Below are 57,671 nucleotides of genomic sequence, written 5' to 3'. Positions count from 1 at the left end.
TAGCAAAAATAACTGCAAGAACAACGACACCTAAACCAATATAAGTAAAGACTTTTTTCTTTTCAGATGGTGACAATGGATTTGAAACCATTGTTCCAGCAAGGCCGAGATTTTTTTTCTTAGTAACAGTAAACATGATAAGTCCAAAGAACATACCAACTGCAGCAATACTAAAACCTAAGTGGAAGTTGCCAACAGAACCAACGATTAATGGGGATAAGAAAGCACCCGCGTTGATACCCATGTAGAAAATGGTGAATCCTGCGTCACGACGTTGGTCTTTCTCACTGTACAATTCACCAACAACAGTTGAAACGTTTGGTTTTAATAATCCGGTACCAAGTACGATTAATACCATGGATACAAAGAACATGGAGACACTGCCAGGAATAGCAAGTGCAATATGACCAAACATGATTAATATTCCACCGTAGAATACTGCTTTTGAAGTACCAAATATACGGTCAGCTAGCCATCCGCCAATAACACCAGACATGTAAACTAGTGATCCATAAATGGACATGATGGAAAGTGCGAGTGTTTTATCAATGCCCAATCCACCTTTGGAAACTGAATAATACATATAGAAAACAAGGATGGCCCTCATTCCATAGTAAGAGAAACGCTCCCAAAACTCCGTGAAGAAAAGGGTGAATAGACCTTTAGGATGTCCAACGAATCCAGTCTGAGGTACACTATCCACAATTTTCTGCCTATTTAAGTTTGACATGTTTTTACCTCCTTTATTATTATTTTATAATACTTTTTAGGGTTTTGAATTGTCAAAAACTTTTTTTGGAAATTAGATTATATACGTTTTAAAAAGCTTGATAATACTGAATTACTGCAATTTTTAAGAATAAAAGAAAGTTTTTTTGAAATAGTATATAAATTTTGATTAGATATACTTTTCTAACTAATAGTTTCGTAGTAGCGTTCGATTTAGGAGGAAATTGGTAATTCGTAAGGCTGGATAACAAAAAAAAAGCCCCGGTTTAAAAACCGAGGATAATAGATGAAATCAATTTAATTTAGCAGTGTATTTCTTATAGAAGAATCTATACTTTTTTGGTTTTCAAATTCTAACCATTTTTCGTCAATAACCACATATTTGCACGAACTGCTGTTTAAATAACTATAAATAATTTGCGCTTCATCGATTTCGTCTTTAGTAATTTCAATGGATGAATGATTTGAAAGACTCTTAAAATACGTAAAAATATTCGCTTTAATCTTCTCAACCAACTGCTCTGAATTCTCTTCCTCTATTTGATATTTTTCTCTAAAAATAACATTATTTCCTTTGATCAGAAAGAGTTTCAAGGCGGCATCTTCTATATATTCGATGAGAGCGATATTTTTATTCGCTTCAGTAAATTCAATCACCTTTTCTTTATAGATGAGCGATTGAATCGCATCTAATGTATCTCGGTATTTTGCTGCTATTTCAAAATCAAAGTTGTTTGAGGCATCTATCATTTTTTGCGTCAATTTTTGAAGGACTTCGGTATTCGTCCCTTGAAGAAAATCCACCATTTTTTTCAACCGTTCATTATATTGTTTACGTGAATCTTCATTAAAACATATACCGATACAAAGACCTAAGGAGTAGTTCAAGCAGGGCGTGCCCTTGTTTGGATTGCAACAGTCTATTTTTAGAAATTCTTTCATTCCTTGGAGTGCTTTTTCAACTATATGTTTACTTGGATAGGGACCGAAATAAAGACTGCCATCCTTCTCAATCGTGTTTGATAAATCAATAGCCCAATGGGTGTTTCTTTTGTGAAACCGGATATAAGTGTAGGAAGTGGGATTTTTCATTTTTTTATTAAATATCGGCTTGATTTCTTTAATCAGTTTACATTCCAACATAAATGCTTCGAATTCTGTATCGGTCAGGATCAATTGAAAATCATTGATGTTAGCCTTCAACTTCTTTATTTTCTGAGAGTGTGCCTTAGTGTTTTGAAAGTATGATCGTACTCGATTCTTAAGGTTTTTGGCTTTCCCCACATAAATGACCCTATCAGAGGAATCCTTCATTAGATAAACCCCAGGGGAGGAGGGGAGATCCTTTACCTTTTTTTTAAGCACCACAGGAATCGCCTCTTTGAAAGACTTTTCTCTCATTCTACCATACAAATAAGTGGGGATCAGTAACCAGTCGGGCGACTAGTATCCGTAAAAGAACAAAAAAAGATGGAACGGGAACTAGTCCGGGCGACTAGTGCCCGTGAAGGAACGAAAAAGGGTGGAACGGGAACTAGTCCAGGCGACTAGTGCCCGTGAAGGAATAAAAAAGGCTTGAATGGTAACTATTCCCCGTGAAAGAACAAAAAAGGATGTCATAGTTACTGCGGATATCGTTTATAGAGAATGATCAGCAGGGCAAGCATCACAATATCTAACCGTGCATGAAATGCAAATGTTAAAAAGCCAGTGTGCAAGAGTGGAAATTTAGTTAATAGTAGTGCAGCAATCATGATTGCTATTAAGGGGATTACGGCATGGTTAACTGCCTTATTTACCAATAGTAATACTCCGCACCCAATCTCAAGTAGGATAACGACTTTTAACAGGATGTGTGAATAAGGTAAACCTAAGTTAAGAAACCCATTGGCTAGTTCAGTGTTAACTAATTTCATAACTCCTGAGATTATAAATACATATGCAACAGAATAGCGGATTAGCTTCGTGGTCGATAAAGAAGTGTACATGTCCATCCTCCTTTACTAAAACTGTATGATTAAAGGAGGACAAACATCACAAAAAGAAACAGATAGGACGCAAAAAAAAGTCCCTTTAAGGGACCTTATTGTGGGGAATTAATCTACTATTGAAATTACCGGTGGTTTATCCAAGAATCTCATCAGGTTTAAAACGTCACCTTGAACTTCCTGTCCTTCAGGGGATAATAAGGCTTGACTTAATTCAGTGGGATTATCAAAATGAAGCTCTGCAAAGAGGTATAAAGGTTCAGTCGTGTTTTGAGCTTGTAAAACACGATGAACTTCAGCACCTTTAAGATGGGGAAGTTTTTGTACTAGTGGAATATGTACATTGTAATAATATTGTTCAAATCCTTCCTGATCCTTAGGTTGATTATAAATAACGTAAAGTTTAGCCATCAAATCGCTCCTTTTATTATGGGGATTTTTACCTAACACTATTATAAAAGGAGAAAAGGACTATTATTATCAAAACTAGTCGACAATTTTTTTGGTGAAACATTCCCTTGTCAGTGTGTGCCCGAAGTGGTAGATGAAAAGGGAAGAGGGTAACGTAGAAGAGGTCTACGTTACCGAAGTGGTAGGTGAAAAGGGAAACGGGTAACATAGAAGCAGTCTACGTGCCCGAGATGTTACAGGAAAAGAGGAACGGGTAGCATAGTGGAGCTTGATTAGTGTAGAACCCATACAAAAAAATAGGCAAACTAGTGATTGACATTAACGCTGCGTAAAGGTGTATCGTTTAGTTATAGGAGGTGAACGAATGGAGTATACAGTGCAAAAGCTGGCACAATTGGCGGGTGTCAGCACCAGAGCCCTTCGGTACTATGATGAAATTGGAATTCTTAAGCCGGCAAGAATAAATTCATCAGGCTATCGAATTTACGGCCAAGCAGAAGTGGACCGCCTGCAGCAAATCATGTTTTATCGAGAACTAGATATCAGCCTAGAAAGCATAAAGGAAATTATAACTGCCCCTGATTTTGATGGTGCCGCTGCACTTAGAGAACATCGTAAAAAACTCCTTGAGAGAAAAGAACAATTAGATCACTTAATTGCCAATGTAGATAAAACAATTGCATTAACAGAAGGGAGAAGAATAGAGATGTCTAATAAAGAAAAATTTGAAGGCTTTAAGAAAAAAATGATCGAAGACAACGAGAAAAAGTACGGAAAGGAAATCCGTACAAAGTACGGAAATGACACGGTAGACCAATCCAATGCGAAACTTCAGAACATGACGGAAGAACAATATGACCATGCTACAAAGTTAGCAGAAGAAGTTACAATAACCTTAGCAGAGGCGTTCAAAACGGGTGATCCCGCAGGTGAACTTGCTCAAAAAGCGGCCGACCTTCACAAGCAGTGGTTAGGTTATTATTGGAATGAATATAGCAAGGAGGCACATGCCGGCCTCGCCCAAATGTACGTAGATGATGAGCGATTTACCGCTTATTATGATAAAGAACAGCCTGGTACGGCAGAATTTTTAAGAGATGCCATTCACATCTACACAGGTTTGAAAAAATAAGATAACTAAGACCCTGTTACTAGACTTGCCGCCAGTACAGGGTTTTTTTATGGGAATGTTGAGAATGTTATTTCGTAAAAATGTCATTGTCCTTAGCGAGTGGGAACGTTTATAATTAAGTTGAATTTTTAGAATAATTTAACAAAAAAGGAGTGAATTAACTATGAACATCGCTTCCCAAGGCACAGAGAAAAGAGGAGAAAATACCTATACATTTGATGCATTTGTTGAAAAGCGCAACAACCTAGATTGGTATCGGGATGAGCCATTTTTACAAAAGGCAGTGAAACATTTTACTGCGAGTCGGTATGAACAAGTCCATAAAAAGATTATGGGTTTTTCACCTACAGTCTCAAATGAATGGAATCGTCTAGCTGAGCGAACTGCGAGACCTGAGGTACGTCCATTTATGCTCCACTTTGATGCATTTAACCATCGAATTGACCGGGTTGTCCGTCCGATGGAAGTTCACAAACTTGAACAAGGTGTTTTCGGTGAAGGGTTATTTTCTAGTCAAATGGAGCCATGGGAGAGCTTTGTGAAGCGAATGTTAATTCACCAATTAGGAGAAGCTGGAGTAACCTGTCCAATGACATGTACACATGGACTCATTGCGCTTCTCGATCAATTTCCAAATGAAGAATATCCCGAACTTCAAGATATATTACAGCATTCAAAAGAAGGAATAAGCGGAGAGTTTGCTATTGGGGCACAATTTATGTCAGAAATTCAAGGTGGTTCTGACTTACCAGCTAATCTTCTTGAGGCCGTTCCGGAGGGAAAGAATTTCCGCTTATATGGAAATAAATTCTTCTGTTCGGTAGCCCATGCTGATTATTCTGTTGTAACAGCAAAAGTAACGGGTACTAATAAAGTTTCGACCTTTATTGTCCCGTCCTGGCTACCGGGGGACAAAGAAAAGGAAAAGAGAAATGGCTATCAAATTAATCGAATAAAATGGAAAATGGGCACGTCTGAAGTACCAACAGGTGAAATTCAATACAATGGTGCACTTGCCTATCCAATTGGTCCTTTAGATAAAGGCGTGGCAGTGGCAGTAGGAATTGTGCTTACCTTGTCCCGTTTGGAAATTGGGATTGCTTGTGCTGGGTTTATGCTTCGTGCATCTAGAGAAGCAAAGCTATACAGTGATTTTAGGACGGTTTTTGGAAAAAAAGTGAAAGATTATCCGCTGGCTGCGAGCAAATTAAAACGGATCGAAAATGCAGCCGAGCGTACCACAGCGGGGGCATTTAAAGTATATGATTTGTTCTTGAAACTAGAGCAGCCACTAAACCCAGGAATAAAATCGAATCATCCGTTGGCAGTCCAAAAACAGCTATTCAATCTACGGGAACTGATTTTATTGCAAAAAATGTGTGTGACTAATGAAGGAGCCGAAGTATTAAGAGAGGCCATTTCCGTTTTCGCTGGGCATGGAGTAATGGAAGAGTTCTCCTCGCTACCACGCATTTTCCGAGATGTAGTTGTTAATGAGCAATGGGAAGGTCCGCGTAATTTATTGTTAACACAAGTATACCGTGATGTTCAGAGAGTATCAGAGTGGTATGCTCCCGCTGATTTTGTGGAAAGTGTATTGGAAGGGGCATCTAGAGAAACGATTAAACAGTTCACCGAACAATTAGAAGATTTACTGCAAAGGCCTGTGTTAGGAGAGGTAAGCGAAGCGGCAATCGAAGCAGCTGAAGAATGGGATTCATATTGTGATTCCTTCTTCAAAACCTATCAAAGAATAGCATTAACAGAAATGAAATAATAGTTTACCTTCTTATGGGTGCCTGACCCCCGGTGCGTTAATACGTTAGCGTGCCGCGGTGTTAGGCACTTTTTTAAATTTTTTTTACTTTATTGACAAATTTCGATGGTAACTCTAAAGTAATATATGTCATAATAGTTTTAAAATTTTATAAATTTTAATATTTCAGAAGAATGTTTAGGATTACGAAATAAATAGTCAAAGTAGGTGTATATGTGGACAAAGATCCTATTCTTCGCATAAAGGATTTAAAGGTGTCTTTTCAATCAGGGAAGAAGTTTGTCCCAGCTGTGGATGGTATTAGTTTTGATTTAAGGGATGGAGAAATCCTAGGGATCGTAGGGGAATCAGGAAGTGGGAAAAGTGTAACGTCCTTAGCTACGATGGGCCTAATTCCTTCTCCTCCAGGAAAAATCGAGAATGGAGAAATTATTTTTGAAGGAAGAGACCTGAAAAACATTTCGGAAAAAGAGTGGCGGAAGATCCGCGGAAATCAAATATCAATGATTTTCCAAGAACCCATGACGTCATTAAATCCCTTATTTACAATAGGGAATCAACTAATGGAAGCCATCAAATTACATACTGACCTAACAAAGATCCAAATTAAGCAGCGCTGTATCGAACTACTTAAATTAGTCGGAATCCCACGGGCAGAAGGGATTCTTAAAGAATATCCACACCAGTTATCAGGAGGAATGAGACAAAGGGTTATGATTGCCATGGCTATGGCCTGTAATCCAAAGGTGCTCATTGCGGACGAGCCCACAACGGCTCTTGATGTAACTATTCAAGCCCAGATTCTCGCATTAATGAAGGATTTAAACCAAAAGACGAATACCTCTATCATATTAATTACTCATGATTTAGGTGTGGTAGCGGAAATCTGTGAACGAGTCATTGTTATGTATTCCGGTCAAATCGTCGAACAAGGTGATGTACGAACGATACTCAAAAATCCACAGCATCCTTACACTATTGGATTGCTAAAATCAGTTCCCGACTTAAGAGGGAAAAAGGAGCGGCTTTACAGTATTCCCGGAACAGTTCCTACACCAGGGTCTATTCACAAGGGATGCCGATTTGCCGCAAGATGTTCTGAGGTATTATCACAATGCTATGAAGAAACGCCACAATTATATAAAACGGAAAAAGACGGACATGAAGTACGCTGTTTCCTACATACATTGAAGGGGAGTGACAAACATGTCGGAGTTACTTCTTGAGGTAAACGGACTGAAAAAATACTTTCCAATTACAGGCGGCATTTTGGGAAGGAAGCAAGGAGAAGTCAAAGCGGTTGATGATGTTTCTTTTTATGTAAAAAAAGGAGAGACCTTAGGAATCGTAGGGGAAAGTGGTTGCGGAAAATCAACGACTGGCCGACTACTCATGCGCTTAATCGAAGCAAGTGATGGGAAGATCGTTTTTGAAGATAAAGAGATTACCAGCTTGTCAAAGTCTGAGTTAAGAAAAACACGAAGAGATATCCAAATGGTGTTCCAGGATCCCTATGCATCATTAAACCCAAGACATTCAATCGAGAAAATTCTTGAGGAGCCTTTGATTGTTCATGGAATAGGGACAAAAGAGGAACGCAAGAAGCAGGTTAGAGATATGCTCGAGGTGGTAGGTTTAAGCAGCTACCATGCGAAAAGATACCCGCATCAATTTAGCGGCGGACAGCGTCAGCGTATTGGGATTGCCAAGGCGTTAATGACAAAACCCAAGTTAATTATTGCAGATGAACCTGTATCTGCACTTGATGTATCGATTCAGGCTCAAGTTCTCAACCTGATGAAGGAGATTCAAAAGGAATTCCAACTTACCTACATATTTATCGCACATGATCTTGGGGTAGTTCGTCATATTAGTGATCGTGTGGGTGTCATGTATTTAGGAAGATTAATAGAGTTAGCAGAGAGTGAGGAGCTTTACGAGAATCCAAAGCATCCGTACACAAAAGCACTTCTTTCTGCAGTACCAATACCAGATCCTGATGTTAAGAAGAAAACGATATTAATAGAAGGGGAGCTGCCTAGTCCAGCTAATCCTCCTTCAGGCTGTGCCTTCCATACAAGATGCAAGGAATGTATGGACATTTGCAAAACTACTAGACCGCAGGAAACCATTCTCAATGGTCATTTTGTAGCCTGTCACTTATATAACCAGTGAATGGCTGCATTGATGATATAAAAACAAAGCATATAGGGGGTAAAAACACGTATGAAGAAAAAAACGTTTAAGCTGCTGTTAGTTTCTTTATTAGCCATCAGCATGTTCCTGGTTGGCTGTAACAGCAAAAGCAATAGTAATGAAAAAGATGGCAAAGAAACGAGTAAAGGAAAAGATACGTTAATCTATGCCCGTGGTGTAGATTCTACGTCACTTGATCCAATCACAACAACTGAAGGGGATACCTTCAAAGTAACAGAAAATATTTTTGATACGTTGTTAGATTACGGCGAACAAGATACAACAGTACACCCGAAGCTTGCAAAAAGCTGGGAGGTAAGTGCTGACGCATTAACATATACTTTCAAGCTACAAGAAGGAGTAAAGTTCCATGACGGCACTGATTTTAATGCTGATGCAGTTGTGTATAACTTTGATCGCTGGATGAATGGCGACGCTGATAAATTCCCTTACTATACCATGTTTGGCGGATACAAAGCGGACGAAGGTCACGTTATCAAAGAGGTTAAAGCGGTTGATGCCAATACGGTTCAATTTGTGCTGAAAAGACCTCAAGCCCCATTCTTAAAGAACTTGGCAATGTCACCATTCGGAATTGCCAGCCCAGCAGCTCTTAAGAAATACGGCGACGATTTCAGAAGCCATCCAGTTGGAACAGGTCCATTCAAATTTGTCGAGTGGAAACAAAATGACCGAATTACCCTTGAAAAGAATGCAGATTACTGGCAAAAGGGATTACCTAAGCTAAACAAAGTTATTTTCCGTGTCATTCCAGAAAACACAGCACGACTTAATGCCTTAGTAAATGGCGAAGTGGATATGATGGACGGCTTAAACAATTCTGATTCAAAAACGGTAACTGATAATCCTAATCTTCAATTAATCGAGCGTCCATCTATGAACGTAGGCTACTTAGGTTTTACATTAACTCGTAAACCATTTGACAACAAGCTTGTTCGTCAAGCTTTAAACCATGCAATTGATAAGAAATCAATCATTAAAGCATTCTACGACGGCCAAGCGATTCCGGCAAAGAACCCAATGCCACCTTCAGTTGAAGGCTATAATGATGCTGTAGAAGAATATCCATATGACTTAGAAAAGGCAAAAGCATTATTAAAAGAAGCTGGATACCCAGATGGATTTGAAATGGATCTATGGGCAATGCCGGTTGCACGTCTCTACATGCCTGAAGCACAAAAGGTTGCTGAGGTTATTCAAGAAAGCTTTAGCAAAATTGGCGTAAAAGCCAAGATCCAATCTGTTGACTGGGCTACTTATTTAGACAAAGCAGCAAAAGGTGAATTTGACTCTTATATGCTTGGTTGGACAGGTGACAATGGTGACCCTGATAACTTCTTATACACATTGTTAGATAAGGACAGCATTGGAGCAAATAACTATTCATTCTATAAGAATGACCAATTACATGACATTTTAATAAAAGCACAGCAAGAAACTGATCAGGCAAAGCGTAACGATCTTTACAAGCAAGCTCAAGAAATTATCCATGAAGATGCTCCGTGGATACCGCTTGTTCACTCTAGACCACTGTCTGCAGCAAGTAAAGATGTTATCAATTATTTACCGCACCCAACAGGTTCTGAAGCTCTCGACAAAGTCGAATTTAAAAAATAAGCGGTAAAAAGGGGAGGGGATTTACCTCCCCTTTTATTACTCAAAAGTAAGATCCAGTATCTTTTTAAAAGGGGTGAGAAGGTTGTTTACTTATACGGTTCGTCGTGTTTTTTCATTAATTCCCGTATTATTTGGAATGACTCTCATTGTTTTTGCGATTATCCATGCGATTCCTGGTAATCCTGCACAGGTAATTCTTGGACAAAGGGCAACGAAAGAAGCGATTGCCACGCTAACAGAACAATTAGGATTAAACAGGCCTTGGTACATACAGTATGGAGATTATATTAATGCCCTCCTTCATGGGGATTTAGGAATTTCCCTTCGGACAAGGGGGCCTATTAATGCAGAGGTTTGGCCATATTTAGCAGCAACACTTGAATTAACAATAGTCGCTATGCTTATTGCCATTATCATTGGTGTAAATGCCGGAATTATCAGTGCGTGGTTTTCAAGATCATGGTTCGATTATGGTGCGATGGTATTTGCTCTGGTCGGCGTTTCGATGCCAATATTTTGGCTAGGTTTAATGCTTCAATGGGCATTTGCTATTGATTTAGGATGGCTTCCAACTACAGGTAGGGAGGATGCCAGGGACCCTGTTTCAGCGATAACGAATATTTATTTGCTTGATACAATCATGCAAGGAAGATTTGATCAATTCGTTGTTGTTCTCAAGCACATTATTTTGCCAGCTTCGGCCCTTGCAACAATCCCTATGGCAATTATTGCAAGGATGACCCGTGCAACGATGCTTGAGGTGATGAAATCAGATTATATCCGGACAGCAAGAGCAAAGGGAGTAAGCATGTTTTGGGTGGTTTATAAGCACTCGTTAAAGAATGCGGTTATTCCTGTGCTTACCATTATCGGCTTGCAAACAGGGCTGCTTTTAGGAGGAGCAATTCTGACGGAGACCATCTTCGGATGGCCGGGAATAGGCAGATATTTATATGATGCGATCGCCTATCGTGACTATCCTGTTATCCAGTCAGGGATTTTAATTATCGCGGCAATCTTTGTACTCATTAATTTAATCGTGGATCTATTGTATGTATTTGTGGATCCAAGAATTAAATATACGAAATAGAGGAGGGATGAGTAGTGGCAGAACTTGCAAAAAGCGCATCAGATTTATCTGTGAAAGCTGTTGAAGAAAAGCTGACACCTCCCTGGAAGGAAGCCTTACAGTCTTTTGGAAAAAATAAATTAGCGGTTGCTGGTTTAGGAATAGTTGTCTTCTTTATAATTATAGCTATTTTGGCTCCTGTCATTTCACCATATAGTTATAAGGAGCAGGTGTTGTCAGACCGAATGCTGGCACCTTCCAGTGAACATTGGTTTGGAACAGATGATTTTGGACGAGATATCTTTTCACGAATACTGTATGGTTCAAGAATATCCTTATGGGTAGGTTTTTTCTCTGTATTAGGATCTGTTGTATTTGGAACAATGCTAGGAATTGTAGCAGGCTATTATGGTCGCTGGGTTGATGCAATTATCTCTAGAATTTTTGATATCATGCTGGCGTTTCCTAGTATTCTATTAGCTATCGCGGTTGTTGCTATACTTGGGCCATCGTTGAAAAATGCCTTGATTGCGATTGCTGTTATTAATATTCCAAACTTTGGACGACTTGTTCGCTCAAAAGTACTAAGTGTGAAGCAAGAAGAGTATATTATGGCCGCAAGAGCAGTTGGAATGAGAGATACACGGATTCTCTTAAGTCATATTTTGCCAAATAGTATTTCTCCTGTAATCGTACAAGCCACACTTGCGATTGCTACCGCTATTATTGAGGCCGCTGCTCTTGGCTTCCTTGGAATGGGGGCACAGGCTCCAACACCTGAATGGGGGAAGATGCTGGCGGATTCGAAAAATTACATTACCCAGGCCCCATGGACCTTATTTTTTCCGGGTATCGCCATTATGCTAACGGTTCTTGGCTTTAACCTTATGGGCGATGGGTTAAGGGATATCCTAGATCCGAAAATGAAGAATTGATACAGGTTTATTTACAAGACTCCACATCGGGGTCTTTTTCTTTTGGTTTTACGCACCACTGTTAGTTTCTAAATTTTCAATTAAGCATTATAATGATGGAAAACATGCGGGGATGTCCAAAGGGGGAATCAAGGGTGAATAACACAGAGAGAAGTATTGTATTTATTGGGTTTATGGGTGTTGGAAAGACGACAATTGGAAAACTTGTGGCCAAAAAACTTAATCGTCCATTTATAGATATAGATGAAGAAATTGAAAAGGAATTTCAAATGCCAGTCTCACAATTTTTTAATCAAATTGGTGAAAAGGCTTTTAGACAAAGAGAGAAAAGTTTGATCTCGAATCTAGCTGAACAAGAGCAGAAAATCATTTCTGTTGGCGGGGGTGCTTTTTTACAGGAAGAAATCAGACAGGTATGTTTAACCTCATGTATTGTCATTTACCTTAATTTATCATTGGAAAACTGGAAAAATAGATTGGATTTTATTATTGAGAGCCGGCCTGTGTTACAAGGTAAATCAAAAGAGGAAATGGAAGATTTATTTTATACAAGACAAGCAATCTATTCACAGCATCATTTGAAAATAGAAACAGATAACAAAGCTCCAAATGAAATTGCTGACCAAATAATTGAAACACTAGTAACGAATTTCGGTGTAAAGAAAAGGTGAAGAAGATGACACGAAAAACAATTACTGTTAAAGGGATTACGATTGGAGAAGGGCAGCCCAAAATATGCGTTTCAATGATGGGAAGTTCATTGTCACAGTTATTGGAGGAAGCCGAGCATGTCAAAACTCTCGGAGCGGACGTGGTGGAATGGCGTGTTGATTTTTTTGAACAGGTCGAACAAATTAATGCTGTGAAAGAGGCATTAAGGGAAATTCGTACGGTTTTATCTGAGATCCCCCTGATTTTCACGTTTAGAAGTGCAAAAGAGGGTGGCGAAAAGGAAATCAGTACAGCCTATTACTTTGAGCTAAACCAATACATAGTAGAAACAGGATTAGTAGACCTGATTGATATGGAATTGTTCAATGATGAGGAAGCTGTCAAAACTTTCATTGAAGTAGCACATAGGCGAGGAGTCTATGTAATCATCTCTAACCATGACTTTCATCAAACCCCTCCAAAGGAAGAAATTATTTCTCGTTTGTGTAAAGCACAGGAATTAGGGGGGGATATCCCAAAAATTGCAGTGATGCCGACCAGTTCAACCGATGTGCTGACACTCCTAGATGCCACTAGTACAATGAATGAACAATTTGCTGATCGGCCATTTATTACGATGTCGATGGCAGGCAAGGGGGTTATCAGTCGATTGGCAGGAGAGGTATTTGGCTCAGCCCTAACGTTTGGTGCGGCTAAGACAGCCTCTGCACCAGGACAGGTACCCGTCAAGGAATTACGCGACGTTTTAAACTTGTTACATACTAACTTATAAAAATCAAAATTTGCGATGAAGAATGTTGTCCTTTCTTTATTCTAGAAAAAGCCAGTATAATCAAGAATAGGAGTTGAGACAAAATGAATAAAAAAGATATCGCTAATATCCGAAAGCAATTTAAATTAGACAATTACAACCTTCAAATTCGAGAAATATTTAATGTGTATGTCCAAAAGGAATCAGGCGAGATTTATCACCAAGTCAGTCAGCCGTTTCCAATGTTAGAACAGGAAACACAGGAATTGTTTTTAGCCAACTTTAAAAAAGTATTAACAGGTCAACTTGATGCTAAACTGTTTGAACTGAAATTTATGCGGGATGTAGAAGACAGCACCCAAATGTTCCTTTACGAAGGTTTACAACAAGAAACAACGGAAGACTGGAAAGAATACATGTTAGAAATCGTTGTGAAAATGTTTGCTAACACGGTTTATGAATTTGATACCGTTGTGACGTTTATCCGGGGAGAATATCGAAAACCGACCCGAAAACGGAACGCGGAATCTGAAGAAGGCGGGGATGACCAGGTCTATTCCAACGGGTTTATTCTATGCAGTCTCAATAAAACGGATGTGCCGAAAAAAGCCCTGATGTTTGATTATATTGAGAAGGAATACAAATCCTACAACGTCTTTGATCCCATTATTAATTTAGATTCTCCCTTATCAGGCTTCCTTTTCCCGGCTTTAAATGATAATGCAGCGGATGTAAACCGTATTCTCTACTGTGCAGGGAAAGCAAATCAACCAGATTTCGAATTTATGGAAGAAGTGCTTAATTGTGAAGAGATTATAACTGCACAGGAGGACAAGGACTGCTTCGATTTCATCTTAAAAGAAGTGATAGGGGACGAAGTAGATTCCCGCGTGATTTCCAATGTGTATGAGGAAATCGATAAGCTGGTTCAGGAGAATCAAGAAAATGAAGAAAGTGAAATTCCTACGTTGGATTCTCGGGATATTGAACGCATTTTAACGGTAAGCGGCGTTGAAAATGTTGAGACGGCCAAAGTGGAACATGCCCTTAAGGCAATCGTAGATGATGAAAAACATGAATTTAAAGCCAGCAGCTTAGTACCGAAAACCGTCAAAATCGAGACCAAGGTTGCCAATCTAACAATCAACCCAAAAGATCTGAAGTATGTAAAATACATTACGTTCCAAGGTAAACGATGTTTATTGTTGGAAATAGATGAAGACGTGGTCGTGGAGGGATTCCGACTTGAAGAGTCAGAGACATACTAGTGGGTTCTAGGCTTTGAAGGAAAGCAGGATGATTCCTGCTTTTTTTTGTGAGCTTATCGGGTTGGAAGTTGGTTTCCAGTTTTTGTAGAATTCCTCCTTTAATTTGTAGAATAAATTGAAATTTTGTAGAATTCCCTCTCGATTTTGTAGAATAAGTCTGGGAATCAGTCCTTTTGAGATGGAATTGGGAATTAGTTTCCAATTTTTGTGGAATTCGATCTCGATTTTGTAGAATTAATTAAAATGTTGTAGAATTCCTCCCCAATTTTGTAGAATTCCTTCCTCAATCTATAGAACTTTCTTCTAAATCTTGTTATAAAACAAAAAATGCATGAAACCTACCATATATTCTCTCTATTTTTTCCGGACTACGCTTTCCCAAACGAAAGGATGGAGTGAACATGGCGCTTTTTTTATTTGGACGGTAATTTATAAATTATTTACTATACAAAGAGGACTAATCGAGTTAAAATAACAATAAACATATAATTCCAATAAGAAAGGTTGGTATTAAAATGTCAGAAGCTATTCGTTCAATTCCTCGTCCTCTTGTAAAGACAAATCAAGGGGTGATTGTTATAAGTGTTCTGTTAGCATGGTTCTCTGGTTTGGAGTGGTTTTTATTGATCCCTTTACTTTCAGGGTTAAGTGGACTTTTTTTAGGATTTAATCCGATTATGCAGCTAGGAAAACTATTTTTAAAGAAGGAGCCAAAGGCGTATATTCCTGAAGATTGGGAGCAGCAGCAATTTAATCAAACGATTGCCGTGATTTGCCTGGGTATTGGGTTTATCAGCTTTTTATTAGGGTGGAATGTCATCGGATATATTTTCACCATCATGGTTGCAATAGCAGCATTTGTGGCCATTCTCGGTTTTTGTGTTGGCTGTTTTATCCACTTCCAATGGAATCAATATAAATATAGACGAACTCTTCAACAATAAAAAGTCATATTTTTACTACTCGAAGCTCTTGCTACTAGGCAAGGGTTTTTTTAATTAATCAGAATGTATAAAATTCGACTTCGAGAATTGTCCAGCTCCAGCGCCGAGCCCCTCGGGTCAAATAACCTTCGGCAATACAGTCAAAAGGCGAACTTTTCTTGCCGAAGAACATTTGCCTGTCGGGGCTGATCAAGGCGCTTGCGCTTTTTATTATGAATATGCATGGATTCTGTATAATCTTACAAATAATTATGTAAGCGTTTTCAAAATAATGTATAATAATTTTCAGTTAAAAGCGAAAATTAGGTAATTTTTATATTGAATAATTATATATGTGTATGTATAATAATTCATTATGTAAGCAACATGGGAGTTGAAGAAATGAAAGCAGCAATCATTGGTGGAACAGGGTATGGGTCTGTAGAACTTATCCGCTTGATTCAGAAGCACCCATATTTGGAGGTGGGTTCAGTAGTATCCAACTCTAAAGCGGGCTATAGCTTTAGTGAAACATATCCACATCTTTCTGAAATAATGGATCAACCATTAGAGACATTTGATGCAAAAAGATTATCTGAAACGAACGATATTACTTTCCTTGCTACTCCATCTGGTGTCAGCAGTAAGCTTGTTCCGCAGCTGCTAGAGCACGGTATGAAATGTATTGACCTGTCAGGCGATTTTCGATTACGGTCAGGCGCAGAATACGAAACCTGGTACTATCACACACCTGCAGATGAGCAGTATTTAGAGAAAGCAATTTATGGTTTAAGTGAGATTTATAGCGAAAAAATTAAGACTGCTAATTTAATAGCCAATCCAGGCTGTTATCCTACCGCATCCAGTTTGGGCCTACTCCCAATCTTAAAATCGCAGCTAGCTGATAAAAATTCAATCATCATTGACGCGAAATCAGGCGTGTCAGGTGCAGGAAGGGGACTTTCATTAACCGCACACTACGCCGAAATCAATGAAAATTTTAAAGCTTATAAACTTGGAAAACATCAACACATTCCAGAAATTGAGCAAGTCCTTTCAGACGAGAGTGGAGATCCCATCACAGTTTCTTTTACTACCCACCTTGTTCCAATGACACGAGGAATCATGTGTACGATGTATGTGAATCTAAAAGAAAAAATTTCAACAAAAAAAGTTATCGATTTATATAAACAATTTTATCAAGACGCTCATTTTATAAGGGTACGGCCTGAGGGAACGATCCCTTCTACAAAAGAAGTATCCGGGTCAAATTATTGTGATATTGGGCTGCATGTCGATGAACGAACCAACCGCTTAACGATTATCTCTGTTATCGATAATTTAGTTAAAGGAGCGGCCGGGCAGGCAATCCAAAATGTAAATTTGATGAATGGCTGGGATGAACAAACGGGGCTTACCGATATTCCAATGTATCCATAGTAAAGATCGAACAATGGGGATTTGAAGGGGGAAATTAAATTGACACAAGCAACATCAACAAATGAAATCGTGGTACTAGAAGAAGGAAGTGTCACTTTACCAAAGGGGTATAAAGCAGGTGGCATGCACTGTGGAATTAAAAGAAAAAGACTCGATCTTGGCTACATCGTATCGGAAGTTCCAGCAACCGCTGCAGGCGTGTATACCACAAATATTTTTCAAGCGGCTCCTTTATTAGTTACTCAAGAAAGCGTAGCAAAAGAAAATAAACTCCAAGCTATTATCGTTAATTCTGGTAACGCCAATGCTTGTACAGGGGAACAAGGATTACTTGATGCCTACACCATGCAAAAGGATTTTGCAAATGAACTTGGAATTGAAGAGCATCTTGTTGCAGTGACTTCCACAGGGGTCATCGGAGAATTGATGCCGATGGATAAAGTGAAAGCAGGAGTTACACAAATCCTTAATAAAGAATACGAAAATGAGAGCTTATTTAAAGAAGCGATCCTAACAACTGATACATGTGTTAAACATACAGCGGTGCAAATGAACATCGATGGAAAAACGGTTAGCATCGGGGGCGCATCAAAGGGTTCTGGAATGATTCATCCAAACATGGCTACTATGCTTGGGTTCGTAACTACAGATGCAAACATAGCACAGGATGACCTGTTGGCAGCCCTTCGAGACATCACCAATCAAACCTTCAATATGATCACGGTTGATGGCGATACAAGTACGAATGACATGGTTCTCGTCTTGGCCAATGGGTTAGCAGAAAACAGTCAACTAACCAAGGACCATCCGGAGTGGGAGATATTTAAAAAAGGCTTGAAATTAGTTTGCGAATCACTAGCTAAAAAAATCGCTAGAGATGGTGAAGGGGCTACCAAGCTAGTAGAAGTTCAAGTGACTGGCTCTTATAGCCGAAATGCAGCAAGTGCTGTCGGTAAAGCCATTATTTCTTCTAACCTAGTAAAAACAGCTATTTATGGAACAGATCCAAACTGGGGAAGAATTGTGACGGCAATTGGCTACAGTGGTGTTCCTGTAGAACCGAATGCCATTAAGGTAGCAATCGGACCCTATACGGTATTCGAAAACGGGCTGCCAAGCATGTTTGTAGAAGAAGAGGTTAAAGAATACTTACAACTTGATGTTATTAAAATACATGTTGAATTAAACCAAGGTGAATTTAGTGCAATTGCTTGGGGATGCGACCTTACTTACGATTACGTAAAAATAAATGCATCCTACCGCACGTAAGGGAGGACGAAAATGAAATACCTAGTCATTAAGTGTGGCGGAAGTGTGTTAGAAAATCTGCCAAGATCTTTTTATGAAGATGTCGTTCAGATGCATCAATCAGGTGAATGGACACCTATCATAGTTCATGGCGGAGGTCCTCTCATTACGTCCTTATTAAAAAATTTAAATGTGGAAACTACTTTTATAAATGGTTTACGGGTAACCAACCATGATGTGCTGGATATCGTGGAAATGGTACTGAGTGGCTCGGTTAATAAACTAGTTGTCAGAAACCTAGTCGAGGTAGGCGGAAATGCTTTTGGCATAAGTGGAGTAGACGGTGGATTATTGAAAGCAGTGCCGACAGCTGATGCAAAAACGTTAGGGTTTGTGGGTGAAGTAGTTGGTGTAAATCAAAGTGTCATTGAAGGAATCGTCAATCAAGGGTATATACCGGTTATTTCTCCCATCGGCATTGATGCGAGTGGTCAACGCTACAATATCAATGGAGACATAGCAGCTAGCGCGATTGCAAAAGCACTGGGAGCCAATCTTTGTTTTATTAGTGATATTCCAGGGATTTTAATTGAAAAAAATGGTGTGAAAACAAAGCTTGATAAAGCAACCAAATCAACCATTGAAGAACTAATCGACAATCAAACCATTTACGGTGGCATGATTCCAAAGGTAAAGGCTGCCATAGACGGCCTTGTTCACAACATACCAGAAGTGGGGATCATCAATGGTTTTGATAAAAATAGTCTGATAGATTACACAGCAGGTAAAGATATCGGTACAAAAATTGTCTTAGAAGAGGAGATTGCGTAAATGGTAAACGATACTTCCGTTTCTCTATCCTCCCCAATAATGGCCACGTACAGCCGTTTCCCGGTCACTTTAGTAAAGGGAAAAGGAAGTTATGTGTGGGACGATCAAGGGAAGCAATATTTAGATTTCACGTCTGGGATTGCAACTTGTAATTTAGGTCATGTTCCTGACGCTGTAAAAGAAAAACTAGAGGAACAGTTGCAAGACCTATGGCACTGTACAAACCTCTATCATATTCCCAATCAGGAAAAACTCGCTGCACTGCTTGCTGCCAATAGCTGTGGCGATCAGGTTTTCTTCTGCAACAGCGGGGCGGAAGCAAATGAAGCAGCGATTAAGCTGGCAAGAAGATATGCAAACAAGGTAAAGGGAAGCGGTTCTTCTGAAGTGGTAACCTTTCAGCAATCCTTCCACGGCAGAACACTAGCAACCTTAACAGCAACAGGTCAAGAAAAAATTCAACAAGGTTTTTCACCACTTATGCCAGGTTTTAGTTATCTTCCATTTAATGATGAAGAAGCGCTTGAAGAGCTAACCACACGAAAGCCTGCAGCTGTCCTACTAGAGCTTGTCCAAGGTGAGGGCGGAGTCATACCAGCAAACCCTGAATGGATAAAAAAACTAGCCGAAATTTGTAAGAATAACGGTATCCTGCTGATGGTTGATGAAATCCAAACGGGAATCGGGAGAACGGGTACACTTTTTGCTTATGAACAGTACGGGATTGAACCAGATGTCATTAGTCTTGCAAAGGGGCTAGGATCAGGTTTCCCAATTGGAGCCATCATCGCAAAAGAAGAAGCGGCCAAGGGATTTGAACCGGGCAGCCATGGCAGTACTTTTGGCGGAAATCCATTAGCGACGGCTGCAGGACTGGCAACTGTTACTCATATACTTGAAACCAACTTACTAAAACAAGTGAAAGAAGTCGTAACATACCTTGATAGTCAGCTGGAAATGTTGAAGGAAAAATACGAGTTTATTAAAAATATACGTGGTAAAGGACTGCTAAAGGGACTGCTTGTTGAAACGAACGCACTTGATATCGTACAAAAAGCAATTGCAAACAACCTTCTTATTTTAACAGCTGGACCAAATGTCGTTCGGATATTACCACCGTTAACGGTAACAAAAGAAGAGATAAATGAATTTATTGAGGCATTGGAAAAAACTTTCCAAGGTATAGAGAAAGGCGAGTGAGTGTTTTTGGAACAGGGATACCTTACTTTGGAAACGGGAGAAGTGTTTGAAGGTGTACTAATTGGTGCAGAAAAGGATTCTCTCGGGGAAGTAGTTTTTAATACAAGTATGACTGGCTATCAGGAAATCATCACGGATCCATCCTACGCTGGGCAAATGATTACATTCTGCTATCCGATTATTGGAAGCTATGGAATCAATGCAATGGACGATGAAAGCATTACACCCGCTTTATCAGCGGTAATCATTAGTGATTTATGTGAAACACCAAGTCATTATCAATCCATTCACAAATTTTCAGAAAAATTGAAGCAGGCTGACGTTCCGGGAATCGCCGGTGTTGATACAAGGCTCCTTGTGAAAACCATTCGCAGCCGCGGGACAGTCAAAGGCTATTTAAGCAAAACAAAACAAGGAGATTTTTCTGCAAACGAAAAACCAACGTTATGGGTGGAGAAAGTATCCACTAAGAAGATGCAATATTTTAATAATAGAGGACCACATGTGGTATTAATGGACTACGGCTTTAAAAAGTCGATCCTTACTGCTCTATTAGAAGAAAATTGTGCAGTTACAGTGGTTCCTTACCATACCCCTTTTGAAAAAGTAAAATCCTTGAATCCTGATGGTGTTCTATTTAGCAACGGACCTGGAGATCCAATGGATTTAAAGAAATGGTTCCCGGAAATTAAAAAAATTAGCCAGCATTATCCTACACTTGGAATTTGTTTAGGCCACCAGCTAATCGCTTTAGCATATGGGGCAAAAACAGCAAAGCTTGCCTATGGTCATAGGGGCGGTAATCACCCGGTGAAAGAGATTATGACTGGAAAAGTGAAAATAACGGCACAAAATCATGGGTATGTCGTTGTTGACGATAGCATCGACCAAACGGTCTTTGATGTTACCTACAGAAATGTCAATGATCAATCAATTGAAGGACTAAAACATCATAGCTATCCAATCCAAACGGTGCAATTTCATCCGGAAGCACATCCCGGACCAAGCGATACCGCACACATTATTACAGAATTCGTAAGCCAGATAGCTTCATTGGGAGAGACCGTATATGCCATTAAATAAAAACTTAAAAAAAGTACTTGTCATTGGGTCTGGTCCGATTGTCATTGGTCAGGCAGCAGAATTTGATTATGCCGGAACACAAGCTTGTATCGCCTTGAAAGAGGAAGGAATTGAAGTTGTTTTAATTAATAATAATCCGGCAACCATTATGACTGATGAGGCCATTGCTGATAAGGTATATATTGAACCTTTAAACGTGGCTACCATCGAAAAAATCATTCAAAAAGAAAAACCCGATGGGGTCATTGGCACCCTAGGGGGGCAAACGGGCTTAAATTTAACCGTTCAACTATATGAACAAAAGATTTTAGAAAAATACGATGTAGAGCTATTAGGAACTTCGGTTGAATCGATCAAAAACGGTGAAGACAGAGAAAGATTCCGTAATCTCATGCTTACAATCGGTGAACCCATCCCTGAATCTGCGATTATTCACAGCTTCGAAGAAGGAGTACAGTTCGTTCAAGAAATCGGATTTCCAGTAATCATTCGCCCAGCCTATACATTAGGGGGAGAGGGCGGTGGCTTCGCTTACACCTTCGATGAACTTGAAATTGTTTTGAAAAAAGGGCTAGCTGCCAGTCCAATTGGTCAGGTACTGGTTGAAAAAAGTATTAAAGGCTGGAAGGAAATCGAGTACGAAGTCATGCGTGATGCAAATGACACGTGCATCATTGTGTGTAATATGGAAAACATGGATCCTGTAGGTGTTCATACAGGGGATTCCATTGTAGTTGCTCCGTCGCAGACACTGAATGACGTTCAATATCAAATGCTTCGTGATGTGTCCATTAAAGTCATTAGAGAATTAGCAATCATCGGAGGCTGTAATATTCAGTTTGCCCTCCACCCAGAATCCAATCAGTATTATATTATTGAAGTAAATCCAAGGGTGAGCCGTTCATCCGCACTTGCCTCAAAAGCAACGGGTTATCCGATTGCGCGGATGGCAGCAAAGTGTGCGATTGGGTATCATTTGGATGAAATTGTGAATCCAATAACAGGTAACACGTTTGCTTCATTTGAGCCAGCGATTGATTATATTGTGGTGAAACTACCTCGCTTCCCATTTGATAAGTTTCCAGAGGCAGACCGTACACTTGGAACGCAAATGAAAGCAACAGGTGAAGTAATGGCAATTGACCGCACATTTGAGGGAGCTCTAAACAAAGCGATTCGGTCGATGGAGATGAATGTGTATGGTCTTTGTCTTGAAGGGAATAAAACAGCAGAAGATGCCACCCTTTATGATCTTCTTACAAACGCAAATGACAGACGATTATTCATCATTGCCGAATGCTTTAGAAGAGGGATTACTCTTGAAAAAATACAGCAGTTAACCGAGATTGATCCATGGTTTTTGCACAAAATTAGTTCAATCGTTGCGATCGAAAAGGAATTGGCATCCTATAAATGGGAGCAAGTTCCCGTCCTCCTGCTTAAACAAGCAAAACGAAATAATGTGTCCGATAAACTTTTATCGGAAATATACGATATTCCTGAAAAACAAATTCGTAAAAAGTGGAAAGAATTAAACTTGAAACCTGGCTATAAAATGGTTGATACCTGTTCAGCAGAATTTGATGCTGTCACACCTTACTACTATTCTACGTGGCACGGTTTTGACGAAGTAGAAGTAACTGATAAGAAGAAAATTCTTGTTATTGGATCTGGTCCGATTCGAATTGGTCAAGGAATCGAATTTGATTATTGTTCTGTCCATGCGGCAAAAGCGATTAAGAAGAACGGCTATGAAGCAGTTGTCATAAATAACAATCCAGAGACAGTGAGCACAGACTATTCTGTTGCGGATCGTTTATATTTTGAACCTCTTGCAGCGGAAGATGTTCTGCATGTGATCGAGAAGGAAAAGGTTGACGGGGTCTTGATTCAGTTTGGCGGACAAACGGCAATTAATTTGGCCCATTCTTTAGAAGAAGAAGGAGTGACCATTTTAGGTACATCTGTTAAAAATGTCGATCGTTTAGAAGATCGAAAGGAATTTTATCAGCTGCTTGAAGACTTAAATATTCCCCATATTGAGGGTCAAACAGTCTCACATCCAGATGAATTGAAGGAAGCAGCAGAAAAATTAGGCTACCCAGTTCTTGTTCGTCCATCGTATGTAATTGGCGGTCAATCGATGTTTACTATTTTTTCAGAAGAAGAGCTTAGCCAATATATTGTACAGCTTGAGCAGAATTCACAGGCGTCCATGTGGCCTTTATTAGTAGATAAATTTTTACCTGGAGTAGAATGCGAGATTGATGTCATTTGCGACGGTGGAACGATTGTGGTTCCTGGTATATTTGAGCATATTGAAAAAGCTGGAGTCCACTCTGGTGATAGTATCACGGTTTTTCCGCCGATTTCTCTAACAGCAAAAGTCAAAGAAACATTAATTGATTATGCAGGGAAGATTGCCAAGTCAGCTTCTGTCATTGGTATGATGAACATTCAATTTGTTATCTATGAAGATGAAGTCTATGTACTAGAAGTGAACCCGCGCTCATCGAGAACCGTGCCGATTATCAGCAAGGTAACAGGCATACCAATGATTGAGTGGGCAACAAGTGTTCAATTAGGTCAATCGTTAACTAAATTATCACCAACCGAAGGGTTACTCGCTGAACCAAACTACTATTCTGTAAAAACACCAGTGTTTTCATCGAGTAAGTTAAAGGGTGTTGACCATGTGCTTGGACCAGAGATGAAATCAACCGGTGAAGCCTTGGGAATGGGAGTAACGTTTCAAGCTGCATTAGAAAAATCGATTCTCTCACTTGGTGAAGAGACAGAGAAGAATTATCTGTTTTGCTCCATCTCGGACCGTGAAAAGCCTGCTAGTCTTGCAATTATTGAACAATTTATCGATAAAAATTACAAAATTGCTGCTACAGAAGGAACTGCACTTTTCCTCCAGGATAACGGAATCCCTGTTGAGGTAGTGGTCAAGAATGATGCGGAAGTAAGTGAATTTTTCCGAAAGCAGTTAATTCAAGCAGTCATTAACATTCCAAATCAAGGTCGAAATAAAATGAAATTTGGTTTTCAAATTCGTGAGCATGCTGTTCGTTACAAAATCCCTGTATTTACCCATTTAGATACGATTGAGGCGACATTTGGTTTACAAAAAGGATCTCCATCGGATTATCAGGTACGAACGGTTAGTGAGTATTATACTATTGAAAAAGAAGGTGCCGTTCATGGTTGAAGCCATTAAATTGAACGAAAAAAGTAACCCGCAACTGAAGGGGAAAGATTTTTTACAGCTATCGGATTTCACTACTGATGAAATCCTTTACCTGTTAAATGATGCACTTGAACTAAAGCAAATGCAAAAGCAAGGGAAACCACAGCCTTTCTTAAATGGCAAAGTGTTAGGCATGATTTTTGAAAAATCATCTACCCGTACAAGGGTTTCATTTGAAGTAGGAATGCTGCAGCTTGGGGGGCATGCTATTTTCCTAAGTTCAAAGGACATTCAGCTCGGACGCGGGGAAAGTATTTCCGATACAGCTAAAGTGTTATCACGCTATGTAGATGGAATTATGATCCGAACGTTTTCACATGATTCTGTAAAAGAATTAGCAGAACATGCGACTGTTCCAGTGATTAATGGATTAACCGATTTACAGCACCCAACCCAGGTATTAGCTGACCTTTTAACCATTCTTGAGCACAAGGGGAAATTAGAAGGGTTAAAGCTTTGCTATATTGGAGACGGAAATAATAATATGGCTCATTCGTTAATGGAAGGGGCAGTCAAGGTAGGAATGGATGTTAGTATCGCCAGCCCGCCAGGTTATTTACCTGATGGGAAAATTACGGAGGCGGCAATTAAAGAGGGCTTACAAACGGGAAGTTCAGTTGTCATTACAAATAATCCACTTGAAGCGATTAAAGACGCGGATGTCGTGGTAACAGACGTCTGGACCAGCATGGGGCAGGAAGAAGAAACGGAAAAAAGATTAAAGGCGTTTGAAGGCTTTCAAGTCAATGAAGAACTATGCAAACAGGCTAAAGCTGATTATATCTTTTTACACTGTCTACCTGCTCATCGTGATGAAGAAGTAACGGGAGCTATTATTGACGGTACTCATTCAGTCGTGTTTGATGAAGCCGAGAATCGCCTGCATGCGCAAAAAGCAATTTTAAAACATTTATTAGCATAATAGTTTCACTTTTTGTGAGAGTTGTTGTATAATAATTCTATTGATTGAATAAAAATTCACAAAAGCACGAGGAGAATACAGATGGCAAAAGAAAAAATTGTTCTAGCATACTCAGGTGGTTTAGATACATCCGTTTCGGTTAAATGGATCCAGGAAAAATACGGTTATGATGTTATTGCTCTAGGTCTAGATGTAGGTGAAGGAAAAGACTTAGAAGCTATTAAAAATAAGGCGTTAAATGTTGGAGCCGTTAAAGCATATATGATCGATGCAAAAGAATTATTGGCAAAGGAATATATTTTACCAGCTTTAAAGGCTAATTGTTTATATGAAGGAAAGTATCCATTATCTTCAGCACTTTCCCGTCCACTTATTTCAAAACTATTAGTAGAGGTGGCGGAAAAAGAAGGGGCTAAAGCTGTTGCTCATGGCTGTACTGGAAAAGGCAATGACCAAGTCCGTTTCGAAGTGTCCATTCAAGCGTTAAACCCAAGTCTAAAGGTGGTTGCTCCGGTACGTGAATGGGGAATGACACGTGATGAAGAAATTAAGTATGCTGAGGAAAACGGTATTCCGATTCCAGTAGATTTAGATAATCCTTTTTCAATTGATGCAAACATTTGGGGACGTGCTTGTGAGGCTGGAGTGCTTGAAGATCCATGGGCAGAAGCGCCTGAAGCAGCATTCGATTGGACGAATCCGATTGAACTAACTCCAGATGCCGCTGAATATGTAGAAATTGAATTCGAACAAGGGGTTCCTGTTGCCCTCAATGGTGAGAAACTTCCACTAGTTCAGTTAATTGAGACGTTAAACGCACTGGGTGGTAAGCACGGTGTTGGCCGTATCGACCACATTGAAAATAGATTAGTAGGAATTAAATCAAGAGAAGTGTATGAAAATCCGGCTGCACTCATTTTAATCAATGCACATAAAGAGTTAGAGTTTTTAACATTAACTCGTGAGGTTACACAATTTAAGACTCAAGTGGAACAGCAGATGGCAAAGATTATTTATGAAGGTCTTTGGTATTCTCCTATCAAACCAGCGCTTGATGCGTTTATTGAAGAAACACAAAAGACTGTTACAGGAACGATTCGTGTAAAGCTTCATAAAGGAAATCACACAGTTGTAGGCCGTAAGTCGCCATTTAGCTTATACAACGAGGAGCTAGCGACCTATTCAAAAGGTGATGCATTCGATCACAATGCCGCTGTTGGCTTTATTAAGATTTGGGGCTTACCAACAAAGGTATATTCAGAGGTTACTAAAAAAGAAACGATTGTAAAATAATTCGGATTGCCCTCGAATCCTATTTCGGGGGCTATCTTCTTTCATTTTGGCTGTGTTAAAGAACATTGTTGATTATTATACTCTTTTGATTGGAGTGGAAGACGCGAAGACTCCTGTGGGAGTACGGGTCAGGGGAGACCCCGCAGGCGCAAGCGCCGAGGAGGCTCGCCGAAACGCCCACGGAAAGCGAAGCGTCTGGAGCGGAAATCAAAAGGCAATTTTAACAGAGCCTTTCATTTTAAGGAGGAGCAGGACATGTCTAAGTTATGGGGCGGACGATTTACAAAGGAAACCAACAAACTCGTAGAAGAATTTACAGCATCCATATCTTTTGATCAAAAGTTAGCAAAAGAGGATATTGCCGGAAGCCTGGCACATGTGCAAATGCTAGGTGAATGTGGCATTATCCCAGTTGAGGATGCTGAAAAAATTAAGGACGGACTTCTTGCCATTCAAAAAATGGTTCATGCAAACGAAGTGGAGTTTTTGGTAGAAGATGAAGATATTCACATGAATATCGAAAAGCTGTTGATAGAAAAAATCGGACCGGTTGGCGGTAAGCTACATACGGGTCGTAGCCGGAATGACCAAGTAGCTACAGATATGCACCTTTATTTAAGAACAAAAACGACGGAGCTTATTAAATTAATTGAAGATGTTCAGGAAGCTTTAGTCGAGCAGGCAAAAGAACATGTCCAAACCTTAATTCCAGGCTATACTCACCTCCAGCGTGCACAGCCTGTATCGTTTGCACACCATTTAATGGCATATTTTTGGATGTTCGAACGTGATAAAGAGAGATTGATGGATAGTCTGAAACGGGTGAACTGGCTTCCGCTTGGTTCGGGTGCACTGGCAGGGACTACTTTTCCTATCAATCGTGAACGTGTGGCAGAACTGTTAGGGTTCGAAACCGTGTATCCAAACAGTATGGATGCTGTCAGCGACCGCGATTTTATTCTTGAATTCTTATCAATTGGTTCTATCATCATGACGCATATTTCTCGTTTCTCCGAAGAATTAGTGATCTGGTCCAGCCAAGAATTCCAATTTGTTGAACTGGATGATTCCTTCTGTACAGGCTCGAGTATTATGCCGCAAAAGAAGAATCCAGACGTACCAGAGCTGCTTCGTGGAAAAACAGGCCGTACGTATGGCAATTTGATTGGGCTGCTGACTGTTTTGAAAGGTTTGCCGCTTGCCTACAATAAGGACTTACAAGAAGATAAAGAAGGTATGTTTGATACGGTAGAAACATTGGAAGGTTCTTTAAAACTATTGGCTCCAATGATTGAAACGATGACGGTTAAAAAAGATGTGATGCGTAAAGCAATTAACAACGACTTCTCGAATGCTACGGATATTGCCGATTATCTGGTAACTAAGGGGTTACCGTTCCGTGAGGCCCATGAGGTTATTGGAAAAATTGTTTTATACTCGATCCAGTCTAATAAGTTTTTGCTTGATTTAAGCTTTGAAGAATATCAAGATTTCAGTCCTTTATTTGAAGAGGATATTTACGAGGTTTTAGCCCCAGAACACGTAGTTGCGGTTCGAAATAGCTTTGGTGGTACGGCTCCAGAGCAGGTTGGGAAGCAAATCGAGCTTGCTGAGGGAAAACTGAAACGATAAAATGTGAGAAACCTGCCATTGGCAGGTTTCTTTTTGCTCATGAAAAGGGGCTGTATCGCGATATCTACACACTTTTGCGTTTTATCTACACATTTTTATAATATATCTACACAAATTCATGATATATCTACAAATTACCGATCCCCTTTTATTTATTTCAATGGAAAGATACAATAGTTTTATGAATATTGTGCTTGAGGAGTGATTTTCCATTAGCAGTTTTCTTTTTGATTTACTAATTGATCTAGCAGGGGGAGTCATTGAATTTTTCATTCCTGATTGGTCACCTAAATCGAAATTTGACAAGAATATAATCAGATTAAGGGAAGAAGACTGGTTTGCTACACTGGAAAAGGATGTTAGATACTCATATATCATTCACCAAAATAGAAAGGTGAAGCGGTTTTTAAGCATGGAGAAAAATATTAAAATGATTATCAGTATGGATTTTGAGAGGGGAAATTTTATCAATTTAGTAAAAGAAGAGCATGCCAAATTTACAGGTGTACGATCGTAATGAATTGAAAGAATATATTGACATTTAACATTACATCAACTAAAATTTTCTTTATAACTTGGAAATTTAATGAAAAATCAAATAAAAACTCTTATCCAGAGTGGTGGAGGGACTAGGCCCGATGAAACCCGGCAACCTTCAAGGTATTCCTTGAAAAGGTGCTAATTCCTGCAGGTTATTTTTAACCTGATAGATAAGAGGAGGAATCCAACCCTCTTCTTATTGAAGAGGGTTTTTCTTTTTGAAAAATAAACAGCTTCGTGTCAAAAATCGTGTAGTGAAGGGATGGATGTATGTGTCTGCAATCAAAGTAGCAATCCTTGGATTTGGAACAGTTGGTGAAGGAGTTTATCGAACAATACAATCACACAGTGAGGAGCTTACAGCTACATTGGGCAAAAAGGTTGAAGTTGCCGCTGTTCTCATCAGAAACACGCAAAAGAAAAGAAATATTAGTGAAAATGTATTAGTAACAACAGAATTTGCGGATATCTTAAATCTCGAACAGCTTGATGTTGTTGTGGAGGCTATTGTCGATAAAGAGCCGACATTTACATTTTTAAAATCAGCCATACAGCGGGGCTGCCACATCATTACAGCAAATAAGGAAATGTTTGCCCATCACGGGAAAGAACTTCTTGATCTTGCAGCAGAGAAAAAGGTTTCTGTTGGATTTGAAGCAACCGTAGCAGGTGGAATTCCCGTTATTCAAACACTTAGACAGCTTTTAAATATTAATCGTGTCAAGCAGGTCAGAGGAATTCTAAATGGAACCTCCAATTTTATTCTTACCGAAATGAGGGAGAAAAAGCAGTCATTTGCACAGGCGTTAATATTAGCCCAAGAGAATGGCTATGCTGAAGCTGACCCAACAAATGATGTGGAGGGCTTTGATGCCTTTTATAAAACCATGATTTTAAGCAGACTTGCATTTGGAGAAGAACCTAATTGGCAGGAGGTTGAACGTGAGGGGATCACGTCAATCACAAGTGAATTGATTGATGCTGTCGATAGGGCAGAACTACGGTTCAAACATATTGCGAGTATCACAAGGCTGGACGGTCAAATAAAAGCAACGGTCAAACCAGCTCTTGTGGGAAAAGAGCATCCATTTTATCATGTAGAAGGCGTTCAGAACGCAGTAAATGTCCAATCGGATATTGTAGGTGAAATTACGCTTCAGGGGCCGGGAGCTGGAATGTTTCCTACGGCGAGTGCTGTCATTGAGGATTTAGTCTATGTGTGTCAAAATTCCCCAGTTAAACAGAATAATACGTGTTCTCAAGTAGCGGTAACGGGGTTTAGTAAGAGTGACAAGAAGGAAACGTGGCTGGTGCATGGAGTGATGCATAAACAGGTGACTCCTTCCATTACTTGGATTGAAGAAGTGGCGGAGGAAACGTTTGTAATCAAAGCGACAGATAGAGAAATTGGCCTTTTGGCCAAACAAAATAATCTTATCTATTATCCGATTATAGGAGAATATGAGAGAGTGAAACAAATAAAAACGCTTAAGGCTTTATAAGAGTCTACAAATAATGAAAGAGCTATATGGCTCTTTTTTTTATTTTAAGAAAGCCAGGCTCTAGATCTACTTTTTTCAGAGAGAAGAAGGAAAAAGTAGAAGTAGCAAGGCTCTAGATCTACTTTTTTCAGAGAAAAGAAGAAAAAAGTAAAAGTAGCGAGGTTCTAGATCTACTTTTTTCAGAGAGAAGAAGGAAAAAGTAGAAGTAGCAAGGCTCTAGATCTACTTTTTATAGAGAGAAGAAGGGAAAAGTAGAAGTAGCAAGGCTCTAGATCTACTTTTTATAGAGAAAAGAAGGAAAAAGTAGAAGTAACAAGGGGCTCTAGATCTACTTTTTATAGAGAAAAGAAGGAAACAGTAGAAGTAGCAAGGCTCTAGATCTACTTTTTTCAGAGAAAAGAAGAAAAAAGTAAAAGTAGCGAGGTTCTAGATCTACTTTTATCAGGGAGAAGAAGGAAAAAGTAGAAGTAGCAAACTTCTAAATCTACTTTTTTTATTTGAACAAGATGTAGAAATTTAATTCAATAGTCACGGATATTCCGTGTTTATCCACCGCATTATCCACATCAAAAGTCCTGTTTTAAAGGTATTCCACAGACTTATTCACAATATCCACAAAAATCAGAATAATTATCCACAAGTATCTAATATTAACAACTTATTAAGTTCACATATTATTCAACTTTCTAACATTAATATGTTAAGAAACTGTGAAAGCCGTTGTCATTTAAAGTACAGGAGAGTATATTATAAGTGTAGAGAAGATAGTGAAACAATTCACAAACAAAGAAACACAAACTAACTTCCCTATACGACACAGCTAGCTGAACACCCCTCATCGAAAGGGGAAAGAACTTATCATTACACTTTATTGTGAAAGTGTTCACAAATAAAATAATTGGAGATGATTGTGATGAGATGGTATAAAACCCCTCAAGCAGCCGTTGTTTGGACAGTTCTAAGAGTTTGGCTTGGATTACAATGGATTGAAGCAGGATATCATAAATTAACCGGTGAATTTGATGCTGGCGGATTTTTAAAAGGTGCACTCGCAAATGCAACGGGTGATCATCCAGCAGTGCAAGCATGGTACGCAGATTTCTTACAACAATTTGCTATTCCAAATGTTCAAATCTTTAACGTATTAATTCCTTGGGGAGAATTACTTGTTGGTTTAGGATTAGTTGTTGGATTAGCCACTCTTCCAGCATTAATCGCCGGTGCATTTATGAACTTAAACTTCATGCTGGCAGGCACAACAAGCACGAACCCAATTCTTTATACAGCAGCAATGATCCTTCTATTCGTAGGAACTGGAGCTTACCTCTTCGGTCTTGACCGATACACAGTTCCGTTTATCAAAGGCTATTTCCAAAAGACACCTGTAAAAAATGTGAACACTAATTAACAGTATAACGAGTTCTAACAGCTCAGCACGCTGAAGCCTCTCATTAGAGCTCGCTGATATACCATTTATTTCCCCCCTTTTATATACTTTAAGAAGCAGGGCAAAGCCTGCTTCTCTTTTTTTATTCTTATCTTTTCTTATTCTTCACACGCTGGTTAGCGGCATTAGCACGGGCTTGTGCTTCAAGATCTGCATGATCAGCAAATTCTTGTGAGTATTCTACATCATTTCCATCTGTTTTCATATTTTTCGGTGTTTGTGGAAGTGATGCTTTATTATTTTTGTGAGAACCTCCATTATGCATTCGACCCATTACTAAAACCCCTTTCAATTTCAGCTAGAGGGAGAAAGATATCTCTCACTCCCTAATAGCTTTTACAATTTGAAAGGGGCTCATTAATGGAAAAACTTTAAATTAATTTTTTGTATACGTATGGAATTCCGTCACTTACAGCTTAGTTTTGCTGTCATGATAGCCGGCAGCACGGTCAGCCATCTTAAAATCACGCTGGTATAAAACCTCTTGTGTACTTGTTAAGGTATATTTACCTCTACCCAAATCTTTTTTCTTTTTTCCCGCCATTTTGCTCATTCCTTTCAACATTTTTTGTTTGTTAATTGTCATCAAGCTAAGTGGTAAAAATGAAGCACTAAATATGTACTTATTTCCATTTTTACCTTTTAAGAAAGGAATGATACTTTTTTTAGGAAAATATATTTTTTAATGCTTTTTCTAAAGTAGGGTACTGGAATTGGAATCCATGATCTAAAAGTTTATTCGGTAAAACCTTTTGCCCATCTACCACTAAGGTGCTCATTTCACCAAGGAGCAAACGAAGGGCGAAACTAGGAACAGGAAGCCAGTGCGGTCGATGCAATACTTGAGCAAGTGTCTTGCCCAAATCGCTCATCATCACAGGATTTGGAGCAGTGAAATTTACAGGGCCTTGAATTTGTTTATTTTCCATTGCAAAAATAATACCTTTTACTACATCCTCAAGGTGAATCCATGACATCCACTGTTTGCCACTTCCAATATTGCCTCCTATAAACCACTTATAAGGCATCAGCATCTTAGGAAGAGCTCCAGCATCCTTTTCAAGAATGATACCAAATCTGCATAAGACCGTTCTAATTCCTAATGAAACCGCCTTGCTCGCTTCTTGTTCCCAGTTTACGACTGTTTCTGCTAAAAAATCCGTGCCTAGTTTTTCGTTATTTTCAGTAAAAACTTTTGTTTCTGATGTTCCGTATATACCAATCGCACTGGCGTTAATAAGCACCTGCGGTTTCCGGTCTAATTGGTTTACTATGTCCAGGACTGCATCAACTGCTTCCATTCGACTAGATAAAATTTTACTTTTTCTCTCTTCGGTCCAGCGCCCACTGTTAATCGATTCACCTGCGAGGTTTATAAAGATATCCGTATCTTGGAGGTCTATAACAGGGTTCGCATTATCAGTTAACCACTGCGTATATCGAATGTTGGCCTTCTCGTTAGATTTTCTTGCTCGGCGAGTTAAAATAACTATTTCATGTTCATACTTACTTAGTTCATTGACAAGTGCCCTCCCAACAAAGCCTGTTCCACCTGCAATTGCAATTTTCATGTAGAAGACCTCCTTTTGCTTTATTTTACCTTATTTTAATAAAAAAGTATGGTAAAGTGGAAGTGAGGTGAAGGAAATGGCCATTATTACGAAAATCACCACACAGCAAAAAAATGTAGACCGTTTTAACGTTTTTATGGATTATGGTAAGGGCAAGGGTGAAGAATTTGCCTTTAGTGTCGACAGCGATGTGTTAATTAAATTCAATTTAAAAAAAGGGATGGAGCTTGATGATTTTTCTTTCTTGGAAATTCAGTATCAAGACGATATCCGTAAGGCCTACAACTTAGCGGTCAATTATCTGGTAAGAAGGATGAGGTCGGAAAAAGAAATCAAGGATTACCTTTTAAAAAAGGAACTTGATGAACCCGTCATTAACGAGGTTCTCCATCGGTTAATCTCGCAAAAATATATTAATGATCAGGAATATGCCTTGGCTTATGTAAGGACGCAGGCGAATACGACAGATAAAGGTCCTGATTTAATTAAGTTAGAGTTAAAAGAAAAAGGGATTGGAGAGGCGACTCTTATGCAAGCATTAGAGGAGTATCCTCGAGAGCAGCAAATTGAAAAAGCAACAAAAATGAGTGAGAAATTTTTTCAAAGAAATTCAAAGGAATCTTTAAAAATTCAGAAGCAGAAGCTAGAAAATTTACTCTTACGAAAAGGGTATCCTTTTGAGGTCATAGGAATTGCCGTGAATGAAACAAAAGTTGAAAAAGAAGATGATGAGGAAATGGGAGCTGTTCGCTTCCAAGGTGAAAAAGCTCATAGAAAATATGCTCACTTAAGTGGATTTGAATATCAACAAAAGATGAAGCAGGCCTTATATCGTAAAGGATTTTCAATGGATAATATCGAGAGATTTCTTTCTGATTTAGAAAGTGAAGAAAATTAAAGAGTAGGGGACAGACTGAGTGGAGCCTGTCCCCTTATTTATTAGCTTTATTTACTCTCAATAATAATAGAATCCTGATCGATTTGATCCATAATAATTTCTGCTACTTCTTTAGGCGATCTAAAACGTGATTTGTCTGAAACATGAGAGCTTTCGTCCCAAAAGGGGGTGTCCATCCCGCCCATGTACACTGCATTAAATTTGATTCCAGAACCTTCGTATTCTTTTTGTAGACTTTCCGTAAATCCTCTTACAGCAAATTTGCTGGCAACATACACTGCTTCGTTTACTTTCCCACGCAAGCCAGCAGTAGAAATAATATTCATTATTCGGCCTTCTCCATTTTGGGATAAAAGTGGAAGAATGGCTTTTGTCATCAAAATCGTTCCCCATACATTCGTCTCAAGCATTTCTTTTATTTGTGTATCGTCCATCTCGGTAAACGGTCCAAAATGACCGACACCTGCGTTGTTGACCAAGCCAGCAACTTGATAGCGTTCGTTAAGCCCATTTAATTTTGAAACCACATCTTCATTGTTGGAGATATCCACTGATAAAAGATCAGCTTTTCCACCTAGTGCTTCAATTTCTTGTTTGGCTTCCACTAATTTTTCAACTGTTCTTCCAACTAATAAAAGATGAAAGCCCTTTTTCGAAAATAAGAAAGCTAATTCTTTGCCTAAGCCTGATCCTGCCCCAGTTACAATCATTGTTTTCATGGTGTGCTCTCCTTTGTGTGAGTTTTAAGCCTTTATTAATCCTATAAAAATTACTATACTAAAAAAAGAAGATAAAGGGGAGTGAATTGGATGCAGCAGGAGAAACGGTACAGTGATATGACAGAACATGAGTTAAAACAGGAAATTGCTTCACTTCAAGAAAAAGCACGAAAAGCTGAACAAATGGGAATGGTTAGTGAGTTTGCGGTGCTTGAAAGAAAGGTACAAATGGCAAGAGCGTATCTGATTAATCCCGAATCGTTTCAACCAGGCGAAATATATGAAATTGAAGGCGATCCTGGCCAATATTTTAAAATAGATTATATGAACGGTGTGTTTGCTTGGGGATATCGATTAAAAGGCGATGGAAAAGAAGAAGCTCTCCCGATTTCTATGTTAAAAGGGCTAAAATGATGACAAACCAGAGAGAGTTCTCTGGCTTGTCTTATTAAACGGGTAGTTATGAATACTGAGGGGATTCGTCATCTCGTTCCCCTGAAGCACGCATACGCTCTTGTGGATGGGTATTGATGGTGCCATCGGCTCTTTTAGAAGCATATTCTGCTTTCGCTCTTGGCTCGCCCTCTAACTTGTTATTATTTTGATTGGGGAAATTCGTTTCTTTATTTCTCATGCTGTACCTCCATTTTGGGAATGAGAAAAACGTGAAAAGCAAAGGCGGCATCTCAGTGCTTACCACGTAATGTTAGTATTCGCGCTTTTCACATGGGTTATGTTATAAGAAAATGGCAATGAGGTGAGTGTATGAAAGTGTATCAGGAAGAATTAATAAGGTTGTTGTTAGAAAAAAATAACGAATTATCCTTTGACCAAGCAAGGACCTGGGTGGAATTGCTTTGGGATGACTTTGAAACCAGTTATGCAAAAGCTGGCAGGGAGTATAAGGGCAGTGAAATGACTGAGAAAATTGTGAGGCAATGGATTGAGAATTATGGAAATAGACTTCATGATTTCATCGCCACCAATCCGAAATATAAACATTTTTTAAATCAGGAGAAGAATCAAACAAATTAAAAGAAAACTCGCCACAACGAGTTTTCTTTTTTCATGATATCAACTTATGATACTTAGTTTTTTTCTTAGTTTTTTCTCACTAAACACCCAACCTGTATAGGAACTAATCGGATTTAAATCGCAATCTAACTGAACCACGGCGACGAACGGGTAGTGCCCATTGCTTCGGTAGCGAAGATCAATGAAGCGCACCTCGTAAAAATTATCGTATTCATCCACTTCCCATCGGTAAACAGGGGAGAAGGAAAGAAAGGCGGACAGATTTTTATCTTTTTTGGCTGCCTCAATAACAGGTGTTTTGGGTACAGGAATACGTTTGAAGTGATCTAAGATTTCCACTTTACCGTCGACTGCTCTACCTACAAAAAATTGTTTCTTGTTCATAGCGGCAATCCGCCAATGATGAAACTTCATAGTAGGAGCGATAATAATTTCCGTTGCATCTGGAATCAAAGTTCTTACTTCCACTAATACTCTTTTCTTGGCTTGATATCGCTTTAGATAGTAGCCGAAGATGACTAAATACATGATGGAAAAAGTAATACCGGGATTTGCTCCAAAAACCCAAATGAGAATTCCAACAACATGAATCCCAAAGATAAATGGGTCAAAGGTATTGATTACCCCTAATGCAACCCATTTTGAGGAAAAAGGTCGCAAAGCTTGCGTTCCGTAGGCATTAAAGATATCAACGAAAACATGAATAAATACTGCAGCAAAGGTCCAAGCCCATAGATGAAGAAGATTAGCATCAGGGAACAAAGGATAAACCACGGCTAAAATCACAAGCGGCCATAATAGAACCGCCGGAATAGAATGAGTAACTCCTCGATGATTACGAATATAGATAGCATTATTTCTAAGCTTTAAAACCGTGTCAATATCTGGTATTTGTGATCCGGCGATTGTTGCAATCAACACACTGGTAGCAGTGGCATGGCTGCTTGCTACAACAGGGTCAAGTGTGGCAAGACCGCCAAGAGCAATGCCCATTACAACATGAGTTCCAGTATCCAAAAGGATAGCCTCCTTCTATGAATTAGGTTCTTGTCAAAATCGACAAATTCGCTTATTGTAAAACGAAATGCATATTATTATATTCCCTTTTTTCATTGTGTTTAACAATCTGGAGGACTAAAAGTTATGATAATTGAACAAGAAAATTCAAAAAAAATCAATATAAATGCTTTTCAAAATGATCTCATTTCGTGGTTTAAAGCTGAACAACGAGACCTACCTTGGAGAAAGGACCAGGATCCCTACAAGGTTTGGGTTTCAGAAATCATGTTACAACAAACAAGAGTCGACACAGTTATACCCTATTTTAATCGTTTTATCGAATGGTTTCCCACAATTGAAGACTTAGCGGAAGCAGAAGAGGAGAAAGTCTTAAAGGCTTGGGAGGGTCTTGGCTATTATTCCAGAGTTAGAAATCTTCAATCAGCGGTTAGGGAAGTAAAAGAGAAATATAATGGGGAAGTGCCGAACACACCAGAGGATATTTCCTCTCTTAAGGGAGTGGGGCCCTATACTGCGGGTGCCATTTTAAGCATTGCCTATGGAATTCCAGAGCCAGCAGTTGATGGAAATGTGATGAGGGTATTATCACGAATTTTGTTAATTCGTGAGGATATTGCGAAGGCTTCTTCAAGGAAGATTTTTGAAAAAGCAGTTCGAGATATCATTTCACATGAAGATCCCTCTGCATTTAACCAAGCATTAATGGAATTGGGGGCTTTGATTTGTACACCGACTTCTCCCTCTTGTTTATTATGTCCTGTTCGTGAGCATTGCCATGCTTTTCATGAAGGTGTCCAACAAGAACTTCCAATCAAAACGAAAAAGGTCAAAACACGAGATGTTCAACTAGCAGCAGCGGTCGTTGAAGACGAGGATGGGAAAATACTCATTCATAAACGGCCAGCTAGTGGCCTACTTGCTAATTTATGGGAGTTTCCAACTGTCGAGCTTCATCACCCATTACAAAATGATCGAAAGCAGATTGTTGAATTGTTTAAACAATCATTGGATTTAGACATTCAATTTGGGCAGATAATCGGACAAATTGAACATGTTTTTTCGCACCTAGTATGGAATATCAAGGTGTATACCGGTACTGTTAAACATTTTGTTCCGGAAAGTGAAGAGTGGAAATTTGTATCACTCGAAGAAATGAAAGAATACGCCTTTCCTGTCCCATATCAAAAAATGTTCAAGCTGTCTCAAGACCATAAAAACCATGAATAGGGGGTCAGCCCCCACTAGAAAAACATTATCTAGTGGGGGCTGACCCTTTTTTGAATTTCAGCCAAACCTATTTTTAATCGTACGTAATTTTAGTCCCGTGTGTATAATCTGCTTCCTGTCTTTTCATGCCACCGCGGTTTTCAATTTCTTCGATGATTTCTCGATGAATGGTTTGCCCCTCGCTGTTTAAATAAGGGACTATTTGCTGCAATGAATGATGAAAAAAAGCAAGCTCACTATTCTGCCAATCCGTCTTAGGCATCATGGAAAGCTCAGTCATATCTCTTCCTACATACATAATTTTCACCCTCCTTTCAAATCATTTTGCCATTAGTTTTCTATATTAATTGTCTTCTATTCATGGAAAAGCTAAAATGAAATGAAAAGCGCGCAGCTATGCGTGGGAGATACACACTTAACCAATTTGAACTTGAAAATAGAAGGGAATAGAAGAATGACACAAAAAGTAGCATTAATAACTGGAAGCAGTAGGGGAATTGGAAAAGCGACTGCCTTAAAATTGGCTGAGGCAGGCTATGATATTGTTATTAACTATGCCAGAAGTAAAAAAGGGGCCTTAGAAACGGCTGAACAAGTAGAGGCATTAGGTAGAAAGGCTTTCATTGTAAAAGCTAATGTTGGTGACGTAGCTAAGATTAAAGACATGTTTGCTCAAATTGAACAGGAGTTTGGCCGGTTAGATGTATTCGTTAACAATGCAGCTTCTGGTGTGCAGCGTCCTGTTATGGAGCTTGAAGAGTCTCATTGGGATTGGACGTTGAATATTAATAGCAAAGCATTATTATTTTGTGCACAAGAAGCAGCAAAACTGATGGAGAGAAATGGCGGAGGGAAAATTGTTAGCATAAGCTCACTTGGATCCATACGTTACTTAGAAAATTACACAGTAGTGGGTGTTTCGAAAGCAGCTCTTGAGGCGTTAACGAGATATTTAGCTGTCGAATTGGCTCCGAAAAATATTATTGTCAATGCGGTTTCTGGCGGTGCTGTTGACACGGAAGCATTAAAACATTTTCCAAATCGCGAAGAATTGCTGCAAGAAGCAAAAGAGAAGACGCCAGCAGGAAGAATGGTGGAAATCGAAGATATGGTTAACTGTATCATGTTCCTTTTATCAGAAGATTCAAGCATGATTAGAGGGCAAACGATCATTGTTGATGGAGGAATCTCTTTACTGGTTTAAATTATTGGCTCTGTTAAACTTGCCTGTTGATTTCCGCTCCAGGCACTTCGCTTTCCGTGGGTGTTTCGGCGAGCCTCCTCGGCGCAAGCGCCTGCGGGGTCTCCCCTGAACCATACTCCCACAGGAGTCTTCGTGCCTTCCGCTCCAATCAACAGGGTGTAAAAATCAACACTGCTCTTTAACACAGCCAAATTATTTTTAAATAATTTTTTGGATAATCTCCACGATACCGGGATACATTAATCTCGTGGAGGTGATTACAATGGCAAACTTCAATCAACAGCCAAACAAAACTTCAGCTGGAACTAACATCCAGGAAGTTAAACAACAAAACGCTCAATCTGCTCAAGGTTCTGCAGGTGCAGCTGGTCAATTCGGAACTGAATTTGCTAGCGAAACAAACGCTGCTGAAGTAAGACAGCAAAACGCTCAATCTTCTAGAGGTGCATCTGGTGCAGCTGGTCAATTCGGAACTGAATTCGCTAGCGAAACAAATGCTGCTGAAGTAAGACAACAAAATCAACAATCTCAAGCTAAGAAAAACCAAGGCTCTGGCCAATTCGGACAAAGCTAATAGGCTTCAAAGAAAGAAGGCACTCTTTATGCGCAAGAGTGCCTTTTTTCTTTGTTTATATGGTTTTCATGTTTTTCGACAAAACCTCCTTTTTGTCTACAGAAGTAGTCAAAGGAAATAAGGGGTTACTAAAGAATACATAGTAAGTAGGAAGATAGATAAAGTATAAGGCGGTGAGGGAAATGAATCATTTCAACCGATTAGTTTCCGAGCAGATGGTGACTATGGAAAAATTGCTCTATCTTCAAGCAGAGCTTGAGCGTTGTCAACAGATCGAAGATGAACTTCAGACATTGCAGCATGCTACAGACCTTGAGAGCATTCAAACAGACATTCAACTGATGAAAAATGAATTAAAAGAGATTCAGTTAATTTTTGAAAAGCAAACAGAAGAGGTAATAAATTCGTATCGGGAAACGAATTTAGCATCAACATTGTAGAAAAACAATAGAAAAATTGAAAAAAATACGCAAATTTTTACAAAGAGCCATCGAAATATGGCTCTTTTGTTTTAAATTCCGGGCTCAACCGTTATAATAATAATAAATAGGAATTGGACTTTGTTACCTTTTGTCGTTATTTATTTTATTTATGGTTGGAATAGGTTACAAAGCGTTCAGGAATGAAGGTAGGGGAGAATATGGGCGTACCCATCGAAGGTGAACCAATGCAAATACATAGCTATAAGCACAATGGGCACATCCATCGCGTCTGGGAAGAAACAACCGTATTGAAAGGATCTCAGAATTTGGTGATTGGTGGGAATGATCGGACACTTGTAACAGAATCAGATGGAAGAACGTGGATAACCAGAGAACCAGCTATTTGCTATTTCCACTCTCAATACTGGTTTAATGTAATAGGAATGATTCGTGAGGACGGCATTTATTATTACTGTAATATTAGTTCACCATTTATATTTGATGGTGAAGCACTAAAGTATATTGATTATGACCTTGATATCAAGGTGTATCCTGATATGACTTTTAACTTATTAGACGAGGATGAATATGAACGGCATCGTCGCGAGATGAACTATCCGGATGTTATTGATCAGATCCTTAAAAGAAATGTTGAAAAATTAATTCAATGGATAAGACAGCGTCAAGGCCCCTTTGCACCAGATTTTATTGATATTTGGTATGAACGTTACTTAACATATAGACGCTGATCGTGACATTGAGGCTGACCCCTTAGAGTTAGCCTCTTTCGTTTGTTATTTAAACTATGTATGAAAGAGGGACACCCGCTTGAGCAGTATCCGCCGATACCTACAATTTGTTAAACCGTATCGCTTACAAATTATTGGTACGATTATTATTGGTGTAATTAAATTCTCCATACCACTAATTATTCCAATGCTCATTAAATATGTGGTCGACGATATTGTTGGGAATCATGGGCTTTCACAGGATGAAAAGATACATAAACTAATGCTTATAATGGGTATTATGATTGTTGTATTTGTCATCGTTCGCCCACCCATCGAGTATTACCGACAATATTTCGCCCAATGGACATCAAGTAAAATCCTTTATGATATTCGTGACACGATGTATACACATATTCAGAAATTAAGCTTCCGATATTTTTCTAACACTCGGGCTGGCGAAATCATCTCAAGAGTAATTAATGATGTGGAGCAGACGAAAACATTTGTGATCTCCGGATTAATGAATTTATGGCTAGATATTGCCACTATTGTAATTGCTATTATTCTTATGTTTTATATGAACGTAACATTAACCATTGTGTCGGTATTGCTGTTTCCTCTCTATGCCTTTTCAGTCAGGTATTTTTTTGGAAATCTACGCACGCTCACAAGAACGCGTTCACAAGCTTTGGCCGAGGTTCAAAGCTATCTCCATGAGCGTGTTCAAGGTATGCCGGTAATTAAGAGTTTTGCCATTGAAGAGTATGAACAAAAACAATTCGATAAACAAAATAAAAACTTCCTAGAAAAAGCCCTCCAGCATACAAGCTGGAATGCGAAGTCCTTCTCAGCTGTTAATACCATTACCGATATTGCTCCATTAATTGTTATTGGCTATGCCGCTTATTTAGTCATTCAGGGAGAACTATCACTTGGAACAATGGTTGCGTTTTTTGCCTATATAGACAAGCTTTATAGTCCATTAAGAAGGTTAGTTAACTCTTCCACTACAATCACTCAATCATTTGCCTCAATGGATCGAGTATTTGAATTTTTAGATGAAAAATATGACATTATTGATGATCCAAATGCCCGAGAATGCAACCACGTACAAGGGGATATTTCATTTGAACATGTTTACTTCTCTTATGACCAAACGGATGAAATGGTATTAAAAGATATAACCTTACATGTCAAAAAGGGTGAAACAATTGCGTTTGTGGGAATGAGCGGCGGTGGTAAATCAACACTAGTTAGTTTATTTCCACGATTTTACGACGTCACTAAAGGGCGGATTACGCTAGATGGAATAGATATCCGTGATTTTAAAGTGCAAACATTACGGGACAAGATTGGTGTTGTGTTTCAGGATAATATTCTATTCAGTGAATCTGTGAGAGACAATATCCTGTTAGGAAAGCCTGGTGCCTCAGATGAAGAAGTATATCGGGCAGCAAAGGCGGCCAATGCCCATGAGTTTATCTTAAACCTTTCTGATGGCTATAACACAAAGGTGGGGGAACGAGGGGTCAAATTATCTGGGGGTCAAAAACAACGGGTAGCCATTGCTCGGGTATTTCTAAAAAACCCTCCAATATTAATTTTAGATGAGGCTACTTCGGCATTGGATTTAGAAAGTGAGCATTCCATTCAAGAATCATTAGAAGAATTAGCTAAGGATCGGACCACTTTTATTGTTGCTCACAGGTTATCAACCATTACACATGCTAATCGAATTGTTTTAATCGAACATGGTCAAATTGTCGAAGTAGGGACACATGAAGAATTAATGGCTAAGCAAGGCAATTATTTTAAATTATTTCAGGTCCAACAACTTGAACATAAAGAAACCGAAGCAGAGGGCTAATCCGCTTCGGTTTTTTTTATTTAAATTATAAAAAAGTATAAAATTCGACTTCGAGAATTGTCCAGCTCCAGCGCCTAGCCAGTTTTCATCCTGAATATTCTACCATGAGTATCTTGTAACAATCATGGCTTGTTAAAGCGATGATTGTTACAGCTCGGGTCAAATAACCTTCGGCAATAAAAGTCAAAAGACCGACTTTTTTTGCCGAAGAACATTTGCCTGTCGGGGCTGACCAAGGCGCTTGCGCTTTTCTTATTTAACTTTGACTTTCTTCTTCAATGGACAATTCATTGTCATGGTAGGAATGAAAGCTAGTTATTAATGTATCAAGATGTTCAACCTGTTCACTATAATCAATAATTGAGGCAATGATTTGCATTGTATGATAAAGGTGCGAAGAGTTTGGCTCTTTGCTTTCTTGTTGATATGTTAAAAATAAATCAAATAATTCCTTTTTATCTAAACAAATACTACCTTCTGTAATGGAAGGTGGGGTAGGTATTTTGCCAATAAATCGTAGCATAAGTTGTTCATGGTGATAAATGAGACAATCTAACTGTTCCTGAATTGATTGTTGAAACTTTTCAGGGAGGTGTAAAAGTTCATTTTCAAATCTATGCAGCCGCTTCAATGTATCAAGTGATTTTTTTGCTGTTAAAATCATTTGCCGGTATATAACAAGCTTTCGAGATTTTTCTAATGTGTTCTTTTTAAAATAACTTCTTTCTTCTTTGTACATGGAATAAAATTGTCCCATTTGTATCAAGTTCTCTTTCAGTTTCTCGATATCTGTCTTAAGAAGATTATGATCGAAGTCGTGGCGGGTGCTTAAGCGGATCCACCTGATTATTTCTTCTGTCGTGGTAGTGATTTTAAAATAAAGCTTGTTTTCGTATTTTGGGGGCATAAATACAAGATTAACTATAAATGCCGAAAATACACCAATCATAATGGTGGAGAAACGAACTCCAGCAAATTGGATGAAACTTCCACTATGGGTTTCCATTATGGAAATTAACGTGACAAGTGAAAGTCCGATTGTGTTTTCAAGCCTAAGCTTGAGATTTAGAAGAATTACGATAATTGCAGCCAATCCAATAACAATGAAATGATTTCCGAGGAGAAGCACAAATATAACTGCAAGTAATGCACCAATAATATTTCCTTGAATTTGTTCAATAATGGTTAAATAAGAGCGGTAAATAGTCGGTTGAATCGCAAAAATCGCAGCAATTCCAGCAAATACTGGGGAGGGCGAATGCAGCAACTGACTTAAGTATAGGGATAGAACAATAGCAATTCCCGTTTTTAAGATGCGGGCACCTAACTTCATCTAATAAATTCCTTTCAAGAATAAGTTTTATTCTAGTCTGTTCAGACACATTTTAGTACTATACATGGATTAATGAATATAATCAAGAGATATTATATGAAAAACTTATTCAAATTGTGACGAAAAAATGTAACAAAAAAACGTCCGCTTGCTGGAGCGGACGTTTTTGTATGACCTTTGGATCATTCTGTTGATACAGATGGATCTGCTTGTTCTTTAACAGGCAGAATCTGCACAAAGTGATTTTCCGGGTCTGTTAGAAGACTGCGAAGTTGATTTGCTTCGTCTGCCTGACCATTTTGTTCAAGCAAGTCTGTATATTTACCTAAAAGCTCATTAATATCTTGTTTTCCTTTTTCATTTAAGTCAGCAACGGATACTTTTGCACCTTTAGCAATACGTCTTTTAATCGCTTCTTTCGTTAAACCTAATTCAGGTTGGTGTCGGATATAGACGACACCTCCGGTCATACCGGCACAAATCCATGGACCAGGATCACCTAAAACTAAACCACGGCCATTGGTCATGTATTCAAAGGCAAAACCTTTGATATTTGCATTTGAGCCAATATTCCCAGCTTCTTTAGCAGGAATTGGCTTCTTCACAGCACCACCGATGATTAGGTCTGCGCCAGAAAGACGAATTCCTGCACGGGCATCTGCATTACCTTGTGCGACAAGTAATCCTTTTTGAGCTCCGTATCCAAATCCTTTTCCGACAGATCCATTATAATATTGGCCATTTTTCCCTTTTGATTTAAGCACGTGTATATTACCACCAAAGGATGTTTTACCGACACCGTCTTGACCTCCGCCATTAACGGTAATTTCGATTCCTTCACTATTATAGGCACCTAAGCCATTTCCTGGAATGGAACCATTTTTATATTTCAGCTGGACTGGTGGAAGCTGCTTGTAAGAACCATCAAGTCTACCGCGAACACGGTGACAGGACACGCGGCTTCCTAGGACGCGCTGTTCAGATGTTACACTTTCAAACTCTCTTGAAGAATGTAGTTGGTCTACACTTCCATCAAGATACTCTGCACCAACCGCTACTTGCATTTGTACCTCTTCGATAGATTTTGAAGCAGCTGTTTTTGCAAATTGACTGATTTCAAGTGGCTTTAGTAAATAAGAAAGGCTAAGCTGACCTTCACCCTTTACTTGCTCTAATAATTCTGAGCGACCAACAGCATCTTGTAGATTCTTAATACCTAATGATGCGGCAAGATCTTTTAACTCTGTACCAAAGGCTGTAAAGAGATTCATAATTCCTTGAACAGCTAAGTCTAATTGTCTTGGAACGAAACGTCTTAGACCGTGTTCTTTTGCTTGTGCTTCAGACTCGATTTGAGTGGCAATTCCGACGTGACATGTATCTAAATGACAGCCACGGCAAGTCGTACAGCCAATAGAAAGCATAGCTAATGTTCCAAAGCCAACTCGGTTTGCACCAAGGAGCATGATTTTCATTACATCCATAGCACTCTTCATACCGCCATCCGCCCAAATTTCAACTTTATGACGAAGCCCACTTTCAAGCAACGCATTGTGTGCTGCTTTCACACCAATTTCTACTGGTAAGCCTACATGTTGAAGCGCATGGATTCTTGCTGCACCTGTACCGCCATCAAAGCCGCTTAGAGTGATAATATCTGCCCCTGCTTTGGCAATCCCAACAGCGATAGTGCCGATATTTGGAACAACTGGTACTTTGACAGCAATTTTTGCTTGGTCATTTGCTGTCTTTAATTCAAGAATCATTTGTGCTAAATCTTCAATGGAATAAATATCATGGTTATTTGATGGCGAAATCAAGTCTGAACCAAGTGTCGCATTACGAGCTTCTGCTACTTTTGCAGTAACCTTTGAACCAGGTAGATGCCCACCTTCTCCAGGCTTAGCTCCTTGACCAATTTTGATTTCTAAGAGATTAGAAGAGTTTAGAAGCTCTGCATTCACTCCAAATCTACCAGAAGCAACTTGCTGTCCTCTTGTTTTAGGATATTTACCAAGCATATCCTTGATTTCTCCACCCTCACCATTTAGGCTGACCATATTTAAACGGTCTGCACCTTCAGCATAGGCTCTAAATGCTGTTTCGTTCTGTGATCCAAACGACATCGAAGAAATAATAAACGGTAAATCATGGTCGCCAACACGAAGGTCGACTTCTGTTGGTGCCACTGTTTTCGCACCGCTCTTCAGCTGAACTAAATGGCGAATAGTAGTTGGATTTTGTGTTTCCTGCTCGGAAATTTTATCTCTATATACACTATAGTCACCTGTTGCTGCTACTTCCCCAATCGCTTTCCAAATACGAGGGAATAGGTGGAATGTCTTTCCGACTCTTTCTTTTTCATTTTGGTAATCTTCTGCTCTTGAAAAAGCATCTTGCTTCATTGCTTCAAAATCAGTTTCAATTTCCTTAGAGCCAAAGAAGTTGACGATATTTAATACATTGGCGATAGATTCATGTAAGCCAATGCTAGAGAACAGTCTTCCATACCCACGAAGCTCGTGAATCCCAATCGTAGAAATGACTTTTTCTAAGCCCTTTGTTAATGCACCGTAGAGGTTAACTAGTGGTTTAGTAGATTCATCAAGAATGGTTAAGAACATGTAATACGGGCTAATTAAATCTGCTCCCAAACCAAACACTGTAATAATATCATGAAGGGAGCGAATGGCTGCAGAACGAACCAATAAAGAACTATTTCTTCTTAACTCCGCCTTTACAAGCGCTTGGTCGATAGCTGAAGTCACTAAATGTGGATCAATCCAGTAATAGTCTTCTTGGTGTGCTTTTGCATCATCCAAGACAAGAAGCGTTTTTCCAGACTCAACAGCCTTAACCGCTTCATTAGCAAGTCGGATAAGTGCTTGATCAACTGTTTCTTCTTTTTTAAAGGTTGTGGAGATATAGGCAGCTAATTTTTGTTCCTGGAAGTGCTGTATCAATTGATCAAAGCTTGGCTGGCCTAAAGACTCTGCACAGGTAAATCCAGCCTTTCCTTCGACGAGAAGGGGAGTGGCTAATTCTATGACAGTCTCTGTACTTTCATGTGTAAATAAAGTCGGACGTTTTCCAATGATTACACGTGTAGAAAAATGTTCTGTTTCCCTGTCACGGTCAATCGCTGGGTTTGTTACGACTGCCACACTTTCTTTAATATAATCGGCAATATTTACTCTCTCAGGGTTAAGGGCAGCAAGTGGAGCATCATGACCTAGGGAACGAATAGGCTCTACGCCTTTTTCAGCCATTTGCTCGATCAGTTGAATATGATCACGTTCCCAACCAAAAGCCTTATATTGTCCGTTATGGATTTTGTCTGGATAACTCATTGTTACCGTTTTATTTAAAACGGGTGGCTGTAAGCGTAGTCTAGACTCTCTAAGATTTAACCGGTTTGAATAGCGGTTAAACACTTCAGTTTGGAAGCGATTCTGTTCATATACATCTAATTTGTTGCCATTCCATTTAAAACCAACTTTTTCACCCGGTGCCAAAGGCTTTGGCTCATTTACATATTCACTGGAAGGAATAATTCCAGGCTCAGAGGAGAATAGGTACGAGCTTTCTGTTTCAAGCATCCAAAGTGGGCGAAGTCCCAGGGCATCTACGCTAAACACGGCTTCATCAGCATAACGGGAAATAATACCTGCCGGGCCTTGTGCAAAGTGTCCCCATGCCTCTCTTAAATAAGTATATAAATCTTGTAGTTCATTTGAATACGCCTTTATTTCATTGATGATTGGAGGGAATAAAAGATCGATCGCTTCGAATAAGGAATAGCCCTGACGGCAAATTAATGTTTCCATTGTTCGACTTAGATCTTGTGAGTCACTTCCGTCTTTTACAAGTGGAACACCAATCATTTTTGCCTCATCACGAAGTTTAGCGATCGTGTTGATTTCTCCATTATGACCAAGCACACTAAAAGGCTGTACTCGGAAAAAGCTAGATAACGTATTAGTAGAATATCGATTATGTCCAAGAGTCATCGTTGATGCAACGAGTGGATGCGCTAAATCATGGTAGTAGCGAGGGAGGATATCTCCTGCACCCATTACTTTATAGACGACATGATTTTGACTTAAAGATGCTACATGAACTTCGTCGTTCGTTTCAAAATCAATTAGTGTTTCGAAAAGAGCTTTCGTTAATTCCTGCCCTTTTTTATTAGATACACAGGCAAACTGCCAAAACACAGGATTTTCTTGAATGGCAATAGGCCCTAGTGCAGAAGGATCTGTTACTTCATCTGACTCATAAACTAACTCAAACTCATACTTAGCAAGCTTAGCAAGTAATTCCTGTTTAGTAGATTCCCAGTTAACCTTTTGGCTGACAAAAACATGGCCAACTGCGAATTCCTCTTTCTCAACAAGCGACGGATCAAGATCTGCTTGTGATAATTTTTCTTTCCATAGATTGATAGGAATATCGGTATGGATTCCAACCCCGTCACCTTCACCGTTAATAAAGCCGGCGCGGTGATTCATCGTAACAAGGGCTTCAATACAATCGAAAATATTCTTCTTAGTTGGTTGTTTTGATTTTTCAAGACAAGCAACAATACCACAGGCATCATGTTCTTGTTTATGGAATTCTTTAAAAAGGGAAGGGCTCCATTTTTGTGTCATTTTGTAGGGCTTAGCGGGTTGCCCGCTGAAGCCTAGTCACCTCCTATGAAACTTTAAATTAGAGAATATTTTATTATTCGTAGTTTGTAATCGATTTGACACTTTAACGGGGTGTTTGGTTAAAGGATTAAAAATAATAATAATCTTATAGTATCATATGAATTTTCAGAAATCAAATAAATATACAAAACTTTGGATAGAAAAATAAAGTTAAATGGGGAATGGATAAATGAGGAATATATTAGTGTAAACGTTTTCATTTGCTTTTGAAAAATAAAAGGGAGTGATACTCACTCCCTTTTGTGCATAAAATGTGTATATTTATTCGTTGTTTAGTTGAGAAAATGCATTTCTTACTGCATGTAAAGTAGCTTCTACGTCTTCTTCTGTATGAGCGATGGTTAAGAACCATGCTTCATATTTAGATGGAGCTAAGTTAATTCCTTGATGAAGCATGAGTTTGAAAAACTTAGCGAACATTTCTCCGTCGGTGTTCTCCGCTTGTTCATAATTTACTATTGTTTCATTTGTGAAATAAACGGTAAATGCCCCTTTAAGTCTGTTAATCGTAATTTGAATATTAAACTCTTTCGCTGCTTCTAAAATTCCTTCCTCGAGCATAGCACCAAGTCGGTCCAAATATTCGTAAACCCCTTCTTGCTTTAGAACTTCTAGGCAGGCAATTCCTGAAAGAACGGATGCTGGATTACCGGCCATGGTTCCTGCTTGATAGGCTGGCCCTAGCGGAGCAACCTTTTCCATTATTTCCTGCCGTCCGCCATAGGCGCCGATTGGTAGGCCTCCACCGATAATTTTTCCAAGCGCTGTTAAATCCGGCTTAATCCCTAATAAGTCCTGGGCACCACCGTACATAAAACGGAAGGCAGTAATGACTTCATCGTAAATAACCAGTGCGCCTGCTGCATGTGTAAGATCGTTCACTTGTTGAAGGAAGCCAGGCTTTGGTTCAACAATGCCGAAATTCCCGACAATTGGTTCCACTAATACCGCTGCAATTTGATCTCCCCATTTTTGTAAAGCTTCTTTAAATGGTTCGATATCATTAAATGGTATCGTGATCACTTCTTTTGCAATGCTTTTTGGTACTCCCGCAGAATCTGGGGTGCCTAAAGTAGAAGGACCTGATCCAGCAGCAACAAGCACAAGATCGGAATGGCCGTGGTAGCAACCTGCAAACTTAATGATTTTATCTCTCCCTGTGTAAGCCCGGGCAACACGGATTGTAGTCATGACCGCTTCTGTTCCTGAGTTAACGAAACGTACCTTATCTAGAGCAGGCATCGCTTCTTTAATCATTTTGGCGAATTTTACTTCGTGTGGAGTGGGTGTTCCGTAAAGTACGCCACTTTCTGCAGCACGTGTAATGGCTTTTGTGATATGTGGATGAGCATGACCAGTAATAATTGGTCCATAAGCTGCAAGATAATCAATGTATTGATTCCCGTCAACATCCCAAAAATATGCGCCTTGTGCACGTTCCATTACTACCGGTGCACCGCCGCCAACTGCCTTGTATGAACGGGAGGGACTGTTTACACCACCAACAATGTGCTGAATCGCTTCGTTATGTATTGTTTCAGAATTTGTAAATTGCACTATTTTTCCTCCTTCAATTGTATCTACCCTATTTTATCACTTTTTTATTAGTCTATTATCTATTTCAACTTTTAGAAAATTTCGTTTGAATGCAGGTTAGTTGTTTTAACTACTTGATTTGGCTAAACTAATGTTTTAGGAATGCTATAGGAACCATGCTTTGGGAGGTACTGGATGAAGAATATTATAGAAGTACAAAACTTAAGGAAAGAATTTAAATCTTATTCAAGTAGAAGTGGTCTAAAGGGTGCGTTTAGGGATTTGTTCACTAGAAATTATAAGGTGGTTCCTGCCGTTAATGATATCAATTTTTCAGTGGCGCAAGGGGAGATGGTTGGTTACATTGGAGAAAATGGGGCGGGGAAATCTACCACCATTAAAATGCTGACTGGCATATTAACACCTACGTCTGGTGATATCATTGTCAACGGTATGAATCCTCATCGAGAAAGAGAAAAATTTGTCCAAACCATTGGGGTTGTTTTCGGACAACGATCGCAATTGTGGTGGGATATTGCCGTGCAGGAATCGTTCCGTCTTTTGAAAAAGGTATATAAAGTATCAGATGAACAATACGACGATCACATGAATCATGTTATAAAAACCTTGGACATTGAACCACTCTTAGATAAACCGGTTCGTAAATTATCCCTTGGACAACGGATGCGTTGTGAGCTTGCGGCCGCACTTATTCACAATCCTCCTTTATTATTTTTGGATGAACCGACCATTGGTTTAGATGTGCTAGTTAAATTAAGAATCCGTGAATTTTTAAAAGAAATAAATGAGAAATATAATACAACGATTCTGTTAACAACACATGATTTATCAGATATCGAGGCATTATGTGAGCGCGTCATTATGCTTGATGAAGGAAAAGTGATTTATGATGGTGCCCTTAAGAATCTTCAGGAAAAATGGGGCGAGGGGAAGGAACTGCGTTTTCAATTTCTTGAAAAAGTAGACTTAGCTGCTGTTAGAAATCTGACAAAGAGCATGCCTGTAAAGTGGGAATTGGATGAAAAGGACCAAGTTTTTATTGCGGTTGTAGAGGAGAACGACGAACTAATCTCTCAGGTTATTGCTATGGTGGTAGCTGGATTTAAAATAAAGGACATTAAAATTAACGAGACGTCCACAGAAGAGATTATTCGAAATATATATGAGAAGGGTGCTGTGTAAGTGGATAAGTACCTAGAAATGATCAGAATCCGCTTTTTAATGATGCTCGCTTACCGGACTAATTATTACACGGGGATTCTAATTTATAGTATCAACATTGGAGCCTATTACTTCTTATGGAATGCGATCTATGGGTCAAAAGAACAGATTGTCGGTCTTTCCGTTATTCAAATGACCACCTATGTCGCTGTTTCCTGGATGGCGCGTGCGTTTTATTTTAATAATCTGGACCGTGAAATGGCGTTAGAAATAATGGAAGGTAAAGTAGCAATCGAGTTAATCCGCCCCTACAATTATCTGACGATGAAAACAATGCAAGGACTTGGAGAAGGGATCTTTAGGTTATTTTTCTTTTCAGCACCTGGTATGATTATTGTTTATTTCATTTTCCCAATTCAATTTACTTGGGAACCTAGTGTGTGGGGATTGTTTGGTCTATCCATTTTATTAAGCTTTTTTATCAATACAGAGTTGAATTTATTAACAGGGATAACCACTTTCTTCTTATATAATAACTCTGGTCTGATCCGGGCGAAACGAGTGGTTATTGATTTGTTCTCAGGACTTCTTTTGCCCATTAGCTTCTTTCCAGGCTGGGCTCAAGATATCATGAAATTTCTTCCCTTCCAAGGGATCAGCTACTTTCCAAGTATGATTTTGACAAAAGGTTTCTCACACCAGCAAGCAATCGATGCAATTTTGCAGCAATTTGTTTGGGTTATTGTATTAATCGTGCCTATTCAAATTCTGTGGTACTTGGCGAGGAAACAGTTGATTATTCAGGGGGGATAAGGGTTGTTTTATTTATCTATGTTTTTTCAATACACATCGCAGTACATAAAAACCAGATTTCAATATCGGGCAGATTTATTTGTAGAATTCTTTTCAGATTTACTGTCCCAGGCGATTAATCTTGTTTTTATATTAGTAGTTTTTGGTCATACGAGTTTACTTAATGGCTGGAGCAGAGATGAAATTATCTTTATTTATGGTTTTTTTCTAGTACCTTCTGCCGTGTTCTCTGCCTTTTTTAATATATGGGATTTTAACGAACGATATATTGTAAAGGGGGAGCTTGACCGAATACTCACAAGACCCATTCATAGTCTCTTTCAGATTATTCTTGAGCGAATTGAACTGGAGTCCTTGTTAGGAGCCGTAACGGGACTTGCTGTCATGTTCTACGCCGGAAGTCGATTAGGCCTTGAATTGCATTGGTATGACCCGTTTTTATTTGTCATTTTTGTTATTGGCGGTGCACTCGTCTATGGCGGGGTTTTCATCATGATTGCTTGCATTAGTTTTTGGGCGGATGCAAGAACCTCCCTTATGCCGATGATGTACAATATTAGCAGTTATGGAAGATATCCAGTTAACATCTATAATAAGTTAATTCGCTTTGTATTAACCTGGGTCATCCCGTTTGCTTTTGTTGGTGTGTATCCTGCTGCCTTTTTTCTTGGGAAAAAGGAATGGCTTTGGTACTCCTTTTTAACGCCAGTCATTGGTGTTGTCTTTTTTATACTTTCTATCCTTCTTTGGAATCAGGGGGTAAAGAAGTATAGGGGAGCAGGGAATTAAGGAATTTATGCAAAATCAGGCTTTTGCCTGGTTTTTTGCTATTTTATTGACCAAGCCCGCATAGGAATAGAATAACTCTCATGGATTGTAGGGGTGGTCAAACATGTTTTATTTCTTACTTCCGATTGTCATCTTTTGTATCTTTATGAGTTTGCGAACATTATTTATTCCTAATACTCTAAGTGGGAAGTTTGCATCTGTTCAAAACTTCCTTTATCTAGGCTCGGTCTACTTAACCGTTATTATTGGATTTGGATTGATTTATCTTTTGTTTTACTTAATTGGTTTGCCGCTACTGAAGGAAGTAAATCAAGATTCTCAAAATAATATCTTTGAGACCAGTTTTTATTTTAGCGCAATGACTCTTTTTTCTGTTGGAAATGGGGATGTCCTCCCTAATGGAGTAGGGAGAATTATTGCTGTAATCGAAGCATTAATTGGATATACGCTTCCAGCTGCATTTGTCGCAAAAGTGATGTTAGATAGGGAAAAGTAGATCGCATCGGTGAATTATTTGTATTATCAGGAAAGATTCGTTACGCTATAGATAAGGAATATTTTACAATTGGAGTGATTAGAATGACAGTTGAAACGGGGAAACAAGCCCCTGAATTTGAGCTTGAAGCCAGCAATGGTGAGGTAGTTAAGCTTTCGGATTTTCTCGGAAAAAATGTTGTCCTTTATTTTTACCCTAAAGATATGACCCCTGGGTGTACAACAGAAGCATGTGATTTTAGAGATCAGATTGAAAAGTTTAATGACTTGAATGCTGTAATCTTAGGTGTGAGTCCAGATCCAACTTCTCGTCATCAAAAGTTTATTGAAAAATACGGATTGCCATTTCTACTTTTAGCTGATATCGATCATCAAGTTGCTGAAGCGTACGATGTATGGAAATTAAAGAAAAATTTCGGCAAGGAGTATATGGGGATTGAAAGATCTACCTTTATAATCAATAAGGATGGTCAACTCGTTAAAGAATGGCGAAAGGTTCAAGTAAAAGGTCATGTAGAAGAAGCGTTAACATACATACGTGAACACCTTAGCTAATGAAAGTTTTCTAGCCTATTTTCTTTAGAAGAGGCTTTTGTCCAATGCAAGAAGGGTGATTTTGAATATCATTTTATTAGGGCATACCTCCTCAGATAAATTTTGGGTCCATAGTGACCCTTTTTTTTATGTCTAAAAAACGATACTATCATAATGTCTGATATCATGGGAATATATGTGTATAAAACTGAAGCTAACATTATCAATACATAGGGGAGGAAAAGAGTATGAAGATCTATACAAAAACAGGTGATAAAGGGACAACATCTCTTATTTATGGTCAACGGGTATCGAAGAATGATGCGAGGGTTGAAGCGTACGGAACATGTGATGAAACAAATTCAATGATTGGTCTGGCCCTTAGTCATTTAAACAATGAAAATTTTCAAGAGAAAGAAATAATAGAAAATGTATATCATAAAATACAAACAAATCTTTTTCATGTGGGGGCTGAGCTGGCAACTCCGAAAGGTAAAGAAGTTAAATGGTCACTCACTTCTCTTGATGTGGAGGAAATGGAAAAGCAGATTGATGAATGGAATAGCTCGTTATCCGAATTAACCAATTTTATCCTGCCGGGAGGCCATCCTGCAGCAGCGGCTTTTCATGTAGCCCGGACAATGGCAAGAAGGGCTGAAAGGTGTGCGGTTTCGTTAGGTGAGGAAGTAAATCCGCTTGTATTAGCCTATTTAAACCGACTTTCAGACTTATTATTTATTACCGCTCGCTATGTAAATAACCGGTTAGGGGCAGCGGAACAAACCTTGCATGAAAAAAGTAAATAATCATTGGGGTTTGTGAGGTTGCAATATTGACAAAAGTATAAATATGTTAGTAAAATTAATTATAACAATTATAATCTAAGAATATTTTTGGAAAAGAGGTGCATGGCGATGAATCAGTTAAAAGAAGCGTTGGATACCTTAAAGGAAACTGGGGTGCGGATTACTCCACAACGTCATGCGATACTTGAATATTTAATAAGCTCGATGTCACATCCTACTGCTGATGATATTTATAAAGCATTAGAAGGAAAATTCCCTAACATGAGTGTGGCAACAGTTTACAATAATTTACGAGTATTTCGTGAAGTCGGTCTTGTTAAGGAATTAACCTATGGTGATGCATCAAGTCGTTTTGACTTTGTTACGTCACATCACTATCATGTAATTTGTGAGCAATGCGGAAAAATAGTTGATTTCCATTACCCGGGACTTGATGAAGTAGAGCATCTTGCCTCACATGTAACAGGATTTAAAGTGGAGAACCACCGAATGGAGATTTACGGCTCTTGTCCTGAATGCGCAAGTAAAGAAGTCCATTAACTTTAGAATACGGGCTCTTTTTTACAATAAAAAAGAGGATGCCTGAACCTTTACGGCTTGTAAGCTGTTAGGTCTCAGTCATCCTCTATTTATTTTTATTGCTTTTTATTATAGTTCTCATCGAACTCTTCGCCTTCAAGTTTAGAATCGAGGGTTAAAGGTTCCCGACAATACATACACATATCCACTCTGCCTAGCATTTTCGTATGTTTCCCGCAGCTAGGGCATTTGACCTGGATGGATTTTGTTGATAACATCCCAATCCAAAAATAAACGACAGTGCTTGCGATAATAAAAATTAGACCTAAAAGCATAAAGATGGTCATAATAACTGGTGAGGTACGAAAATAAATACCTCCATACATAACAATAAAGCCAATAAAAATTAATGATAGTGCAAAGCTGCGAATTTTATTTATTTTACTCGAGTATTTAGCCATGTTACTCCCTCCTAGAGAAACTATATCATATTTGTCTATGGAGAAAAAAGGTTACGCAGAAGAATGTCGAAATTTGTCTTTGAAGAAAGAAGGAAATCTGTTTTCACTGTCGAAGCTATATATACCCGAAAAAATTGGAGGAATGATGAATGGAAGACATCCTTCGGCCTATTTACCAAGAAAGGGCGAGCCAATCAAATACCCTTGGAGTTTTGTTGATTGAAAAAAAACAAAAATTAAGTCATATTACTGATTCCTTTGATGTCATATTACTAGTGGTTGTTAAAGAGGCAGAACGGCCTGTCTTTATAAAGCATTATACGTATGACAATAAAAAGGCAGCGATGCACATCATTACAGAAGAGCAACTGCAGGAATGGCTCTTACTTGGTACTAATCGAAAAATTTTTGAATGGCTCCATGATGCGAAAATTCTCTTTGATCGTAATGAATATGTAGCCAATCTAAAGACAGAACTACGAGAGTTCCCTTTTAATGGACGGAAAATTAAGATGGGATTAGAGTTTGCCAAGTTGATTCGTCGCTACGTTGATGGAAAAGCGTTATTTGAAAGTAAACAATTTTTGGATGCGTATAATCATGTGGTTCACTCCTTGCATCATCTAGCGAGGTTAGCGGTAATAGAAAATGGTCTACATCCAGAATTGACTGTGTGGCACCAAGTGAAACAAATTGATCCTGAAATATATAAATTATATGAAGAACTGGTTAACAGTGAAGAAACACTAGAGAAACGATTAGAGCTTTTATTCTTGGCAAGTGAATTTATGATTCATTCAAGAACCTCGATTTGTAGTGTTCATTTATTAGAGGTACTTAGCAGTAAGGAACATTGGTTATTTAATGAGATCATGAACGAAAAAGAATTAATACCTTATTCTGTGGATTTAGTGGTCATGCTTGAGTATTTAATTGAGAAACATTTAATAGATATCGTGAATATTGAAACCAAGGGTCATGGGGTTTATCACCGTTGTTATCAGGTGGCAAAAAAATTATCGTGAAAAAACATTAATTCCTATTGACCTTTTGTTTATTACTTGGTATATTAATAACCGTCGCTGCGAAACGATTAATTAAAGCTTTCGCCGGTGACGGTTTTTCTTTTAAAAAGATGTTGACATCGTAAATAACTTTATGTTATATTAATAAAGTCGCTTACGAGCGATATCGAAGATTGTTCTTTGAAAACTAAACAAACAAAAACGTCAACAAACAAAAATATTTCGTTTCTTTATTGAAACGAAGCCAACGTAACAAAATGAGCTAATCAACTTTCTTGGAGAGTTTGATCCTGGCTCAGGACGAACGCTGGCGGCGTG

The 57,671-nt window shown here is 38.9% G+C and carries 54 protein-coding genes and 1 riboswitch (1 of these 55 running past the window's edge); of the genes, 39 read left to right on the top strand and 15 right to left on the bottom strand.

What is annotated here, in order from left to right; genetic code table 11:
• The 4 genes from AC3A54_RS15320 to AC3A54_RS15305 form a co-directional block, all read right to left on the bottom strand.
• On the bottom strand, positions 1-730 hold the start of the coding sequence (locus AC3A54_RS15320) for a peptide MFS transporter (RefSeq protein ID WP_487655086.1). It extends 755 nt beyond the left edge of the window; 730 of the gene's 1,485 nt are visible here — the first part of the coding sequence; its start codon is at positions 728-730; its stop codon lies beyond the left edge, outside the window.
• Positions 731-1,026: 296 nt separating this feature from the next.
• The gene (locus tag AC3A54_RS15315) at positions 1,027-2,097 is read right to left on the bottom strand and encodes a UvrB/UvrC motif-containing protein (protein ID WP_487655085.1); all 1,071 of its coding nucleotides are present in this window, start codon (positions 2,095-2,097) and stop codon (positions 1,027-1,029) included.
• 254 nt (positions 2,098-2,351) lie between these two features.
• A complete protein-coding gene (locus AC3A54_RS15310; RefSeq protein ID WP_487655084.1) occupies positions 2,352-2,717 on the bottom strand; it encodes a DoxX family protein in 366 nt (121 codons plus the stop codon).
• A 108-nt stretch (positions 2,718-2,825) separates the two neighbouring features.
• Complete coding sequence (locus tag AC3A54_RS15305) at positions 2,826-3,128, bottom strand: EthD family reductase (protein ID WP_487655083.1); 303 nt, start codon at positions 3,126-3,128, stop codon at positions 2,826-2,828.
• Positions 3,129-3,492: 364 nt separating this feature from the next.
• Here AC3A54_RS15305 and AC3A54_RS15300 point away from each other — a divergent pair, with 364 nt between their 5' ends.
• The 22 genes from AC3A54_RS15300 (at position 3,493) to AC3A54_RS15195 (ending at position 31,841) form a co-directional block, all read left to right on the top strand.
• Entirely contained in the window at positions 3,493-4,260 is a 768-nt protein-coding gene (locus AC3A54_RS15300) for a MerR family transcriptional regulator (protein ID WP_487655082.1), read from the top strand.
• Positions 4,261-4,423: 163 nt separating this feature from the next.
• A complete protein-coding gene (locus tag AC3A54_RS15295) occupies positions 4,424-6,037 on the top strand; it encodes an acyl-CoA dehydrogenase family protein (protein ID WP_487655081.1) in 1,614 nt (537 codons plus the stop codon).
• A gap of 215 nt (positions 6,038-6,252) precedes the next feature.
• Entirely contained in the window at positions 6,253-7,263 is a 1,011-nt protein-coding gene (locus tag AC3A54_RS15290) for an ABC transporter ATP-binding protein (protein ID WP_335533360.1), read from the top strand.
• Complete coding sequence (locus tag AC3A54_RS15285) at positions 7,244-8,212, top strand: ABC transporter ATP-binding protein (protein WP_335548605.1); 969 nt, start codon at positions 7,244-7,246, stop codon at positions 8,210-8,212. The genes AC3A54_RS15290 and AC3A54_RS15285 overlap by 20 nt, the downstream gene beginning before the upstream one ends.
• 51 nt (positions 8,213-8,263) lie before the next feature.
• Positions 8,264-9,871 carry an ABC transporter substrate-binding protein gene (locus tag AC3A54_RS15280; RefSeq protein WP_335548606.1) on the top strand — a complete coding sequence of 536 codons (1,608 nt, stop codon included), beginning with the start codon at positions 8,264-8,266 and terminating at the stop codon, positions 9,869-9,871.
• 82 nt (positions 9,872-9,953) lie between these two features.
• The gene (locus AC3A54_RS15275; protein ID WP_335533354.1) at positions 9,954-10,961 is read left to right on the top strand and encodes an ABC transporter permease; all 1,008 of its coding nucleotides are present in this window, start codon (positions 9,954-9,956) and stop codon (positions 10,959-10,961) included.
• A gap of 14 nt (positions 10,962-10,975) precedes the next feature.
• Positions 10,976-11,875, top strand: a complete 900-nt coding sequence (locus AC3A54_RS15270; protein ID WP_487655080.1) for an ABC transporter permease — start codon at positions 10,976-10,978, stop codon at positions 11,873-11,875.
• Between the two features lie 104 nt (positions 11,876-11,979).
• Positions 11,980-12,546 carry a shikimate kinase gene (locus AC3A54_RS15265; RefSeq protein WP_487655171.1) on the top strand — a complete coding sequence of 189 codons (567 nt, stop codon included), beginning with the start codon at positions 11,980-11,982 and terminating at the stop codon, positions 12,544-12,546.
• Positions 12,547-12,551: 5 nt separating this feature from the next.
• Positions 12,552-13,319, top strand: coding sequence for a type I 3-dehydroquinate dehydratase (gene aroD / locus AC3A54_RS15260; RefSeq protein WP_487655079.1), 768 nt, complete (start codon positions 12,552-12,554; stop codon positions 13,317-13,319).
• Positions 13,320-13,402: 83 nt separating this feature from the next.
• Positions 13,403-14,566: a DUF4317 domain-containing protein gene (locus AC3A54_RS15255; RefSeq protein WP_487655078.1), complete on the top strand. Its 1,164-nt coding sequence runs from the start codon at positions 13,403-13,405 to the stop codon at positions 14,564-14,566.
• Positions 14,567-15,081: 515 nt separating this feature from the next.
• Positions 15,082-15,510, top strand: a complete 429-nt coding sequence (locus tag AC3A54_RS15250) for a DUF4395 domain-containing protein (RefSeq protein WP_487655077.1) — start codon at positions 15,082-15,084, stop codon at positions 15,508-15,510.
• A gap of 381 nt (positions 15,511-15,891) precedes the next feature.
• Positions 15,892-16,929 carry an N-acetyl-gamma-glutamyl-phosphate reductase gene (argC, locus tag AC3A54_RS15245; protein ID WP_487655076.1) on the top strand — a complete coding sequence of 346 codons (1,038 nt, stop codon included), beginning with the start codon at positions 15,892-15,894 and terminating at the stop codon, positions 16,927-16,929.
• Between the two features lie 39 nt (positions 16,930-16,968).
• A complete protein-coding gene (gene argJ, locus AC3A54_RS15240) occupies positions 16,969-18,198 on the top strand; it encodes a bifunctional ornithine acetyltransferase/N-acetylglutamate synthase (RefSeq protein WP_487655075.1) in 1,230 nt (409 codons plus the stop codon).
• Positions 18,199-18,210: 12 nt separating this feature from the next.
• Positions 18,211-19,008, top strand: a complete 798-nt coding sequence (gene argB, locus AC3A54_RS15235; RefSeq protein ID WP_487655074.1) for an acetylglutamate kinase — start codon at positions 18,211-18,213, stop codon at positions 19,006-19,008.
• Positions 19,009-20,208 (top strand): acetylornithine transaminase, encoded by a 1,200-nt coding sequence (gene argD / locus AC3A54_RS15230; RefSeq protein ID WP_487655073.1) that lies wholly within the window; start codon positions 19,009-19,011, stop codon positions 20,206-20,208.
• Positions 20,209-20,214: 6 nt separating this feature from the next.
• A complete protein-coding gene (locus AC3A54_RS15225) occupies positions 20,215-21,291 on the top strand; it encodes a carbamoyl phosphate synthase small subunit (protein WP_487655170.1) in 1,077 nt (358 codons plus the stop codon).
• Complete coding sequence (gene carB / locus AC3A54_RS15220; RefSeq protein ID WP_487655072.1) at positions 21,278-24,505, top strand: carbamoyl-phosphate synthase (glutamine-hydrolyzing) large subunit; 3,228 nt, start codon at positions 21,278-21,280, stop codon at positions 24,503-24,505. Before AC3A54_RS15225 ends, carB begins: the two co-directional genes overlap by 14 nt.
• Complete coding sequence (gene argF, locus AC3A54_RS15215; protein ID WP_487655071.1) at positions 24,498-25,466, top strand: ornithine carbamoyltransferase; 969 nt, start codon at positions 24,498-24,500, stop codon at positions 25,464-25,466. Before carB ends, argF begins: the two co-directional genes overlap by 8 nt.
• Before the next feature lie 81 nt (positions 25,467-25,547).
• The gene (locus AC3A54_RS15210) at positions 25,548-26,759 is read left to right on the top strand and encodes an argininosuccinate synthase (RefSeq protein ID WP_308080780.1); all 1,212 of its coding nucleotides are present in this window, start codon (positions 25,548-25,550) and stop codon (positions 26,757-26,759) included.
• Positions 26,760-27,014: 255 nt separating this feature from the next.
• On the top strand, positions 27,015-28,391 hold the full coding sequence (gene argH / locus AC3A54_RS15205; RefSeq protein ID WP_487655070.1) for an argininosuccinate lyase: 1,377 nt from the start codon (positions 27,015-27,017) through the stop codon (positions 28,389-28,391).
• A 605-nt stretch (positions 28,392-28,996) separates the two neighbouring features.
• Positions 28,997-29,108, top strand: a riboswitch (SAM riboswitch).
• 41 nt (positions 29,109-29,149) lie between these two features.
• Complete coding sequence (locus AC3A54_RS15200; RefSeq protein WP_487655069.1) at positions 29,150-30,433, top strand: homoserine dehydrogenase; 1,284 nt, start codon at positions 29,150-29,152, stop codon at positions 30,431-30,433.
• A 913-nt stretch (positions 30,434-31,346) separates the two neighbouring features.
• A complete protein-coding gene (locus tag AC3A54_RS15195) occupies positions 31,347-31,841 on the top strand; it encodes a DoxX family membrane protein (protein WP_487655068.1) in 495 nt (164 codons plus the stop codon).
• Positions 31,842-31,968: 127 nt separating this feature from the next.
• Here the strand turns inward: AC3A54_RS15195 and AC3A54_RS15190 are convergent, their stop codons facing one another.
• The 3 genes from AC3A54_RS15190 to AC3A54_RS15180 form a co-directional block, all read right to left on the bottom strand.
• Positions 31,969-32,154: a YfhD family protein gene (locus tag AC3A54_RS15190; protein ID WP_308080776.1), complete on the bottom strand. Its 186-nt coding sequence runs from the start codon at positions 32,152-32,154 to the stop codon at positions 31,969-31,971.
• A gap of 135 nt (positions 32,155-32,289) precedes the next feature.
• Entirely contained in the window at positions 32,290-32,424 is a 135-nt protein-coding gene (locus AC3A54_RS15185) for a YfhE family protein (RefSeq protein WP_308080775.1), read from the bottom strand.
• Between the two features lie 121 nt (positions 32,425-32,545).
• The gene (locus AC3A54_RS15180; RefSeq protein ID WP_487655067.1) at positions 32,546-33,451 is read right to left on the bottom strand and encodes a TIGR01777 family oxidoreductase; all 906 of its coding nucleotides are present in this window, start codon (positions 33,449-33,451) and stop codon (positions 32,546-32,548) included.
• Positions 33,452-33,527: 76 nt separating this feature from the next.
• Between AC3A54_RS15180 and recX the strand changes: the two genes are divergently transcribed.
• Positions 33,528-34,349: a recombination regulator RecX gene (recX, locus tag AC3A54_RS15175; protein WP_487655066.1), complete on the top strand. Its 822-nt coding sequence runs from the start codon at positions 33,528-33,530 to the stop codon at positions 34,347-34,349.
• 47 nt (positions 34,350-34,396) lie between these two features.
• Here the strand turns inward: recX and AC3A54_RS15170 are convergent, their stop codons facing one another.
• Complete coding sequence (locus AC3A54_RS15170; protein ID WP_487655065.1) at positions 34,397-35,068, bottom strand: SDR family NAD(P)-dependent oxidoreductase; 672 nt, start codon at positions 35,066-35,068, stop codon at positions 34,397-34,399.
• Positions 35,069-35,158: 90 nt separating this feature from the next.
• On the opposite strand from AC3A54_RS15170, the gene AC3A54_RS15165 reads away from it, so the two are divergent.
• Complete coding sequence (locus AC3A54_RS15165; RefSeq protein ID WP_487655064.1) at positions 35,159-35,482, top strand: YfhH family protein; 324 nt, start codon at positions 35,159-35,161, stop codon at positions 35,480-35,482.
• Positions 35,483-35,528: 46 nt separating this feature from the next.
• On the opposite strand, the gene AC3A54_RS15160 is transcribed toward AC3A54_RS15165, so the two are convergent.
• On the bottom strand, positions 35,529-35,702 hold the full coding sequence (locus tag AC3A54_RS15160; protein ID WP_309866312.1) for a small, acid-soluble spore protein K: 174 nt from the start codon (positions 35,700-35,702) through the stop codon (positions 35,529-35,531).
• A gap of 131 nt (positions 35,703-35,833) precedes the next feature.
• Between AC3A54_RS15160 and AC3A54_RS15155 the strand changes: the two genes are divergently transcribed.
• Positions 35,834-36,103, top strand: a complete 270-nt coding sequence (locus AC3A54_RS15155; protein WP_487655063.1) for a YfhJ family protein — start codon at positions 35,834-35,836, stop codon at positions 36,101-36,103.
• A 39-nt stretch (positions 36,104-36,142) separates the two neighbouring features.
• On the opposite strand, the gene AC3A54_RS15150 is transcribed toward AC3A54_RS15155, so the two are convergent.
• Positions 36,143-37,120, bottom strand: a complete 978-nt coding sequence (locus AC3A54_RS15150; RefSeq protein ID WP_487655062.1) for a metal-dependent hydrolase — start codon at positions 37,118-37,120, stop codon at positions 36,143-36,145.
• 126 nt (positions 37,121-37,246) lie between these two features.
• On the opposite strand from AC3A54_RS15150, the gene mutY reads away from it, so the two are divergent.
• Positions 37,247-38,350, top strand: coding sequence for an A/G-specific adenine glycosylase (mutY, locus tag AC3A54_RS15145; protein ID WP_487655061.1), 1,104 nt, complete (start codon positions 37,247-37,249; stop codon positions 38,348-38,350).
• Between the two features lie 73 nt (positions 38,351-38,423).
• Here mutY and AC3A54_RS15140 read toward each other — a convergent pair whose 3' ends face one another.
• On the bottom strand, positions 38,424-38,648 hold the full coding sequence (locus tag AC3A54_RS15140; protein ID WP_335547391.1) for a hypothetical protein: 225 nt from the start codon (positions 38,646-38,648) through the stop codon (positions 38,424-38,426).
• A 156-nt stretch (positions 38,649-38,804) separates the two neighbouring features.
• Between AC3A54_RS15140 and fabL the strand changes: the two genes are divergently transcribed.
• The 5 genes from fabL (at position 38,805) to AC3A54_RS15115 (ending at position 43,148) form a co-directional block, all read left to right on the top strand.
• Positions 38,805-39,554 carry an enoyl-[acyl-carrier-protein] reductase FabL gene (fabL, locus tag AC3A54_RS15135; protein ID WP_309866301.1) on the top strand — a complete coding sequence of 250 codons (750 nt, stop codon included), beginning with the start codon at positions 38,805-38,807 and terminating at the stop codon, positions 39,552-39,554.
• Between the two features lie 262 nt (positions 39,555-39,816).
• Positions 39,817-40,128 (top strand): gamma-type small acid-soluble spore protein, encoded by a 312-nt coding sequence (locus tag AC3A54_RS15130; protein ID WP_487655060.1) that lies wholly within the window; start codon positions 39,817-39,819, stop codon positions 40,126-40,128.
• A 182-nt stretch (positions 40,129-40,310) separates the two neighbouring features.
• Positions 40,311-40,568 (top strand): YgaB family protein, encoded by a 258-nt coding sequence (locus tag AC3A54_RS15125; protein ID WP_308080763.1) that lies wholly within the window; start codon positions 40,311-40,313, stop codon positions 40,566-40,568.
• Positions 40,569-40,768: 200 nt separating this feature from the next.
• Complete coding sequence (gene ntdP / locus AC3A54_RS15120; protein WP_307289779.1) at positions 40,769-41,299, top strand: nucleoside tri-diphosphate phosphatase; 531 nt, start codon at positions 40,769-40,771, stop codon at positions 41,297-41,299.
• 79 nt (positions 41,300-41,378) lie between these two features.
• On the top strand, positions 41,379-43,148 hold the full coding sequence (locus AC3A54_RS15115) for an ABC transporter ATP-binding protein (RefSeq protein ID WP_487655059.1): 1,770 nt from the start codon (positions 41,379-41,381) through the stop codon (positions 43,146-43,148).
• Positions 43,149-43,404: 256 nt separating this feature from the next.
• On the opposite strand, the gene AC3A54_RS15110 is transcribed toward AC3A54_RS15115, so the two are convergent.
• From AC3A54_RS15110 to AC3A54_RS15100, 3 genes are all read right to left on the bottom strand, one after another.
• Positions 43,405-44,481: an FUSC family protein gene (locus tag AC3A54_RS15110; RefSeq protein ID WP_335547384.1), complete on the bottom strand. Its 1,077-nt coding sequence runs from the start codon at positions 44,479-44,481 to the stop codon at positions 43,405-43,407.
• Positions 44,482-44,663: 182 nt separating this feature from the next.
• Positions 44,664-49,133: a glutamate synthase-related protein gene (locus AC3A54_RS15105; protein ID WP_487655058.1), complete on the bottom strand. Its 4,470-nt coding sequence runs from the start codon at positions 49,131-49,133 to the stop codon at positions 44,664-44,666.
• Positions 49,134-49,454: 321 nt separating this feature from the next.
• Positions 49,455-50,750: a glutamate-1-semialdehyde 2,1-aminomutase gene (locus AC3A54_RS15100; RefSeq protein ID WP_487655057.1), complete on the bottom strand. Its 1,296-nt coding sequence runs from the start codon at positions 50,748-50,750 to the stop codon at positions 49,455-49,457.
• A 174-nt stretch (positions 50,751-50,924) separates the two neighbouring features.
• Between AC3A54_RS15100 and AC3A54_RS15095 the strand changes: the two genes are divergently transcribed.
• The 7 genes from AC3A54_RS15095 (at position 50,925) to perR (ending at position 55,888) form a co-directional block, all read left to right on the top strand.
• Positions 50,925-51,932: an ABC transporter ATP-binding protein gene (locus AC3A54_RS15095; protein WP_335545889.1), complete on the top strand. Its 1,008-nt coding sequence runs from the start codon at positions 50,925-50,927 to the stop codon at positions 51,930-51,932.
• Positions 51,933-52,724, top strand: coding sequence for an ABC transporter permease (locus tag AC3A54_RS15090; RefSeq protein ID WP_335533289.1), 792 nt, complete (start codon positions 51,933-51,935; stop codon positions 52,722-52,724).
• A gap of 3 nt (positions 52,725-52,727) precedes the next feature.
• On the top strand, positions 52,728-53,513 hold the full coding sequence (locus tag AC3A54_RS15085) for an ABC transporter permease (protein ID WP_308080756.1): 786 nt from the start codon (positions 52,728-52,730) through the stop codon (positions 53,511-53,513).
• Positions 53,514-53,616: 103 nt separating this feature from the next.
• Positions 53,617-54,009 (top strand): ion channel, encoded by a 393-nt coding sequence (locus tag AC3A54_RS15080; protein ID WP_335533285.1) that lies wholly within the window; start codon positions 53,617-53,619, stop codon positions 54,007-54,009.
• Between the two features lie 83 nt (positions 54,010-54,092).
• Entirely contained in the window at positions 54,093-54,563 is a 471-nt protein-coding gene (bcp, locus tag AC3A54_RS15075; protein ID WP_487655056.1) for a thioredoxin-dependent thiol peroxidase, read from the top strand.
• Positions 54,564-54,790: 227 nt separating this feature from the next.
• Complete coding sequence (locus AC3A54_RS15070) at positions 54,791-55,348, top strand: cob(I)yrinic acid a,c-diamide adenosyltransferase (RefSeq protein WP_487655055.1); 558 nt, start codon at positions 54,791-54,793, stop codon at positions 55,346-55,348.
• Positions 55,349-55,450: 102 nt separating this feature from the next.
• Complete coding sequence (gene perR / locus AC3A54_RS15065) at positions 55,451-55,888, top strand: peroxide-responsive transcriptional repressor PerR (protein WP_308080752.1); 438 nt, start codon at positions 55,451-55,453, stop codon at positions 55,886-55,888.
• Between the two features lie 95 nt (positions 55,889-55,983).
• Here the strand turns inward: perR and AC3A54_RS15060 are convergent, their stop codons facing one another.
• Positions 55,984-56,328, bottom strand: a complete 345-nt coding sequence (locus AC3A54_RS15060; protein WP_335545898.1) for a YgzB family protein — start codon at positions 56,326-56,328, stop codon at positions 55,984-55,986.
• A gap of 149 nt (positions 56,329-56,477) precedes the next feature.
• Here AC3A54_RS15060 and AC3A54_RS15055 point away from each other — a divergent pair, with 149 nt between their 5' ends.
• Complete coding sequence (locus tag AC3A54_RS15055) at positions 56,478-57,353, top strand: nucleotidyltransferase-like protein (RefSeq protein WP_487655054.1); 876 nt, start codon at positions 56,478-56,480, stop codon at positions 57,351-57,353.
• Positions 57,354-57,671: the final 318 nt, after the last annotated feature.

Source organism: Neobacillus sp. Soil_C_43, assembly GCF_057656715.1.
This window is presented reverse-complemented; position numbering and strand designations above follow the sequence as displayed.

Bases quoted from the DNA above. Each gene is read 5' to 3' on its own strand.
- AC3A54_RS15195 (WP_487655068.1), top strand. From the start codon at position 31,347: ATGAGATGGTATAAAACCCCTCAAGCAGCCGTTGTTTGGACAGTTCTA.
- AC3A54_RS15255 (WP_487655078.1), top strand. From the start codon at position 13,403: ATGAATAAAAAAGATATCGCTAATATCCGAAAGCAATTTAAATTAGAC.
- AC3A54_RS15110 (WP_335547384.1), bottom strand. From the start codon at position 44,481: ATGAAGTTAGGTGCCCGCATCTTAAAAACGGGAATTGCTATTGTTCTA.
- AC3A54_RS15295 (WP_487655081.1), top strand. From the start codon at position 4,424: ATGAACATCGCTTCCCAAGGCACAGAGAAAAGAGGAGAAAATACCTAT.
- argF (WP_487655071.1), top strand. From the start codon at position 24,498: ATGGTTGAAGCCATTAAATTGAACGAAAAAAGTAACCCGCAACTGAAG.
- AC3A54_RS15060 (WP_335545898.1), bottom strand. From the start codon at position 56,328: ATGGCTAAATACTCGAGTAAAATAAATAAAATTCGCAGCTTTGCACTA.
- AC3A54_RS15250 (WP_487655077.1), top strand. From the start codon at position 15,082: ATGTCAGAAGCTATTCGTTCAATTCCTCGTCCTCTTGTAAAGACAAAT.
- AC3A54_RS15095 (WP_335545889.1), top strand. From the start codon at position 50,925: ATGAAGAATATTATAGAAGTACAAAACTTAAGGAAAGAATTTAAATCT.
- AC3A54_RS15130 (WP_487655060.1), top strand. From the start codon at position 39,817: ATGGCAAACTTCAATCAACAGCCAAACAAAACTTCAGCTGGAACTAAC.
- bcp (WP_487655056.1), top strand. From the start codon at position 54,093: ATGACAGTTGAAACGGGGAAACAAGCCCCTGAATTTGAGCTTGAAGCC.
- AC3A54_RS15210 (WP_308080780.1), top strand. From the start codon at position 25,548: ATGGCAAAAGAAAAAATTGTTCTAGCATACTCAGGTGGTTTAGATACA.
- AC3A54_RS15265 (WP_487655171.1), top strand. From the start codon at position 11,980: ATGCGGGGATGTCCAAAGGGGGAATCAAGGGTGAATAACACAGAGAGA.
- AC3A54_RS15140 (WP_335547391.1), bottom strand. From the start codon at position 38,648: ATGTATGTAGGAAGAGATATGACTGAGCTTTCCATGATGCCTAAGACG.
- AC3A54_RS15310 (WP_487655084.1), bottom strand. From the start codon at position 2,717: ATGTACACTTCTTTATCGACCACGAAGCTAATCCGCTATTCTGTTGCA.
- AC3A54_RS15300 (WP_487655082.1), top strand. From the start codon at position 3,493: ATGGAGTATACAGTGCAAAAGCTGGCACAATTGGCGGGTGTCAGCACC.
- AC3A54_RS15070 (WP_487655055.1), top strand. From the start codon at position 54,791: ATGAAGATCTATACAAAAACAGGTGATAAAGGGACAACATCTCTTATT.
- AC3A54_RS15170 (WP_487655065.1), bottom strand. From the start codon at position 35,068: ATGAAAACAATGATTGTAACTGGGGCAGGATCAGGCTTAGGCAAAGAA.
- argH (WP_487655070.1), top strand. From the start codon at position 27,015: ATGTCTAAGTTATGGGGCGGACGATTTACAAAGGAAACCAACAAACTC.
- AC3A54_RS15185 (WP_308080775.1), bottom strand. From the start codon at position 32,424: ATGGCGGGAAAAAAGAAAAAAGATTTGGGTAGAGGTAAATATACCTTA.
- AC3A54_RS15080 (WP_335533285.1), top strand. From the start codon at position 53,617: ATGTTTTATTTCTTACTTCCGATTGTCATCTTTTGTATCTTTATGAGT.
- AC3A54_RS15180 (WP_487655067.1), bottom strand. From the start codon at position 33,451: ATGAAAATTGCAATTGCAGGTGGAACAGGCTTTGTTGGGAGGGCACTT.
- fabL (WP_309866301.1), top strand. From the start codon at position 38,805: ATGACACAAAAAGTAGCATTAATAACTGGAAGCAGTAGGGGAATTGGA.
- AC3A54_RS15280 (WP_335548606.1), top strand. From the start codon at position 8,264: ATGAAGAAAAAAACGTTTAAGCTGCTGTTAGTTTCTTTATTAGCCATC.
- AC3A54_RS15165 (WP_487655064.1), top strand. From the start codon at position 35,159: ATGCAGCAGGAGAAACGGTACAGTGATATGACAGAACATGAGTTAAAA.
- AC3A54_RS15305 (WP_487655083.1), bottom strand. From the start codon at position 3,128: ATGGCTAAACTTTACGTTATTTATAATCAACCTAAGGATCAGGAAGGA.
- argD (WP_487655073.1), top strand. From the start codon at position 19,009: ATGGTAAACGATACTTCCGTTTCTCTATCCTCCCCAATAATGGCCACG.
- carB (WP_487655072.1), top strand. From the start codon at position 21,278: ATGCCATTAAATAAAAACTTAAAAAAAGTACTTGTCATTGGGTCTGGT.
- perR (WP_308080752.1), top strand. From the start codon at position 55,451: ATGGCGATGAATCAGTTAAAAGAAGCGTTGGATACCTTAAAGGAAACT.
- AC3A54_RS15055 (WP_487655054.1), top strand. From the start codon at position 56,478: ATGGAAGACATCCTTCGGCCTATTTACCAAGAAAGGGCGAGCCAATCA.
- mutY (WP_487655061.1), top strand. From the start codon at position 37,247: ATGATAATTGAACAAGAAAATTCAAAAAAAATCAATATAAATGCTTTT.
- AC3A54_RS15155 (WP_487655063.1), top strand. From the start codon at position 35,834: ATGAAAGTGTATCAGGAAGAATTAATAAGGTTGTTGTTAGAAAAAAAT.
- AC3A54_RS15105 (WP_487655058.1), bottom strand. From the start codon at position 49,133: ATGACACAAAAATGGAGCCCTTCCCTTTTTAAAGAATTCCATAAACAA.
- AC3A54_RS15285 (WP_335548605.1), top strand. From the start codon at position 7,244: ATGTCGGAGTTACTTCTTGAGGTAAACGGACTGAAAAAATACTTTCCA.
- ntdP (WP_307289779.1), top strand. From the start codon at position 40,769: ATGGGCGTACCCATCGAAGGTGAACCAATGCAAATACATAGCTATAAG.
- AC3A54_RS15160 (WP_309866312.1), bottom strand. From the start codon at position 35,702: ATGAGAAATAAAGAAACGAATTTCCCCAATCAAAATAATAACAAGTTA.
- aroD (WP_487655079.1), top strand. From the start codon at position 12,552: ATGACACGAAAAACAATTACTGTTAAAGGGATTACGATTGGAGAAGGG.
- argB (WP_487655074.1), top strand. From the start codon at position 18,211: ATGAAATACCTAGTCATTAAGTGTGGCGGAAGTGTGTTAGAAAATCTG.
- argC (WP_487655076.1), top strand. From the start codon at position 15,892: ATGAAAGCAGCAATCATTGGTGGAACAGGGTATGGGTCTGTAGAACTT.
- AC3A54_RS15190 (WP_308080776.1), bottom strand. From the start codon at position 32,154: ATGGGTCGAATGCATAATGGAGGTTCTCACAAAAATAATAAAGCATCA.
- recX (WP_487655066.1), top strand. From the start codon at position 33,528: ATGGCCATTATTACGAAAATCACCACACAGCAAAAAAATGTAGACCGT.
- AC3A54_RS15125 (WP_308080763.1), top strand. From the start codon at position 40,311: ATGAATCATTTCAACCGATTAGTTTCCGAGCAGATGGTGACTATGGAA.